Below are 55,469 nucleotides of genomic sequence, written 5' to 3'. Positions count from 1 at the left end.
CTTAGTACTTCTTCGGCGCGTTGTGGTGTGTAGCTGCCGGCAACGATGATGGTGTTAGAGAACAAGGCTCTTAGTTCGACACGGAAGCTTTCAGGGATAACTGGAGCATCATCCCAGTCGGCTTCTGATAGGTGCAGGTAAGCGATGTCTCGATCTTGAAGTGCCTTCGATGCCTCTAAAATCGTTGGTACGATATCTGGGCAGTTCATGTCTTTGAAGGTGATGAACGGCGCCAAGCGCACACCTACTTTATCGGCACCTATCTCTTCAATCACAGCATCAACCACTTCGATTAGGAAGCGAAGTCGGTTCTCGCGGCTACCGCCGTAGTTGTCGGTGCGTTTGTTTGAGTTGGTTCTTAGGAACTGATCAATCAGGTAGCCATTGCCACCGTGTATTTCCACTCCGTTGAACTCTGCCTCGACTGCTTTTTTCGCTGAGTTAGCAAAATCTTGAACAACACGATCGATGTCTGCTTGGGTCATCTCTCTTGGTTGGATGCAATCCACCATGTTGCCGTTACCATTCTCATCAGAGATCCAAACCTGCGTTTCTATTGGAGCTAATGCAGAAGGTGCAATCGGTAACTCGCCTTTTTGAAAGGTAGGGTGTGATACTCGGCCTACATGCCATAGCTGGCAGAATATCGCGGCACCTTGTGCTTTTGCTGCTGTTGTTACTGACTTCCAACCTTCGATTTGTGCATCGGTATAAACGCCGGGTGTGAATGAGTAACCTTGAGAGTCATCAGAGATCTGCGTTGCTTCCGTGATGATCAGCCCTGCACTTGCGCGTTGTTGGTAATAGGTTGCCATCATGTCGTTTGGCACGTTTCCAGGTTGGCTAGTACGAGCGCGTGTCATGGGTGCCATAACCACGCGGTTTTGTAGTGCTAGGCCTTTCAGTTCTGATGCTTCGAATAATTTGTTCATGGTTTCTACCTTGTTTTAATGCTGTGATCTTTCGTTTTTTATTGGGGCTTATTTGCTTTCTGCTGGGCTGAAAATAGAGTTGCTTTGTGGCCTCCCCGCTCGGTTGGCTTTCGCAATAAGCAGCAAACCAATAACAGGGACAACAACGGCTGCGAATGGAATCATGCCTGCGCCTAGTTGGCTGTCGAGTACCATGCCGCCAAGGAATCCACCAAAGGCATTGGCTAAATTAAACGCTGAGATATTCGCGGTTGCTGCTAGCTCTTGGCCTTCGCCACCGTTGTTCATCACTCGAAGTTGCATTGCTGGAACGTTCGCAAATGATGCAATACCAAAGACAAATACCGCTGCAACGAATAGGATTTTGTTGTCTACCACAAGGCCAACTACAACCAATGACACGATCATTGCAACGGCCCAAAACATTGAAGCTTTGCCTAGGTTTTTATCTGAAGAGCGTCCGCCCAAGGTGTTACCGATGATTAAGCCGACACCCACAATCACTAAGATCCAAGTAACAGACTCTTGACCGTAGCCGGTGATGTGCATAGCGATTGGCGCAAGGTATCCGTATAGCGTCATGAAGCCAGACCAAGCAAAAGCAGTGATTGCCAAGCTGATCAGCAGCATTGGGTTTTTGAACGCTAACAGCTGAGTTTTGATGTCTTTTGCTTCACTGTGACCAGTCGATTTGATTGACGTTAGAATAGAAATCATCGCAATCGTGCCAAGTGCAACCACGGTAAAGAAAGTGGTGTGCCAGCCGAATTGCAAGCTAACCCAAGTACCCGCTGGAACGCCAAGAACGTTAGCGAGTGTTAGGCCTGCGAACATCTGACCAACGGCACGACCTGCCATTTTTTCCGACACTAAGTTGGTTGCGACAACCGCACCGATGCCATAGAAAGGGCCTTGCACTAAGCCTGCGATCACACGGCTTGCCAGTAGTAATGGGTAGCTTGGCGCTAAGGCCGACAACACGTTACCGATGATGAACAGTGCCATTAAGCCAATCAGCACTATCTTCTTATTAAAGCGCGCAAGGTAGATGGTTAAGATCGGGCCGCCGATAACGATAGCCAACGCGTAAGCACTGATAAGGTAGCCAGCTTGGCCTTCTGTGATTGAAAGTGATGTAGCGATTTGTGGAAGAATGCCTGCGATAACAAACTCAGCCGTGCCAATTGCAAATGCTGCGAGTGTCAGTATCCAAACTTGGAATGGCATCTTTTCTTGTGTCATGGCTTTTGATTTCATAATGAGTTACCTATGTAAATTCTTATTTGTTAGGACGTTGAGATAAACATCCTCACGATTGTTCTTTATGTCTTTGCGGGGTGTTAGCCGAGTAGAGCGCCGCCGTCGATGTCGATGATTGACCCTGTTACGTATGGGTTGTTAATCGCGAATAGGTAACCCATAGCCACCTCTGAAGGCTCGCCAACCTTGCCTGCGGGTAGGTTATTTTTGGCGTTGTCGTACATGCTTGCACGAGCAGAGTCGTCCATGTTTTTGTAGGCTTCCGTCATGGTCAGGCCGGGGCTAACGGCATTGACTCGAATGGGTGATAGCTCTTTCGCCAGTATTTTAGTCACGCTTTCTAGCGCGGCGTTGATGGCGGTTTTTACGTAAGTGCCAGCCACTACTTTGCGAGACAACATGCCTGTCGTGAGCGTGATAGAGCCGTTTGGCGTCATGTAGCGTGAGGCATGTTTTGCTACGTTTAAGCTGCCCCAAAACTTAGTGTCAAAAGCTGTCTTAGCGTCTGCGGTTGCTACGTCTGTTACTTTTCCTGCGGGAGCGGATGAGCCAGCTGTTACGACTAAGTGGTCAAACACGCCAATCGATTCGAAGTATTCACAAATTGACTTTTCATTGCTGATATTAAGGCCTGTATGTCGGCTAGCGACGTGCACTGTGTTGTTTTCGTTTCTCAATTTCATCGCGAGTGCTTTACCGATGCCTGATGTGCCACCAATGATGACGAAAGTGCGCTGCTCTTGATTAGTCGATTCGTTAGTCATGCTCTGAATTCCTGCGTTGTTCTGTTGATGTTTGTCATTATATGTATTCGACTAAATTTGATAATTGTCTAAAATATAAATTCATTATTCGGTTAATCTGAATAGTGTCGCTGAGTATTCAGATCGAGCATTAAGATCGAGAAGTAAGACGAAGAGACGGAAGCGAGAATCGTATGGATAAGTTTTCAGATATGGCGATGTTCGTCAGTATTGTTAAGCATCACGGGTTAGCGGCGGCTGGGCGCGAACTGGGTTTATCACCTGCGACCATGACAGCAAGGCTTCAAGCGCTGGAAGAGCGATATGGTGTGAAGTTGTTGAATCGAAGTACGCGCCATGTGTCTTTAACCGACTCTGGCGAGCTGTATCACAAGGCGTGTCTGGAGATATTGGATAATGTCAGTGAGGCCGAAAACCTGATCCAAAATGGCGTCAAAGAGGTCAAAGGTCTACTCAAAATCGCCGCGCCGAAAGACATCGGAAAGCAGTACATTCTTCCGATTCTCTCTGAGTTCTGTCAGCAATATCCCGACGTGATCCCTTACCTCTACTTGAACGATAACCTCTCGAACATTGCTGAATCTGGCATGGATATCGTGGTCCGTTATGGTGAATTGGTCGACAGCAGTTTGATATCCAGACGCTTGTCACCAAGCCGACGTGTGCTGTGTGCTTCTCCTGAATATCTTGCCAAGCATGGAACACCGTTAACACCACAAGATTTGGTTGATCACGATTGTTTAGCCATGCTGCGCAGCAATGAAGAGCTCAAGACATGGCACTTCCAAGATCATGATATGAAGAAGTCGATTACTGTTGTTCCAAAGCGATTTTCAGACGATGGCGAAGTGATTCGCTACTGGGCATTAAAAGGCGAGGGCATTGCTCTTAAATCGGTACTGGATGTGCAAGGCGACATCAATAACCAGCGCCTTGTGACGCTGCTTAATGGCTACATGAAGAACTTCAACACCGCGATGTCGGTGTCGAGTGCCGATTTGAATGTGGTGTACATCAGCAAGAAATATCAGCCCAAGCGTATCCGGTTGTTTCTTGATTTCTTGTTTGAGCGGTTTGGCGATTTGGTTGAAAAGTCTAGTTAGATTAGCCGAGAAGCAGCGCATGACAGATCTCTCGAACTCAACACCCGGGTACGGACAGAGAACATTGAACTGGTTATGATACGACCAACATAAGGATGTGATTGGAGAGAAAAATGAAAGTCGTCGGAGATACGGTTATCCAACCTTTTCACAAGGCAACCTGCCATTGCGGTGCGGTTGAACTAGAGCTCAGTTTACCTAACGGGATAGAAAAACCACGCCGCTGTGATTGCTCGATCTGTCGTCGCAGGGGAGCGATTGTGGGCTCTGTTGCGCTGGATGGCATCAAGATCCTTAAAGGTGCAGAGCATCTCAAGCTTTACCAATTCAATACCAATACCGCGAAGCATTACTTCTGCTCAAACTGCGGTATCTATACCCATCATCAGCGCCGTTCTAGCCCAAACGAATACGGTTTTAACATCGGCTGTTTGGAAGGGGTGAATCCTTTTGATATTGGTGATGTGGTGACCAACGATGGTGTCAATCATCCAGCTGATCGTTAATTTATTGAGCTTTAAAAAGGGAAGAAATTATGTCTGAATATGGAGCGGTCATTCGCTGGAAAAAAGCAGAAGATGAAGTCTTTAGCGACAATCAATACAGTCGAGGTCATACGTGGGAGTTCGATGGTGGTGTCACTGTGCCTGCTTCGTCCTCTCCACATGTTGTGCCACTGCCGTTTTCGGTGGAAGCGAATGTTGATCCAGAAGAAGCGTTTATCGCGGCACTTTCTAGCTGCCATATGCTGACGTTTTTGGGCATTGCCGCAAAGCAGAAGTACGTGATCGACTCCTATGTCGATGATGCGATTGGTGTGCTGGAAGAAGATGAATCTGGCCGCTCATCGATCACTAAGGTGACTCTGCGCCCTAAAATTGTGTTTTTAGGTACCAAAAAGCCCACCGCCAAGCAGCTCGACAAACTGCACCACTTGGCGCACAAAAACTGCTTTATCGCGAACTCGGTAAAAACGGACATTGTGGTAGAAACTAAAGCGTAAACCACACACGTTAACATCCAAAAACCGCGAGGTTGCTTAGTGCATCACTGGCGGTTTTTTTGTGTCTGTGTAATCCTACGTACGGTTTTAATTGAGTGACAGTTAGAAAGTTTTGAGAGATAGGTAGAGAGCTCTTGAATGGTAGGAATAGATTGATTAGCAGAGAGTTATGTTTAGCGTCCCATTGAATAGTTTTGTACATCGTGTGAGTGATAAAAGCCAAGTGATGGTGAATGCTGCGGAATGTGGATGTCAGTTGAAACGAGTTCGTCGTTCGCGTAATTGGCTGTTGGTCGCTCAAGAGTATCAACTCGTTGAATTTAAAACGATGTTAACCCATGAAAAAGACGGTTGGATAGCAATTGCAATCGACAAAGTGCTGCCTAAACCCGTGGTGTGTTTGGCATCTCTGTTGGCCGCTACACCTTCAATGACTGTGGCTCAGCTGGTGATGGAATCTGGATGTTCAATGGCCGAAGCAAGACGTGCTATTGATGAACATGAAGGTCTGTAGGCGTATTCAAATCGTGTGAAAAGAGAATTGCGAGCAGCAAAAAGCCCGTAACGATATTGCGCTGGAAAACGTCATATCGTTACGGGCTTTATCATCTGTGCTGCTGTTAAGCTAAGCCATGCGGCTTATGAAGCATTGAATCGATTAAGAGTTCGCTACTTTTACACGAATCGTGTTTTTGCCAAGCTTTGACAAGTTCAGCTTGTTTAGTGCCGCTTTAGCTTCTTCTTGCTCTGGCATTTCAACAAAAGCAAAGCCTTTTGAGTCGCCAGTTTCTTGGTCTAAAACTAGGCTGCACTCTTTTACTGAGCCAAACTCAGAAAATAGCACACGGATGTCTTGCTCAGAGGTAGAGCGCGATAGGTTACGAACTAGAAGTTTCATAATAAACCTTGAATATGAATTTACGCCGAGCATTGTCGCACACTTTCATGCTCACCCTCACAAATAATTGTCTCGCGGCTCTATTTCCTTGTAGCTCTATCTAAGCACTAGCCGCGGTTTATCGTGATGTCTGATACGAAGCCATGCTCTGTGCTGGTCAACGCCTGTTGTAGCATCTGAGCGGCTTCTTGCGCGGTCATAAAGCTCGAGGTATCCATGTCTTTACCGCTTGTATTCCAAAACTCGGTCGCCATTCCTCCAGGGTAAACCGCCACGATTTTCATCGGGTGACCTTTTAGCTCCAACCTCACCGATTCGATAAAGCCTTTCACGGCCCATTTTGCCGCGCAGTAGGTGGACTCTTCCGCTTTAGCACCTTGGGCCGCCGTCGACATCACCACTGCAATGGTGACCGATTGATCTTTGTAGCGCTGCACAAGCTCGCGAATCAAAAAGATCGAAGACTCGATATTGTTCTTCAGCATGTCGCTGATGGTGGTTGGATCTTGCTGTTCTATTTTACCGAAGTAGCCACTGCCAGCACTGTGGATCACCAGTTTAGGCATTTCAGGTAACGCATCCAATAACTCACTCACTGAGTGCGGGTCACAGAGATCACACGCTTGGCTAATGGTATTCGCAGGTAGGCCTTGCGCTACTTCTGCTAAACGTTGTGCGTTGCGACCTGTAATGGCTACACGCTGAGAGTCTGTTGCAGTGTTAGCGTATTGTATCGCGAGCGCTGCGCCTAAACCGCTGCTTGATCCGGTAATTAAAATCATACTGTCTTAAGTTTGTAGAGTTGATTCGAGATAGTAAGGGGCTAGGCTAAGATTTTCTGAGATCTATGGCTAAAGTTGATCGATAGCCTGGTTGATAGCTTGGGTGATCGGTTGAGCCGTAGGGGAATAAGAGTGTGGGGAAAGTCGTTAAGAATCGACTGGTTTGGTCAGAAATAACACAGCCAAAAAGTAGCAGAACTAACAAGTAAAAGCGCCGGCATAGAGCCAGCGCTTTTGAGTAATCATAAGTGATTATTCGTCGTCGAACTGTTTGATCGTGAACGCGTCTTCGATTCGGTTAAGCTCTTCTTGTTCTTTCACTCGCTTCTCTTCTTGCAGAGTCGCTCTCGTTTCGTTGAAACGTTTTTTCTCTGACTTAGTCAGGAATTTTACAGCTTTTTTGTTGGTCAGTGCGTAAGCAACTACGTCTTCACCTTTTTCTCTGCGGTCGTTTACGCGTTGTGAGAAACGTTCATTGTCGCGAGCTTTACGCTCCGCTGAGGTCAACTTGCTCATGCTTTAAAGCCTTTTCAATTATTCATGGTAGGGAATCTACGCTTAGCGAAACAAATGGGGACTGCTTAGTGTCAGTCTAGTCCATTTGTATGCTGGTGGCGCATCTTAGCACAATGGCTTGAGCATGCAGGTATGCTATTCGAGGGATCAAACAAAACAGCCCACAATTTTCGTTGTGGGCTGTTTTGTTACGTACTGTAGATGTAGTCATCGTTTTAAAACTAAGAATCAGAAACGGCAGTTACATCAAATCTTCTCGATGTATAAGATGACCTCTCCGACTTTAAAGCCAAACTTAGACATCTCAGTCTTGTTGAACAAGCGTTTATCGTCCATTAAGAACATCCAATCATCGAGCACCACTTCATAGGTGCTGCCGTCTACTTCAATCTCTAAGTCATATTTCCAATACAGCGCAGAACCTTGGGTTTCACCATAAGCGGTTCCAACGACATCGTTGGCAGTCCCAGAATAGGTGTTTTCGCCCGTTTTGATTAGATTCCAAACGCGAGTTGAGCGCTCGCCATCAGCAAAAGAGAACCACTCTTTTATTTCTCCGTTGTCACCGTCCCAAGTCGCGATCAGTTTGGCATCAAAGCGGCGCAGTAAGTTACCAGAGCGGTCTAGCACCATGCCGTAGGCCATTAGCTCGCCATTAAAAAAGGTTTCAAGCTTGAGCTCTGGCGTAGTGTCGACATGGTCTTCTAAACTTGCAGAGCCACAGCCCACTAGCCAAGTGAGTGAAAAAAATGCCAGAGCAAATTTTATTATTGTTGTTTTTGGATTCATTTGTTCAAACCTAAAAGTTGTTTACGAAGACCGGGTTCAGAGGTGTTTTCAGACAACCAAATCGCTAGAAAGGCTTCACCAAATTGCTTGTCTTGGATGGTGCCGATCGGTTGTTCATCGAAATAAAAACGACTTACGTTATCTTCAGCGACACGAATCGTGAGTGTGCTTCCTTCTTCCACGTTCGGCCACATCGCGTACAAGGGTTTCAACCAACGTTGAATGTTGCTGTCAGAGTAGCCAAGCTTGTTCCACTGATCTTCGGTAGCGTCTACGAGGTCTTTGCTATCGATAGAGCGGTAATACTCAAGCTTCAAAGCTCGTTCGGAGTTGGTTGGAGTCGCGTAGAATTCTGCCGAGTAGAGAGTCCAAAACAGGTAACTCATTTCACCCTCACCACGTTTGTTCAGATCATCGACAGCAGAGGCTCTAGCGTGTCCGGCAAATAACAGCGCAGCAAAGATTAACGGGAGAGTAATAAAGCTTAGAAGTGTGTTTTTTGCTTGCTGATGAGCGCGAACAATACCTCGCTCAGGTTTGAACGTTTGTGTCGGGTTGCGTGGATAAGCCATAAGTCACCTCGTTATTGCCATTTTAGGTTGTATTAAGTTGGAGTAGGCGGCCACCAGTAAGGGCAACAAAATCCCCCAACTTATTGCAAGGGCAGCAACTACCGATGCATCTGGCCAAGTAGTAAGAAGAGCACCTGCTTTGATGCCTCCCCAATAACTACTAGTACCTGCTACGAACCCTATGACAAACAAGATCACTTTCGAGCATTTTAAAAGCCAATTTAGGCTGTGGTTAAAACTGATTAAGAACATGATCCACAGGCAGACAAGCCACACCGGGAACCACGATTGATTCGCAATTTCAGAGTCGACGGCAAACACGCCGAAGTGGAGTAAGAGGCTATCAAGCAATAGCCCCAATGGTAATAAAATGAGTATCTTCAAATCGCTACTGCGAGTCGGTGATAGAAGGAAGTGAACCACTACAATCAGTGGTGTGACGAACGGGGCTTGCGCGGTAAAGAAAGCACTGCAAACCCAGGTCGCTTGAAACAGTACGAGATTAATAATCCAAAACCGCTTCATCTTTTTCTCCAAAGTAACGAGGTTTTCTTGCGACTACATGGTGAGTGCTGATCACGCGCTCTTTGAATGCGCCTTCACAGTAGCAGAAGTAGAAGATCCACAAGCGTTTAAACTCTTCTGAATAGCCGAGAGACTCTAGCTCTTCCCAACTATTTTCAAAGGCGATGTTCCAATCATTCAGCGTTCGAGCGTAGTGCAGGCCAATGTCATCAATTTCTTGAACCACAAGGTCGGTGCTGGTCGCAAGGTGTTGGGTCATCACTGAAACAGAAGGTAGGCAACCGCCGGGGAAGATGTACTTCTGAATAAAGTCGACACCTTTGCGGTATTTGTCGTAACGGCTGTCAGCAATAGTAATTGCTTGAATCAGCATCTTGCCTGAGGGCTTAAGTAGCGAGGAACATTTTTCAAAGAAGGTTTGTAGATACTCATGTCCGACCGCCTCTATCATCTCGATCGAAACCAACTTGTCATACTCACCAGTGAGATTGCGATAATCCTCTTTGAGCAGGGTGATTTTGTCGGTTAAACCAAGCGCTTTTACTCTCTGTTCAGCAAGTGCATGTTGGGCATCTGAGATCGTGGTAGTGGTGACGTGGCAACCGTAGTGTTGCGCCATGAAGATGGCTAAGCCGCCCCACCCTGTGCCTATCTCGACCACGCTATCTTTCTCAGACAGTTCTAGTCGCTCACAGATGGTTTTCATTTTGTTTTGTTGAGCCTTCGACAAGGTTTCTGCGTCTTCGCTGTAGATTGCGGAAGAGTACTGCATCGAGCTATCTAAGAAGCGCTCATACAGCTCGTTGCCAATATCGTAGTGGGCGAGAATATTTCGCTTAGAGCCTTGCTCGGTGTTGGCATTCTTACGACGCAGCAATAGGTTTTTGATGCGAGAAATCCATTGTGTCTTGTCATCAAGTTCATCCAATTGGGCTTGGTTACGAGCCATGATTTGAATCACACGCGTTAGATTTGGGCTGGTCCATTTACCATCGATGTATGCTTCAGATGCGCCGATACTGCCGTTGATGACCACATCTCTAAAAAAGGTCGCATCATGAATCACGATTCGACCTTTCAAGTCTGCTTCTCGATCACCGAACACCGAATGCTGGTCGCGCTCAATGATCTCGAGCGTCGCGAATTGCAGGCTTTCTAACACCTTGAAGATTAAAGCTCGATATTTACAGTTGCTTGAAACAGCAACGGCTTTAGCTTGTTGTTCAATATTGTTGTTTTGTTTGGCAAGCTGTTCCATGTAAACCTCGCTGATAACTCATTCTAATATTTTGTGCCAACTAAGCTGAGTTCTGCTCCTTGATTGGAGCGAACCCAAGCTTCAATTGAGTTCTTTCATGTGCGCTTAAGACGTTGAGTCTGGATGCGCCACAAACGGTACTTTTTTCAGGAATAATTTGAGAGCCTGATAATAAATTCCCATCACGACTTTTATCGTCATCGCCGGAATCTTGAATACCGTTCGTCTAATGTTTGTCTTGGTTACTGACTGCTTCGTCAGAGCCAGTGTCGCATCGAAAAGCTTGTCGTCTCGGCGGCTTTCGATGTGAACTAACGTGCGTTTCGCTGGTGGCTTAATCTTCCAAAAATAAGTCATGTTCAAATCCATGAACGGCGAAACGTGAAACTCTTTTTTTACCTTCAATTCTTGGTGCATGTCGATGAGATAGTAGTGTCTTTCTCGCCAAGGCGTGTTACTCACCTCAGCCAACATGTACTTACAATCTCCAGTCTCGTCATAACAGAAGAAACAGTTGATTGGGCTGAAGTAGATGCCTAAACAGCGGCACTGAGCCAGCATCGTCACACGGTTTGAATCAGACCAAACCCCACCAAGTTGTTGCACTTTGGAAGCTATACGTTGCTTAAGTGATTTTGGTTCATCCGTGGTGACATTTTCTTTTTTTTCAGCGAGATAATCCGATTCGACAAAGCGAATCGGGTTGTACCAACGAGTTCCGAACAGCGCACTGCGCGCTGTGGTTTGGGGCAGCTCATCAAGATCTAACCCCATCATATACAGCTGATAGCTGAACTCATGAGTGATGTCGCCAAAGCGGCGATGTCTGACGTTACCCCAATAGATACCGCTGAGCTCTTCACTCTTTTCGGATGCGATCCCCATCTCGGGTGTCAGGGTTTGACTGTTCATAGCGCGGAACTCGTACTCAAATCTAAACCGAAGCGTTTGGTCACATCGAGTGCACTGTGGACACCGTCTTCATGGAAGCCGTTATACCAATAAGCGCCAGCAAAGTGCGTCTGGTTTTTGCCACAGATTTGCTCACGCTTGTGCTGAGCTTCGACCGTGTTCGAATTAAGTACCGGGTGATGATAAACAAAGCTGCGAATAATTTTTTCTGGGTCGATGGCTTCGCTTTGATTCAAGGTGACACAGAAGGTGTCTTGGCTTTCGATGCCTTGCAGAATGTTCATGTTGTACGTGACACAAGCAGGTCGTTTACTGTCGCCATCCAACATGTAGTTCCAACTTGCCCAAGCCAGTTTTCTATCTGGGAGTAAGCGAGTATCGGTGTGCAGAACCACTTCATTGCGGCTGTATGGGATCTCGCTCAGTACCTGTTGCTCTTGTTCTGTTGCATCACCAAGCAAGCGTAAGGCTTGGTCTGAGTGGCAAGCAAAGATTACTTCGTCGAAACCTTGTGCGCTGCCATCTTCAAATTCAATCGTGACGCCTGTTTCTTGGCGAGTCACTTGTTTAATCGATGTATTCAGTGCAACAGTCTTACTTAGGCGTGAAAGGATGATTTCAACATAAGAACGCGATCCCTTTGGTATCACATACCACTGAGGACGGTTCGCGATATCGAGCAATCCATGGTTGTAGAAAAACTGAATGAAGAACTTGAGCTCAAACTCTTCCATTTCTTCCAAGCTTGTCGACCAAATCGCCGCGCCCATCGGTAAGATGTAGTGCTGGCTGAAAAAGTCGGAAAATTGATTATCTCGTAGGAAACTGCCAAGGGTAACGTCTGGTGTGAATTCATTGCTTTCAAACTGAGCCTTACACAGCTTGTTGAACTTGAGAATGTCAGACACTAAAGACCAGAACTGAGGTTTGAAGATGTTGCTCCTCTGCGCGAATAACGAATTAATGCTGTGGCCGTTGTATTCAAACTTGGTCGTCGTGTTGTGGACGCTGAAGCTCATCTCAGTCGGTTGCCTTTCGACATCGAGTTGTTCTAGAAGCTGATTGAAATTCGGGTAGGTTCGATCGTTGAATACGATGAAACCTGTATCTATCGAAAACGCCGAGCCTTGATGTTCAATATCAACGGTCGCGGTGTGCCCCCCAACGTAATCATTCTTTTCGAATACTGTTACGTCGTGGTGCTTATCTAATATATGCGCGCAAGTGAGTCCAGAGATACCTGAACCAATAATGGCGATTTTCTTCATTGTTATACCATCCTTGAAGCGAGTTTTTGCCAAACTGGAGTTGGAAGCATTCTTAGTAGCTTCATCAACATGATGAATCGTCTTGGGAAATCAATTTCACTCTTTCCTTGAGCGATACCATTTACGATTCGCTGAGTTGCGGCCTCACTACTAATAATCATAGGCATAGAGAACGTATTTCGCTCGGTTAATGGCGTTTCAACAAAGCCAGGGTGCACAATTGAGACATGAATGTTGTGCGTTGCCAGATCAACCGAAAGTGTTCTGCCTAAGTAGGTGAGAGCTGCCTTTGAAGCGCCATAAGCCTCGGCTCTTGGCAAAGGTAAAAAGCTGGCGCTGGAGCTGACTAAAACCAAACGGCCGCCGGGCTTGATGTTTTTTAACCAAGCTTTAAGGGCGTAGCCAATTGAAATTAGGTTTATGTTGATGACGCGCTCGAATAGCTCGGCATCAAAGTTCACTGGGTCGTCGATGTACTCACAATCACCTGCATTTAAAATCAGCAGGTCGAGCGGCTTGTCTTGGTCGAGTTCTGGAAAGTTGTGGTAATCAGTCAGATCGAAACAGAGCGGTGTAATTGATGAATGCGCGATGTCTGTATCGTGAGAATCAACTAAGGCTTGCAGTTTGTCTGGATTGCGGCCACAAGCAATCACCTGATGCCCTTGCTGAGCGTAATCTTTAGCTAGGGATTGGCCGATACCAGAGGTCGCGCCTGTAATCATAATACGCATTATCGGCTCGCCCTCTTTTTGATGGATTTGATCGCGCAGCCCAGTACTGGAATGTGTTCGTACAACATAGAGCCGACGTCGAGGTAGTCTCTGTGGTAGACCACTTGACCGTCGAGCATCTTAAGGTGGCTGTGCCCTTGTACTTCGATTGGCTTTTGCCCATTTAATTGCTTGTGAGCAAACTGCATCGTCCAGTAAACGGAAGCTTCGTCGTTCGCTTCGAAAGTGTGTTCGATATGAAAGTAACAGCTGGTTACTTGGGTGTAGAGGTTCTCGAAGTAGTGCGTAAGCGCCGAAATACCGCTGACATGATGCAGCGGATCTTGGAATTCAATATCAGGGTGATAAACCGTCTTAAGCACGTCGAAATTGTCGGTTCCGAGTTCTCGATACATGTTGAGAAAGTTATCAAGCCATAGAGAGTTATCCATAATATTCACTCTAATTATTTGAAGAAGGCTAAGGCTCTCAATCGTGCTTCTTTATGCTCAACGATGGGTTGCCAGTATTCGCTGTCTATTCCGTTTTTAGCGATAAAGTCATGTGGGAAATGTACATGCTTATCTGGGATATTTTGCAGCTCTGGTATGTACTTACGAATAAAAATTCCTTTTGGATCAAACTTTTCACTCTGAGTGATTGGATTGAAAATTCGGAAGTAAGGTTGAGCATCACAGCCAGTACTTGAAGCCCACTGCCAGCCACCATTGTTGGCACTAAAGTCTCCGTCGATAAGGTGCGACATAAAGAAACGCTCGCCCCAACGCCAGTCAATAAGCAGGTGCTTGGTTAGGAAGCTTGCCACCACCATTCTTAGTCTGTTGTGCATCCAGCCCGTTTCAACCAGTTGACGCATTGCGGCATCAACCAATGGATATCCTGTTTTTCCTTCGCACCAAGCTTTGAAGCTAGGATGATCGTGATACCAATCTAAACCATTGTATTTTTGCTGAAAGTTAGCACCTTTGACCAGTTTAGGGTGGTGGAACATCAAATGCTTATAAAAATCTCGCCAAATCAATTCATTGAGCCAACAAAAGGCCGGTAATTGCGTATCAAATAACAGATCGGGTTGCTGCTGAATCAATTGAATCGCTAACCAACGTGGGCTCACGGCGCCAATCGCTAAATAAGGTGATAGCCCCGATGTTCCTTTAACTGAGGGAATATCTCTCAGACGTGCGTAGTCGTTGACTTTATTGCCTAAGAAATTGGGGATCACATTGCCCAATACATCTTGGCTTAATGGCCAGCGACTCGAATCAACACGCGGAAAATCGAAATCATAGTCAGCAGAGATGGTTAAGGCTTGTAAGTCGTCAGGAAGCTGTGTTTGTGAACGTTCAGCTGACTCGACAGGAGCTGGACTGCAGATGATGCCTTTCACCTGAACTTCTTTTAACCAAGCGTTCTTAAAGGGCGTAAAGACTTTGAACATCTCGCCTTGTTTGTTGAGAACGCTACCGAGTGGCAGCATAACGTCACAATCGCTGATCTTCAGGTTTAGGCCGCTTGAAATCAGCTTTTTATCGCGAGCTTGTTCATCGACCTCTGGTTCAGAGTTAGCGTAGACGCACTTGGCATCAAGCTGCTGGCACAAATCGATGAGCTGTTTGGATTGGTCGTCAAAGTCGCTAGCTTTCAGGTGAAGCAACGTTATCCCGAATTCAGCGAGCTGGGAATCGAGTTGTTTTAGATGACGATAGATGAAATCAGCTTTGATCGGCGCAAGGTGGTGTTGCCGCCACGTTTGAGGCGTTGAAATGAAAACGGCGGTCGTTACGCCGTTTTCAACTGCCGCGACGAGCGCTGGGTTATCGTGAATCCGCAGGTCTCGTCGTATCCATAGTATGTCGCTCAATATCCGTATCTCAGTTTAAGTTCTTGAGGGTGCGGGTTTAGGTAAACCTGTGATTCTAGGTATTCGTTCGGGTATTCCATCAGGTAGTGATTGATCAGTGTCAGTGGCACTAGCAGTGGAACAACGCCCTCTCTGAATGATGCGATCTGGTTGGTCAGCTCTTGCTTGTGAGCGCTACTCAGTTGTTTTTTAAAGTAACCCTGCAAATGATGCAGCGTATTGGCGTGACTGCCTCGATTCGCGTGATGAGACAACGCCGTCATCAAGCCTTCGATGTATTGAGCCGCTAGTTCGTCGATATCTAAATCATTACCCGCTAGCAGTTTGCCTAAGCTTTTGTAACCCTCAACGTGGTGACACATGACTAGATATTTGTGGGCGCTGTGGAACTGAATCAGTTTGTGCTTGGTCACACCTTCATCCACAAGATCGAGCCATTTTTGGTAAGTGAACACTCGAGTCATGAAGTTTTCACGCAAAATGGGATCGTTAAGGCGGCCGTTTTCTTCAACGGGAAGTAACGGGTTGCCGTCCATAATTTGTTGGGTGAACATGCCTATGCCTGTCGATTCAGAGCCGCGACCATGGTGGTGGTACACCTTCACGCGCTCCATGCCGCAGGTTGGGCTTTTTTGACACACAATAAAGCCAGCAATGTGTTGGTTTTTCTTTGAGTAGTTTTGACCGAACTCGATCAGTTCGTTGGTCACATCACCTGAGCCATCAGGGCGAGAAACATGGATGATGTCATCTAGCATTCTTGTTTGACGAATGGTTGGACGAGGGGTTGGAAGACCAACAGCCATCTCTGGGCAAACAGGTTCCAATTCCACGTAGTCTGCTAGGTCGTCTGTACAAAAACGAGAGCGTTTATGACCTGTGTCGAAACGTACTTTATGTCCAGCAACACATGCACTGATACCGATTTTGATTTTCTTTTCCATTGGCCAACTCCTTTGCTCTTGCTCTGAGCTTTTTCTTATAGTTCAACATTGCTAATCGTATTTACAGAGCTGGGTGTGTTTTTACTTTGACACCGTAGTTGTTTTTATTCAGATGTATTGACGATATACAGGATAGCTTTATGCCATCCTGTATATTTATAGCCTGCAACTGGGTTAATAGATATATTTTCCAAGTGGATTGAATAGTTGGCTCACACCTTTTGTGAAGTAAAGCGCATCACTTGAAACGGTTAAACAGACACAACCTTCTTTTGTTGCCGGTTGATGAGTGTGATTGCCATCCAACCAGATGAAGTCACCTTTGTTGTAAACGCCCATTTCGTCTTCGAAACTGCCCTCTAGAAGAAGCGTGATCTCGAAGCCTTTGTGGGTGTGGCAAGGCACTTGTCCATCTTTGTCGATGTGCAACAAGCTGGTGTGGTGTGCTTCGTCAGCAAAATCGAGTCTTGCTCGTGAAATTTTGCCTAGGTTCATCCAGTCCTTTCTCGCTACTGAGTTTAGAGCGCGAGGGATTGTGAATGTCGTGTCAGCAACAGTTACTTTCTGAACCTCTGGAGTCACTTCAACAGACTGAGAAGTATCAGCTGTGATTTGCTCTATCGCGTCAAAATCAAAGTCCATGTCGTCCATTGAGAAGCTGTCTAGATCTTCATTTGAGAATACTGGCTCTGCGTCAAAAGCATTATTCGCTGCTACAGCTGTAAGCTGCTTGACTTGTTGTTGGCAGTGTTCACACAGCTCTACATGGCTAGAAACAATCAAAGAAACTGAATCAGCCAACGTGCCATCGACGAAGTCTTTCAAGATTGCCGCGTTTGGGTGATGTTTAATCATGGTCTTGTTCCCCCATGTGAACTTTTAATTTGGCTAAAGCGAGTCTCAGACGTGATTTCACTGTTCCAAGTGGGACGCCAAGTTGCTGAGCGAGTTGCTCTTGAGAGAGCTCTTGAAAGTAAACGCCTTTGACGATGGTTTTCTGAGCGAGAGGCAACTTTTCTATTTGAGTCATTACGTGTCGGCTCATCAAATGGTCACCGAATGGCAAATCTTCGCTTTGAGACTCGGCTACCATCGCATCGATTGGCCAGATATCGTCGGCTATCGTTTGTTCGGCTTTCGCTTTCACTTTGCGCAACATGTCGAATGCTGCATTACGCATTACCGTGTAGACCCAAGTGGTCGCAGCGCCTTTATCTACATTGTAGAGATGTGCTTTCTTCCAAACATTAGTCATCGTGTCTTGAACTAGCTCGTTTGCAGCAGCTTCGCCACCCAACTTACTGATACCAAAACGCTTGATCTTAGGAGCGAAGAACTTGAACAAACAGGTGAACGCCTGCTTGTCTCTGTCTGTACCAACCAACACCAGCCAGCTCGAGAGCTCTGTCGGTACTTTGTTGTCTGTAGGTACTTTGTTATCGGGAATAATGACATGCTCCTTGCCGTTCCCTGAACTTCTGCTTTCCACTTGCATAGTAACTAACCATCATGCGAATTTGATGGGCACTACGTGAAAGGAGAAAGTCGGGATCACTTTAATTTAAATTAATTTCTACTATACAAAATTATAGTGAAGAAAAGTGCTTATTGCCCCGTAATGATTTGATTCAAAAAAGGAACTAGAGACGGAAAACTGGCTGGCTCAGTAAATTCTGTTTTCTTTTCCAGTGGGATAGGCATCATTTCGAGCAATCGCGCACAGATCCATTGTGGGCTCTCAAAATCAGGAGTGGGATAGAGTGTTCTTATCGAATCGTGGTCGCGAAACAACTGAACCAAAAAAGCGGTAAACACGTTAGGCACTTTATATTCATCGGTAGGCCAGTGAGGCAACAAGCTGAACTTACTTTTAATCAGGTCATCATCGTCTCGAAACGACCCATGCAATTGCACCAACTTTTCGCCTTCGACATCAATTTCTAATATCTGGTCGTCCGACATATTGAAGTCGACGATGGTCACCTTTGTTCCCCAAGAGCTGAGATGATCAGAGTTAGATTTGTCTTGAGTGGCGATAATGAAACCATCGCCCTGCGCTGCGTGAGCAACCATCGCGAGATACTTTAGCTCAAAAATGCGCAGTCTTTGTCTGCCTCCCGGTAAAAGGAAGATGGGGAGGGGAAACACAGCGAGCTCCAGAGAAGACTCTACGGGTGTTTCTGGTTCGGCGTCTGTCCGCGTGGTCTTCCTAGGTGAATTCGGCACATAGTACTCCTTAGTTCAGATGTGATTTGAGAAGATATACGCGGGGAGGGTGGTGTTCGATCAATTCGCTTCGGCTTATGTTCGTAAAGGGATAGGTATTTTGTTGCACCTGTTCATAAATTCACTGTTTTTACCTTTTTTCATACGCGTCATTATGTAATATATGTACAAATAGTAAGCGAATGGGTAGTTGCCAGACGATGCTTCTATCTGACGTTCTTCTATACCTAACATCGCATCAAAGGAATGGTCATGATTGTTATTTATGGTATCAAAGAGTGCTTAAATCCAATTAAGTTGCAGCTCTCTAATGTGTTGCAGCAGTGCTTGAACAGTGAAATGGGTTTACCCGATGACAAGCGAGCACATCGGTTTGTGCCATTGGAACGAGATGACTTCTTTTACCCGGAAGGAAGAACAGAAGCCTATACCGTCATTGAGATAAATATGATGGAAGGTCGAGCGGTAAACACCAAAAAGCGCTTAATTAAGAAGATATTTTCTGAGATAGAGAAGCAGTTAGCTATCTCTCCAATTGATATTGAAATTTCCATTAAGGAACAGCCATCGCATTGCTGGGGATTTCGAGGGATGACCGGCGATGAAGCTCAAGATCTGAAGTACAAAGTGAACGTCTAGGGTTTAAGCTCTTAACTCTTAACTCTTAACTCTTAACACGTAAGACTTAAGCCAATCTATCGAGTGACGGCTTTGGAATTTGATGCCAAAGCCGTTTTCCTAGTTCTCGACACTAACCTTTAAGCATTTAAGCATCTAAGCATCTAAGCATCGTCACTCTTTTTTAAATACTGATGCCAATTTTCATTGATCACGTCAAAGTGCTCAACGCAGAACTCTTTTCTGTCTTTCAAATAGTCGTTTTCCACTTCATCGAGCAAGTTCTTATAGGCATCGGGATCGCTGCCATACACCAAGCATAACGTGGAGAAGTAACGCTGCAGGTCGAAACTGTGCTCGTCGATGTATTCCCCCAAGTCGTAATACTCTGGGCGGTCTTCTGACTCGAAAGCGAACATGTCTGCAGCGCTGATAGCAGCGTCGGCCCCATGCTCTACGTAGTTAAGCAGTAGCACGGTTGCTAGGTTATCAACCGCATCTTCTTCTTTACCCAATATGGCAATGTTCTGATCTTCGATATACGCATGCCCAGTCTCGTGTAGCAGGGTGTGCAGCAAGGTATCAATAGCGCCGGTTTGCGCAGATTTCCCATACTCTTTTTCGTATTGGTTCTTCTCAAAGTAATTGAGTGACTCAGCGTAAAAACTGTAAGGGATCAGTACTTGATGGGTTTGTGGATCGTAGAGTGGTCCTTCTTCCCCGCCATATTGAATGGTTAATGGCTTCTCAAACATGAAGAGTTGGTTTGATAGGTCGACCACGGTGTCATTAACGCCACTGCTTTGAATCTCTCGTTTGAGCTGCTCTTCTTCGGTATTTTGCGGTGTAGAGTACTCGACGATTAGGTTACTTTGGGTGGCTTGTTCACTAGATGCATAAGTTGTGGCAAACATTGCACTCAGGGCTAGGCTGCAGGTCAATGTTCGTTTCAATAATGTCATCGGCTATCCTTGTGATTACGTTGCGATTCAGAGTCGTGCTGGGGGTAACAACTCCAAGCTGTGTACCCTGATTTAGTTATTGCGTTAGAGTATAAGTTTAGACGGAATTTTGATGCATCGAGGACTGCAATTTTTGAAGTAGGCGCTATCCTATCAATGAATAATCCGCTTAGAGATTCGCCACAAAGAATAAGTAAGCTGAATGAGCGGTGTCGATGTGATTCGTTTCTATTGGTAATTAACAGATAAATTTCGGTTCAACACAACCCTTGTGCTATACTCCGCGCCCCAATCCGAATTGGCTTGTTTAATCTTAGGAAATTATTATGAGTGTTAAAAACGAACTTCAACAAATTAACAACCGTCTAGACAAGTGTCGCCACAAGTTAGATGCTGCTAAAACTCGTAATGATCGTCCTGTTGTTCGTCAGTTCGAGGAAGAGATTAAGAAGCTAACTAAGAAAATTGCCCAGCTTAAACACAAAGAAAGCTATGATGTGAACCAAGAGCGTAAGTCTCTGGTTGATATGCCATTTAGCCGTGAGATCACTAAGGCTGAGCAAGCGGATATGGGTAAACTTAAAAAGTCTGTTAAAGGACTCGTAATTGTTCACCCAATGACGAAGATCGGTAAAGAACTTCGCATTGAGGTTATGACTGGTTACGCACCGAAAAAATTCTAATTACCAGCGATGGTGATGAAAGAGGAGCTAGAAATAGCTCCTTTTTGCTTTTTTAGGTATTAAGAAAGCAGAGTCAGCGGCATAGATACTCACGCCGTTTTCAACTTTTAGGAGGTGATTGTTGTCACAAATCCTTTTATCTCCTATAAAAGTTAACGTGCTACTAACATGGTACTAAGCGATCGCAGTAATGTGTTCGCTTTTCGAATCCACACTTTCTCTCCAGTTTGTATAAATATAGGTAGAGCAGCACAAATAATTACAGATAAAACTAGACTCATTAGGGAAGATGAGAACGTAAAAAAATAGAGGTTATATGAATCAATTAATTTCAATTGGACCACTAGAATCCTTCCTAATCGCGATTAGTGTTTTGTTTCTAGGTCATTTCGTCAATGCAAAGCTTCCGATTCTCAAAAAGTACAACATTCCAGAGCCCATTGTCGGCGGCTTGATTGTCGCTTTTGCTATTACAGCCCTGCACTTTAACGGCCTTGATCTTGAGTTTTCCTTGCCCCTGCAGAACACGTTTATGTTGATGTTCTTTGCAACGGTCGGTCTTGCGGCGAACTACACGCAGCTGATAAAAGGTGGTGCTAAGGTATTCCTATTCTTAGGGGTAGCGTCGGTTTACATCATTATCCAAAACGGTGTAGGCGTAACCTTAGCTACGGCACTAGGCCTTGAACCCTTGATGGGTTTGATTGCTGGCTCTATCACCCTTTCGGGCGGTCACGGCACAGGCGCGGCTTGGTCTCAAACTTTTGCAGACACGTTTGGCATTGCAAATACGCTAGAAATCGCGATGGCTTCAGCGACCTTTGGTTTGATCATCGGTGGTATTATCGGTAGCCCAGTGGCGCAAAAGCTGATTGATAAAAACCAGCTTGAATCTGAGTACGGCACTGGCACGCAAACACATGAACGCTTCCCTGAACTTGTTACTTACAACGAGTATGAAGAAGACAAAGTGACGGCGAAGAAGGTGATTGAAGTGTTGTTCATCCTTCTTATCTGTATCACGGGTGCGAAGTACCTAGAGCAGTGGGTGGCGACTTTTGAAATTTCTTGGTTGATGATTCCTGACTTCGTTTACGCGTTGTTTATCGGTGTGTTCATCACTAACGTGTTTGAAGTGACTAAGCTGCATAAGACTGACAGCGAAACGGTCGATATTCTTGGTACGGTGTCATTGTCACTGTTCCTAGCAATGGCGCTAATGAGCCTTAAGCTTTGGAACATATTTGACCTTGCGATTCCGTTCTTGGTTATCCTGGCGGTTCAGGCGGTTGTGTTAGGTATCTTCTCTTACTTTGTGACGTTCAAAGTAATGGGTTCTAACTACGACGCAGCGGTTATGGCAGGTGGTCACTGTGGTTTCGGCCTAGGTGCAACACCAACAGCGGTAATGAACATGGGCTCTTTGGTGAACCGTTTTGGTCCTTCACCACAGGCGTTCATGGTGGTGCCAATTGTTGGTGCCTTCTTTATCGATATCGTTAACCTGATTATCCTTCAGGGTTACATCTCGTTTATCGGTTAATGTTCGCCTTTACTTAAACGCAATGTGCTTATCGCACTAAGATGAATACAAGAAAGCCAGTCTGTTGACTGGCTTTTTTTGTTCTTGTTTATCGAGGTTTTCTTGCCTGATACCCCTGCGGTTAGGGCTCTGTCACATCAATAACTAGGGCGTGTTGATCTTTCGAGCTGATTTTTGCAGTGAGTTGCTGGGTATTTATACAAGGCAGAGGCATCGATGTGTAGCTAGCCTACATGAGAAGCCGATAACGCAGTAGAAATGACCAGCAAACGCTGCCCGAAGGGTTCGGGCTGGGCGCCACCGCAAAAAGCGTTTTACTCTTTGTTGAGGGAGGTTTGCTTAGAATGACTAGGCTACTTCTCCCTCGCCGCGATTAAAACGCTTTTGACTAGGCGTCCCCATCCGAACAAAATTTAACCACGAAAGGTCAACACGCCCTAAAGTGTTGTAACGACTTCATCAAGAGCTAGGCGCGCTTTTGGTTTGCCGTAGTTGTAGTCTTCGCCGTCTTTGTGGTAGCCGATAGCTAGCGCTACATCAACAACGTGACCTTCTAGTTCGTCAGCAAACTCTTCGCTGATCATAGCTGCATCTACACCTTCCATAGGTGTTGAAGCGATACCTAGACGAGCTAGTGTGTGCAGTGTGTTACCTAGTGCGATGTAAACTTGAGACTTAGTCCAGTTACCGTTGAAACCTGTTTCGTCTGTGTTCATTTCTGCGAATGCGTAAGCACCTAAGAATTGCTCGTACATTTCAGCTGGTAAGTGACCAGAGCTTACTTCTGTATCAGCACGCTTCGCGAATTTCTCTTTAGTGTACTTAGGATCGTGAGCAAACAGGATCGTGTGTGACGCTTCTTTCGCATGTGGTTGGTTAAACTGGAACATGTTTTCGAAAGTATTGTGGAAGCGTTGTTTTGCTGCGTCACTCTCAATGATGATGAATTTCCAAGGCTGAGAGTTGATAGAAGAAGCTGACAAGCGAAGTGCTTCTTTGATTACTTCCATGTCTTCCGCAGAGATGCGTTTTTCTGCATCGTATTTTTTAGCTGTGTAACGAGTGTTTAGATCAGTAATGATTGGATGAGTCATGTTGAATCCTAATATCTATCAATAATAAATGTTGTAGGGTTTTATGTTCAGTCACGTCAACAATAAACGGATAACGAATTTAAACGAATCTCTATAGATTGAACGTCTAAATAGTTATCGAACATGCCCCAATAAATCGAGTATCTGCGGTAGCTCAAGTCGATGGGTGTAAGATAATAGAAGAATGACTCGGGAAAAATAGCGAACATATCAAATCACTATGGTTATTAATGTCCATAATGATTCAATAAGTGTGATCTTAATGGAGGTGGAATCTCTAGATTCAGTAGCTTAGTACGCTTTGATACCATATTGGCGCAATAATGGCGGAAGTACGCTGTCTAGGTTGGGGATATCTTCTGGCGTGATTTCGATTAAACCAAAACCATGCTCTTCATAGATTTTTCTCGTCGCTTCACGTTTATTTTCGGCGATTGGCGCAGAATCAGTTCCCCAGAACTGGATGTATACTTTGCCACTTGGTAGATAAAAATCGCTGATCACTTCTTTTGATATCGGAAGCGGACGCTCGTACGCATGGACCACTCCTGCCATATAAAGCCAGTTATCAATGATCAGCTCTCCCTTTGATCGAACATAATGCCCGTCTAAGCTTCGGTGCTTCGCCTCAAATTTCTGACGAAAACTGGAGAATGACACATCGGTCGAGTGGCTTTCAGCATCATGCCCTAGGAATTCAACAACAGACTGCTTTAAACGTTTATTGCGAACCAATGAGTCGTGCCATACCACGAATAAGTTTTGAGTCGCTTTGTCTTCTCTTTGTTCACCTCCGGCTTTTAAGCCTGTAGAGGTGACATGCCAACCGTCTTCTTCTTTTGTTATCCAACCAAGCTCGTTGAGCAGTAAGTTGATTTTCTTTGCGCTGAGTTGAAAGGCACTGCCAAGCTGGGTGGCGGTGAGTGTTTTTCCTGAGAATGAGTCCAAATCGATAAGCAGTTTCTCTGGCCAGACAATAAAGACACCAAACTTCTTGTGTTCGACATATTCCCCACCAAAGCTTTCTCCCCGTTCTGTGAGAATCCAACGCTCTTGTGAGCGCACGATATACCCCGCTGTTTTTAGATCGCTAAATAAAGTTTTAGCTTCTATGCCTTTTTGTTTAGCGAGTGCGGATGTGGAAATTTTGTCTGACATAGTCTTTTCTCAAATAGCAGAGTGATCCGCTGATGGGTTTTGGTGAGATACATGATGTGATAGCACAGGCGAGTACCATATCACATCTATCAATGCTAACTGCAGTTCAGTGGTCTATGTTTTTAGTAGAGCGTTAGGTCTCGTTTTGTATGTTTAGCAAAATGTAGCTCAACCTGTAATTAAATTACAGGCATCTCGATTTTGCTCATCTGGGTGCATATTTTATATACGTGACACGATGTTCTTTTATACGGTTTATATAGATCTTAGATGCTATATTTTATTAAATGTGACTTTAATCACTATTTATTTTTAAGTATTACAAAATAAAATGTGATATAGATCGTGTGTTGATGATATCTATTCTCATTAATTTGGCTTTGTAATTTAAATTCATGGTGTTTTTGTGATCTAAGGTGTGCTTGTTAACCCGAAAGTGTTTTTCGTGTGTGATGACTATCACGAAAGTTGGGCTAAGGTGCATTTTGGAAATGTTGTGATACATTTTAATCGACTTTTGAGTACACACTTTCGGTCATTTGACCAACCAATACATTACGGGGTTCTACCTATGTTATCACCAGAAGCAAAGATTAAGGTTCAAAACTTTGGTCGTTTCTTATCCAATATGGTAATGCCAAACATCGGCGCATTTATTGCGTGGGGTTTCATTACTGCACTATTCATCCCAACCGGTTGGTGGCCTAACGAAACGTTAGCATCAATGGTTGGCCCTATGATTACATACCTATTGCCACTATTGATTGGTTACACCGGTGGTAAAATGGTTGGTGGTGACCGCGGTGCGGTAGTAGGTGCCATCACGACAATGGGTGTTATCGTTGGTACTGATATCCCAATGTTCATGGGTGCAATGATTGTGGGTCCACTAGGTGGTATCGCAATTAAAAAATTCGATGAAGCTGTTCACGGTAAAGTGAAGAGTGGTTTCGAAATGCTAGTGAATAACTTCTCTGCGGGTATCATCGGCATGATCTGTGCGATCATCGCGTTCATCGTGATTGGTCCTGCGGTTAAGATTCTATCTGGCGGACTTGCTGCTGGCGTAAACGCAATGGTAGAAGCAGGTGCATTACCTCTAGCATCTATTTTTGTTGAACCTGCGAAAATTCTATTCCTAAATAACGCAATCAACCACGGTATCTTCTCTCCACTAGGTATCCAGCAATCTGAAGAGATTGGTCGTTCAATCTTCTTCTTAATCGAAGCAAACCCAGGTCCTGGTTTTGGTCTTCTACTTGCTTACATGGTGTTTGGTAAAGGTAGCGCGAAGCAATCTGCTGCTGGTGCATCTATCATCCACTTCCTAGGTGGTATCCACGAAATTTACTTCCCTTACGTTCTAATGAACCCACGTCTAATTCTTGCGGTAATCGCAGGTGGTATGGCGGGTGTATTCACTAACGTAATGTTCGATTCTGGCCTTATCTCTCCAGCATCTCCAGGTTCTATCTTCGCAGTCTTACTGATGACGCCAAAAGGCTCTTACATCGGCGTGATTCTATCTGTTATCGCAGCAACGGCAGTATCGTTTGTTGTAGCGTCAATCCTTCTTAAAACATCAGCGCAAGATGATGAGGAAGATTCACTAGAGAAAGCTTCTGCACAAATGAAAGACATGAAAGCGTCTTCTAAAGGTGCAGCAGCAGAAGCAAACGTAAACCTAGCGGATGTAAAAGCAGTTTATGTAGCGTGTGATGCGGGTATGGGTTCAAGTGCAATGGGTGCGGGTCTACTACGTAAGAAAGTAGCAACAGCTGGCCTAGACATTGAAGTGACCAACTACGCAATCAACAATCTACCGGCTGATTCGCAAATCGTTATTACGCATAAAGACCTAACAGACCGTGCTCGTAGCACTGTGCCAGGTGCGATGCATATGTCTCTAAGCAACTTCCTAGACGGCGGTGTATACGACCAACTAGTTGCTGAACTTGTCGATGCTCAAAGTGGTGAAGCGAAAGTAGAAGCTCCGGCGCCTGCTGCAGCTCCAGCACAAGAAGGCAACAAGCTTGCACTGACAGACGACAGCATCTTCCTTGGCCTTAAAGCGACTCAAAAAGAAGACGCAATCAAGTTTGCTGGCGAACAATTAGTAAAACTTGGCAACGTATCACCAGAATATGTAGATGGCATGTTTGCTCGTGAAGAGCTTGTGTCTACTTACCTAGGTGAGTCTATCGCTGTGCCACACGGCACAATCGAAGCGAAACAATATGTACAAAAAACCGGCATTGTTTTCTGTCAGTACCCTGAAGGTATTCAGTGGGGCGAAGATGAAGATGATATCGCGAAGATGGTTATCGGTATTGCCGCACAAGGCGATGAGCACAACATGGTGCTGATGGCTATTACCAATTCACTCGATGATGAAGAAGCTGTGGAATGCCTACAGAACACAACAAACCCTGCTGATGTTCTACGTATTCTCAACGGAAACTAAAAAGCTCTAGTCAAGCTCCTGAGTGAAGGAGGCCGGTATCCCCCTACTGGCCTCATTTTCGGTCTTAATCTTTCTAACAAGATTCAGTCTGAATAGCTTACTGCTTAATGCCTAGGGCACATCGTCAAGGCATGTTGTTGAGCAGTTAGCTATCTAGATTCAAATATTTATAAGGTCAAAATTATGAAAGCGTTACATTTTGGTGCAGGTAATATCGGTCGTGGTTTCATTGGTAAGCTTCTTTCTGATGCTGGTATGAAGGTTACGTTTGCTGACGTAAATGAAACGGTTGTAAATGCGTTAATTGAACGCCAAGAATACCCAGTTAAGATTGTTGGCGAAGAGTGTGTTGTCGAAGTTGTTAAGAACGTGACAGCAGTAAACTCAGCGACAAGCGCAGTAGTAGATTGCATTGCTGAGTCTGATCTTGTGACGACTGCAGTGGGCCCTACGGTTCTTAAAATCATCTCTAAGTCTATCGCTCAAGGCATTGAAAAGCGTGCAGCAGCAAACAACACTGCACCAATGAACATCATCGCGGCAGAGAACATGGTTCGCGGTACTAGCCAATTAAAAGCAGCCGTGTTAGAGCACCTTTCTGATGAAATGAAAGCGTTCACTGAAGAGCACATTGGCTTTGTTGATTCTGCGGTTGACCGTATTGTTCCACCGGCAGAAGCGGGCGAAACAGATCCTCTAGCGGTAACGGTTGAAACGTTCAGCGAGTGGATCGTAGATCAAACACAATTCAAAGGTGAGATTCCAAACATCCCAGGAATGGAATGCACTGATAACCTAATGGCTTTCGTTGAGCGTAAACTGTTCACGCTAAACACAGGTCACTTGGTAACGGCATACCTTGGTGTGCTTGCAGGTCATGAGACTATTAAAGACTCTATCGAAGATGACGTAATCCGCGCTGAAGTAACAGCGACGATGGAAGAGAGTGGTGCGGTTCTGATTAAGCGTTACGGCTTTGATCCAGAAGCACACGCTGCCTACATCCAAAAAATTCTTGGTCGTTTTGCTAACCCGTTCCTGCGTGATGAAGTAGACCGTGTTGGTCGTCAGCCAATTCGTAAACTGAGCCCACAAGACCGCCTAGTTAAGCCTCTGAATGGCACATTAGAGTACGGCCTACCGAATGTTCACTTAGTAAAAGCAATCGCAGCTGCGTTCCATTACAAGAATGAAGACGACCCACAAGCGGTTGAACTTCAAGCAATGTTCGCAGAAAAAGGGTTTGCTGAGACATTAGCGCATTATTCTGAGCTGAATAGTGACTCAGAAGTTGTTAAACTAGCGGAAGAAGCTTATCTAGCATTGAAATGATAAACCATCAAAGTGCCACACCAGTGGCACTTTCTTATTGTCGAGCCGTTATGCCAATACAAACTAGCCACGAAACTGAATTACTCGAAGCCCTATCTGAAGCTGAGAGCGCTAGCGCCTGTCTAATGGCGGCTTACGATGCATTGGACGACACGGTAGATGCCGTATTAAAAAACATTTTCAAGAAAGACGACACGGCAATTAAATTTGTTGTTGAACCACTTCTCAACAGTGGCGGGCCGTTAGGCGAGATTATGATCCGCGCTAAGCTGCTATTAGGGCTTGGTGTGATCAGTAAAGAGCTCTACGATGATTTAGAGATTTTCGTTACCTTGAAAGAGTGGGCGAAAATACAAGGTGAAGACACTAGCTTCACAGAAGTCGACGTTATATTTGAGCTCAACAAGGTGCAAGCGATTCAACGCATAATGCCTATCGAATATGACTCGGAGATGGTGGAAACCATGTCGGGCCCAATGCTTCAAATGTTCTTGGGTCGACACAATCAGAAAGTGAAGTCGACGATCGTTTTGGCTATCACTGACATTATCACGACCTTATGCCGAGATAACGCACTGAGTTCTTAGTTCTAGTTTGCAGTCCTGCTTATCTTGTTTCACATCCTACATATCTTGTAGCTGTTCGTTCGTTTCAATCCAAAGCTTAAAATGATGGCGGTTTCTCTCGTTGGAGAAATCGCTTTGTTGTTTTTGTGTCTATCAAAAACTCTCGACACTTTCCCCCGCTTATCAAATACAAAAGTAGAAGATACAAAAAAAGCCACATTCAGTGGCTTTTTCTATTCAAGACGCTCTTTCTATCAAAAAAGCCCTTCTATGCAAGACTATAAGGATTATAGGTCTTGGATGTTCTCAGCTTCTAGCTCTTGGAAGTAGCGTAGAGTCTTAACTTTTAGCTCTTGTTGAGCTGGCTCATCAGCAACGATGATAGCTTTACGGTGCATCTGTAGAGCTGTAACAGTCCACATGTGGTTTACAGAACCTTCGATAGCCATTTGAAGCGCTTGAGCTTTGTTGTGGCCTAGAGAAAGGATCATCACTTCTTCTGCATCTAGAAGAGTCGCAACACCGATAGTTAGTGCGTATTTAGGAACTTGGTTGATGTCGCCATCGAAGAAACGAGAGTTCGCGATACGAGTGTCTTCAGTCAACGTTTTGATACGAGTGCGTGAAGATAGAGAAGAACCTGGTTCGTTGAATGCGATGTGACCGTCGATGCCTACGCCGCCCATGAACAGGTTGATTTTGCCGTATGAACGGATTTTCTCTTCGTATGCTGCACAGTGAGCATCGATATCTTCAGCTTTGCCGTCTAGCAGGTTGATGTTTTCTGCTTGGATATCAACGTGGTTGAAGAAGTTCTCGTGCATGAATGTGCGGTAAGACTCTGGGTGGTTAGGGTCGATGCCAACGTACTCATCCATGTTGAATGTTACAACGTGCTTGAAGCTAACTTCGCCAGCTTTGTAAAGTTCAATTAGCTCAGCGTAAGTAGTTAGAGGTGTGCTACCAGTAGGAAGACCTAGTACAAATGGACGCTCAGCCGTTGGAGCGAACTTGTTGATTGAATCTGCGATATGACGAGCAGCCCATTTACCTACTTTAGCTTTGTTGCTTAATGGAATAAGTCTCATTGATTTTGCCCCTAGAAATAAAATTTTATAGTGTTCTGAAACATTAATTCGCATTATAAAATAAGTTATCCAGTTCCGCTATTGTTTTAGGTCAAGTTTTTGCTTTTTTCGTCGTAACTGTGACTGGAACTCTCAAAATTGCACAATTATTGTATGGATATTTGGTGGCGTTAAACAAGATTAATACGTTTGTCATATACAGCAATGTTGATCTAATTCAGCACCTGAAAGGGTTGGTGTGTTTCTATGCCTTGATACGATTATTGCAATAATGGCATCGCTCGAACCATTGACGAATTTTGGTGCATTAACGTGTTTCGAGTATAAACAAGCGTTGAGCGTATAGTTGAAACTAGAAAAATAATGATGGCAATGGAGCGCTATCGTGATAAAAGACAGGGGCAGGATGAAGAACGATGAATCTCAGTGGGATGAATACCCATAAGATTGAACGAGAGCTGTGTTTTAGTCACGCTATCGCTATGAATTGTATATAAATATTGGTAAAAATGGATAGGTTGGCTAAACTTACCAATTACAAAGAAGATGTGTGTTTGAAGGCAAAAAAAAGCCCAAAGTGATGAGGTATCACTTTGAGCGATTTTACTAATCTTCTAACACTAACTCACTTTCGTATTCTTCCCTAGATACGTCGCCGCGTTTGCAGCCGTTTAGGGTGTGAAAGCGACGGCGTCCACGAGCCAGTTGAATGTACTTCAACCAAACACGCTCTAACTTGGACTTTGCCTTATGAGGGTGAGACAACACTTTAATGAAGTGTTTTTCTTCTGCATTGATTGGTGCTAGTTCACCAGTTTCAAGTGCAAGCATAGTGTCACCAAACAAGGTTAGGATTTCCTCTTCTGAAAGAGTAAAATCACCCGACTTAGCGAACCCTCTCGGGAATTTAATGGTGTCATAAAAACGTTTTTTTCCGTGTCGGAATTCGGTCTCAGACATATCAGCCTCAGTAATGTGGTTAGATAGAAATTAGTGTTTATTGCTCACGCGAAAATATTGTTAAAAGGCTAAAATAGGAAACAAAATGTTTTTGCCTTTACGATAAACAATCCTAGATCGGCTAGTTAGCAGATTTATTACAGAGATGTATTTGATGGATGTGAAAGTATTTAGAACCTTTCTTGAGGTTGCAAGGGTGCGCCATTTTGGGCGTGCAGCTGAAAACTTGTATTTAACACAAGCGGCGGTGAGTGCGCGGATCAAACAGCTTGAAGGCTATTTTGATACTCAGCTCTTCATTCGTGACCGCAATAACATCAAACTCACATCTTCCGGTGAACGTTTGATTGGTTATGCCGAAGTGATGGTGTCCACCCTACAACAAGCCAAATTTGAGCTGTCGTTAGAGAGTGGTAAAGCCTTGCAGTTAACGCTGGGCGGCACGCCGAATATTTGGGATGCGTATCTGCAAAACTGTTTAAGTGTGGTAACCGACTCTTTTGGTGGTTACGGCTTTATGGCAGAGGTGATGGGGCGCGAGCAACTGAACCGTAATTTGTTAGAACGAACCTTAGATATGGCTTTCGCGTTCGATCAGATCAAAGCAGAAGAGCTGAACTGTAAAAAAGTCGCTGACTTGGTTTTGGTGTTGGTATCAACGCAGCAAGATGATCTGGAATCTGTATTTCAACATAAGTATGTTTATGTGGATTGGGGAACGCGCTTTGGTTCTGAACACGCAGTACGTCACCCTAAAGTGCCAGCACCGTACCTACGTACCTCTACAGCCCGTATCGCCCTCGATTTCATTTTAGAGAAAGGCGGCAGTGCGTATCTTCCGGTGTCTCTAGTCGAACCTTTTATCGATTCGGGTCAGCTGCACAAGGTGAAAGGGGTTGAAGACTGGTATCTCCCAATTTATCTGAGCTACCGTAAAAGCAGTACCTCGGTTGATGCGATCATGCAGGTTGAGAAGTTGGTTAATGAGATTGACCCATCGACGGCTTACACATTGCAGCAAGCCGCTGAACAAGCACCTGAGTAACGGCATTCGCGGTAAGCAGTGGCTTTGCTGATTAGATTCAATAAAAAATGGCTCCCAACTAATTGTATAGTTGGGAGCCATTTTTGTTTTAAACCAGAAATGTACTTCTTTTCGGAACTAGAGATCGTTTCTAATTCCATAAATATCGTTTAGGCCTGGTATGTGTAGCCTTTATTAAAAGCCCTATAGGTTCATTAGATTCTCAATAGACTCTTCAAGAGAGTGTGACATGTACGAATGGATTTGATTGCCATCCGTTGCGTCAATCTCGATCATAGAAATCCCGTTGTCCGCTTTGTCTTCAAGAAAGCTTAGAGACTGCTCGACTGATTGACTGGTGAGAACCTGTTGATTTGATAAAACAATACGACATGTGTGTAGAACCATAGCCTTTTCCTTTTTATATTCGATAGGTCTCTGCATCTTGGCGTGCTAAGTACCGATCGTTGACGTTGTGAGAAGAATGTCCTCTCTAGGTTAAATTTAGTCGAATTGAATAAAATTAAAACCCTTTTTTGTGATTTATCTGACCTTCGCTTCCGAAAGTGGCTAGCGACAATGGTGGTTCACGGTAAACTTTTAGGTATCGGATCAAACGCTATGGTAAGTGGGAAGAGTACGGCATGTCGAAAAAGATCAATCACAACAGCAGCTTAACCAGTGAGCAGTGCCATTTGGCTCGATATGCACGAGATGCTCGCTTTGATGGGATGTTTTTTACAGCGGTGAAAACGACAGGAATTTTTTGTCGCCCGATTTGCCCAGCCACACCACCCAAAGAAGAAAACGTCGAATATTTTTCCCATCAAGCTCAAGCATTGAAAGCGGGATATCGTCCTTGTTTACGTTGTCGACCAGACAGCGCACCTTTTTCGCCGGCTTGGAAGGGCGTCGAAACCACTTTCTTACGTGCGATGCAGTTGATTGATAATGGCGCTCTGAATTCAGGATCTATCGTCGACCTTGCAACGCGGTTAGGTATTTCAGATCGTTATTTACGAACCTTATTCGACAATTACATCGGCGTGTCACCCAAGCAATATAGTCTGTACAGTCAATTGATGTTTGCCAAGCAGTTGCTGCACACCAGTAGCATGAGCATTACTGATGTCGGCTTTGCTAGTGGCTTCAATAGTACGCGCCGTTTTAATGATGCCTTTCAAAAAGAGCTGCAGCTTTCGCCAAGCCAAATTAGGCGAGCGAAGCCAAGTGACACTCAGAGTAATCATATTCAGCTTGGTTTTCATGGACCCTTAGATTGGAACCACTTGTTGAGGTTTTATCGACGAAGAATGATTGAGGGCTTAGAAGGCGTTGGCGAAGATTATTATAAGCGCACGGTAAATGTGAACGGGTCAAAGGGTTGGTTCAAGGCGACTTTAGCCAAAGATAACCGCTTGGATATTGAATTCGAGTTGGATGATATAAGCCAATTAAGAAGCTTGATTGCGAATATCCGCCGTATGTTTGATCTTGATGTCGATATTGCCAAGGTTGAGACGTTCTTTACGACTATCGATCCTAACTTGGTGGCTAAGAGTGGTATCCGTATTCCTGGCGTGTGGAGTGCTTGGGAGGCAGGCGTGAGAGCGATTCTAGGGCAGCAAGTTTCGGTAACCGCGGCGATTGGTCAGCTTAACTTATTGGTCAAAGAGCTTTCTGATGAACATGAGAAAGCCAGCTTCCCAACACCAAAACAGATAGCGGACGCTGATGTTAGCTTCTTGAGAATGCCGGGAAGCCGCAAAGAGACCCTAAAGCGTTTTGCCGAATACATGGTCGACAATGAAGCTGAGCATCCTTCCAAATGGATTGAGCTAAAAGGGATTGGGCCTTGGACTATTCAATATGCACTGCTTCGCGGGTTAAGCGAACCTAATCATCTGTTGGTTGGTGACTTGGTGGTGAAGAAGTTTATTGAGCATCGCCCCGCCATCAACACGGAGAGTGTTTCGCCTTGGGGTAGTTACGCCACGTTCCACTGTTGGAATCAGTCTTAATCGGAATACTAAGCTAGGAGATATCATGGACAACCGTTTTACTTACTATGAGAGCCCATTGGGAACCGTGACGTTACAGGCGAACGATGAAGGCTTGCTCGGCCTTTGGTTCGAGACACATACCACCAAGCCGGAACCGTTGGGTGTTCAAGATGATAGCTTTCCGATCTTTGCATTGGCTATCGAGCAGCTTAATCGCTATTTCTCGGGCGAAGCTATTCAGTTTTCTGTGCCGATTGCAGCCAAGGGCACGCCATTTCAGCAGTCGGTTTGGCAGGCGCTGACGACCATTCCTTATGGAGAGACTTGGAGCTATGCACAACTGGCCGATGCGATAGGCAATCCGAAAGCCGTTCGTGCTGTGGGTTTGGCGAATGGCAAAAATCCGGTTTCAGTGATTGTGCCGTGTCACCGTGTGATTGGTAAAAACGGCAAACTGACGGGTTATGCAGGTGGCGTAGAACGTAAACAGCACTTATTGGTGATAGAGGGAAGAGAGCAAGACTAGCAAGCGATTTAGCCATGAGCCTGTCGAGATGCTGGCTGAATATCTCGTACTACTTAATGGTGAAGGCGAGTGGTTCTTAAAATATGACTTTGCATTAAAATCAACGCTTTCTGGGAAATATCGATTTGGTTGCATATTCTTTGACTATGTTCTCTAGGCAAGGATGCCCAAATGAATAGATTCCCCTTACTAATATCTGGCTGCAGCTCTGCATTATTGCTGACAGGTTGTTTAACTGATACCAGCCGACCTTTCGAGGTTCCACAGCTTGCTCTGTTCAAAGGTATGTATGAGAACGCAGATAATGACAGTTATCTACTTTTTGAATCCGGGCAAGTGACTTATCAAACAACGGATAATTCCGTGACTCGAACCTATCGTGTTGATGATGACTTGATCACCATTGAATTCAATTCTGGAAGCAGCCGAACTGACTCTAGACTAGTGATGCGCATTCAACAGAAGGGCGAGATGCTAACTTGCAACCAATGTCCAGCGATACAATTGAGTAACGTCTGGACACTTGTAGATAAGCCTGTGAAAGACAGTTCGAACTAGAAAAGATCTCCGAATTAGAAAAGATCGCCATTAAGCCATAGGTGTGCAGCGATACTGACGGCATAGCCAATCATGATCACTGGCATCCATTTCAAGTGGCCAAAGAAGGTGTATTTGCCATGCGCCGCGCCCATTAACGCCACACCTGCCGCACTACCAATAGATAACAAGCTGCCGCCAACGCCTGCGGTTAAGGTGATCAGTAGCCAGTTACCCATCGACATTTGAGGTTCCATCGATAACACGGCAAACATCACCGGAATGTTATCGACAATCGCAGATAAGATCCCCACCATGATGTTGGCCCAAATTGGATCCCATTGGCTATACATCACGCCAGAGGCAAGCTCCAAGTATCCCAGTAGACTCAAGCCACCTACACACATTACCACGCCGTAGAAGAACAGCAGAGTGTCCCATTCGGCATGGGACACTCTTCGAAATACATCAAAGGGCACGACTGAACCGAGTCGCTTCAATGCCCCCCCATCATTGTTGGCAATCGCCACCGCTTTTTTCTTCGCCAGTGAATTTGGTAAGGTCTTACGCAAGAAATAACCAAAGAACTGTAGATACGCCAGCCCCATCATCATGCCCATTACTGGAGGGAAGTGGAGTACGGCATGGAAAGCAACCGCAGTGCCGATGGTCATGATGAACAACAACACGATGCGTCTTGCACCGCGTTTTAATTCAACGTGCTGATGCACCGTGTCGGGTTGGGTTGTGGGAACAAAGTAAGACATGATCATTGCAGGGACGAGGTAATTCATCACTGAAGGAATAAATAAGGGAATGAATTCACTGAAGCTCACATAACCAGCCTGCCACACCATCAACGTTGTGATGTCACCGAATGGGCTGAACGCGCCGCCAGCGTTAGCGGCTATCACGATATTCACACAGGCTAGGTTAACGAATTTAGGGTTAGATCCTGCGACTTTCAGAACCACGGCGCACATCAATAGAGCTGTGGTGAGGTTGTCGGCGATCGGTGAGATAAAGAAGGCCAGAATACCGGTTAGCCAGAACAGAGAGCGGAAATTAAAGCCTTTGCCCACCATCCACGCTTGCAGCGCATCAAACAGTCTTCTCTCTTCCATGGCGCTGATGTAGGTCATGGCGACGAGTAGGAAAAGTAACAGCTCAGCGTATTCCAGTAAGTTGTGTTCGAGTGCTTGCTTAGCGACTTCAACAAGGTTGTGTTCTTGGTAGATAAAACCAATGATTATCCAGATCAGTCCTGCTGCAAGTAACACTGGCTTAGATTTTCGGAGCTTTAGGTACTCTTCCATCATCACCACGATGTAGGCGACAACGAAAATGGTCAGGGATAGGTAGCCAGCGAATGAGTTGGTGAGCTTGAGTGGTTCTCCCAACTGAGAAGTGGCAGCACCTGCTACCGAAGAAAAGAGTAACAAAGAGAGAACAGCAGAAAGCTGGATACCTAACATGGATTACGCTCCGAAGTTAATAAGTTATTAACACGGGTAAAAGAGTAGACCTAAATAAGCATGTGCAGTGTGATAGATATCTTAATAATTCAATAGATTATAATGAAAGGAATAGACTGTGATGTGAACGAAATACGGTCTTACATACTCAAAATTACTGTCTTCCACACTTAAGTTAAAGACTAAAGACTAAAGACCAAAGACTAAAGACCAAAGAAAAAGCCCTACCGGACTCAGTGCCGATAGAGCTTATTCGAAATTGCTAACATTATGCAGCATTGAGATCAAACGTCAGTGTTTGTTCTGCTGCACATACTTCAACAGGCCAGCCATAGGATTGGTATTCAAGCGCAAGTTTGTCCGCTACTACGCGAGATACTGTTGCAGTGATCCACATGCCTTTGCCCATTACTTGATATTTAAGCGTTCTCATTTCCATAGTCATCACCGTTCTCCTTCTATATTGGCTGCGTGAAGTCTATAGCACCTCTGAGGGCTGAAATTTCGAATTAAGCTCAAATTCTTTATAAAATGGCTCACTGTTTGCGCTTGGCTCAAAACTCAATCAACTAAGGGAAAACGGTTGCGTTCTGGAAGCAAAATCACTTTTTAAGTCTCTGTATTATAATCGAATTAAAATTGACCAGAAAAACAATGTAAGAGATCTCTTACAGCATTATCAGAGATCGCACTAGGTAAAAACTTCTCACTAGAAGCCAGACTTGTGTGGTGATTGTGTGCGTTTTTGGTTGCGCTGTTGAAGCAATATTTGTTTAGTTTTGTATGTTAAATATTCTAATTTACTTAGTGTATGGTTCTGCTTATAAATCTAAATCACAGTTTTATATGTTGCTGTGCTTCTTTTATTTAAACCGATACGCTATTTGATTTTGGTCATTAACCTTTCGAACATTAGTTTGCACTATCTATACGTGTTCTGTTCCATATAAGCGAGATGTATAGAGGTCCTTATGACTAATCCAACCAAAACCGATCGTAAAGTCACGATCGGCAGCTATATCGCACTCGCGTTCGCGATTGTGTTCTTTTCAGGCTTAATGCAGTCCAATGAATGGTATGGAGTGTTCGATTTTACAACGCTCAACGGTTCATTCGGTAAGGTCGCTTACGATGTGAGTGAAACGGCCGATGGTATTCAAGCGGCAACGACGTCACTGCGTGGTAAAGGCGGTAGTGGTGCTCGCGACGGTTTCATTTTTGCTTTGACACTTATTCCGACCGTGATGTTTGCACTGGGTATGATCAACGTACTTGAGCACTACGGTGCACTGGATGCGGCTCGTAAACTACTGACACCTCTGCTTCGCCCTCTGATGGGTATTCCGGGTAACTCAGGCTTGGCACTGATCGCTTCTTTGCAAAGTACCGATGCTGGCGCAGCGATGACACGTCAGCTGAAAGACGAAGGACATCTGACTAAGCGTGAAACCGATGTGTTCACCATGTTCCAGTTTACGGCGGGTGCGGCGATCGTTAACTTTTTCTCTTCAGGTGCGGTGCTGTTCACTCTAACCGCGATGGACGGCTCTTTAGCGGTGACATCGTCAATTGGTTTGGCTGTCGCTGTGATGTTTATCTTTAAGTTTGTCGGCGCGAATCTGTTCCGTATTTACCTCAACATTACTGAAGGCAAAGAAGACAAACCAAAATCAGACAAAGAACAAAAACTGGAAGAGGAAGTAGCATAATGAGCGAAGTTAAAGCAAAGAAACCAATGGTTACTGATATTTTCGTTGAAGGTGCTAAGAAAGGCTGGGTTATTGCGACTACCTCTACGGTACCGAATGTTCTGATGGCGTTTGTGATCATCAAGGCATTGCAGATAACGGGTGCGCTGGATTTGATGGGCAGTGTATTTGCTCCAATTATGGCGGTATTTGGTTTACCTGGCGAAGCGGCAGCGGTATTGATCGGTGCGTGGATGTCGATGGGTGGCGCGGTGGCGCGGTGGGCGTGGTTATCACGCTGTTTGACCAAGGTATTCTGAACGGCAACCATATAGCTATCTTGGCGCCAGCTATCTACTTGATGGGCTCTCAGGTGCAATACATGGGCCGTATTATGGGACCAATTGGTACTGAAGGTCGCTACATCCCGGTGATGATCGCGATTTCGGTATTGAATGCGTTAGGTGCAATGTTCTTGATGAACATTATTTTGTAACGTGACTTTGAACGGTTAGCTGCGAACAGCTTTCAGACGTTACAAAAAAGGAAACCCCGTTTGGCTTTCACCAAACGGGGTCTATTCTTTTCGTAGCCATCCTGCTACTGCGCGTTACTTATCTTTCAATAGGTAACTGGTGCTCCCTGCATCGTTCCTTGACGTGGCTAAATCCTTTAACCTATCCAATTCATCGCCGTCCTAGCGGTGTCCTTGCAAACTCATCATCCTGATAAGCGACTCTATCCTAGAGCATAACTTCCTTGCTGATAACTCATCCTAAGCCATCAAATCTTCATCCTGAAGATACCTAATCCGTTAGGCTTTTTCCTGTTCCTGCCAACTCCCTGTCGACATGTGTATTAAACACTGCAGAGGCTTTGCTCACAATCCACCCTAAGAAATAAATGTACCCACTGATCGAAAGAAATATGCGTGGATTCATACAAAACAAGGGCTTGGGTTTGTATTTTAGGAATTTTCTGCGAAGCTTGATTGTGATCTCTTACGTTCGGTGTGAGAGATCTCTTACAAGTACTCGGGTGCGATTTTCATTTTATCTCGGCGGGTGTTGTCGAACAGATAACAAAGAACACTGAGTAAACACAAAATAATAGGGAAATATGATGGTTACAGCACTTTACGCAGCCTTGCTGACGATCGTAATGATTTGGTTAGCAATAGAGGTGATCAAGCAAAGGCGAATCAATCTTGTTGCTCATGCTGATGGCGGTGTCGAGTCGTTACAGATAGCACGTTCGGCACAAAGTAATGCTATGGATTACATCCCAATCACCGTTATTTTGATGGGATTGTTAGAGATGAATGGCGCCGGTGTGTGGCTTATTCATGTCATTGGTGTGGCGTTTATTCTGGGGCGTGTGATTCATGCGAAAGGGATCTTAGCGAAGAACTTCAAAGGTCGAAAAGTGGGTATGGTGTTAACGCTTATCTGCATGATCTCTTTGATTGTCCTAAACTTAGCTTACCTACCTTTTGATAAAATGTTCTAGGGAGCATTATGGCGTTGCGTCTTCCTCCTGCTTGGGCGATTGTCCTCGCAGGCTTGATACTCAACATCATGGCGATTGTCATGTCGAGCTTGGTGCTCGATAAAATTGAAGCTGAGAAAGCGGAGTACAACGATCGCAAATACGGCAATGTGTACTCAATACAGCTTGCTTGGAATACGATCGAAACCCTAGAGCGCAAGCGTGAAGCGATTCTGATTCACCTTGATAAACCAGAAACACTGCAGCCGACCACGGTTCTCGACGAAGCACTGCGTGGGCAACTTAGGCGTTGGGTGAGTAGCGAAGTGCCAAGCATCTCATTGGCTCACTTACCGAAACTGATGACGCTGATAAACAGTGCACAAGAAGCGCAACGAACCCGAATCGATGATTACTATTTGGATAACCTGACCTTGGTTGAGTTAATCCAAAGGCTTGATGAGAAAATGGCTTTCTATAAGAACATCGCCCTGTTTCTCCAAGTATTTGGTTTGGCGCTTATCTTAGCTCGCGATCTCGCTAGAAGACCTTAATCTTTAACCTTAATTCCTCCATTTACTTATCGACTTGTATCGTTAGCGAGACTCATTTGGCAGGTTAGGGTGCTGTTGGCCTTGGTACTTTGGTAACTGTTCTTTTAGCCCCTTAAACGTGCTCAGTGCACTGCCTATCGATAACTTGTTCATCAACCAATTTGGCAAGATGCCCCCTGCGTTCGCATACGCGGTGTAGGTGATGTAGGTATTGCCATTAGTCAGCGGTTGCAGTGTCCAAAGTGCGTCCACATCGTAGATTCGAATGTACCCCGACTCTTTCGCCAAATAGTTCGACGCATCCTTTATCGACAAAACAAACTGCCCACCCTCGATGCTGTATTTTGAGTAGGTCACCATGTCTCGATCTCTGGCAGGCCACGGTGCTTTGAATTGGGTATAGACGATGTTTTCATCTTCAGATATCTGCATCAACACACGGCTTTGCGATACATTATCTATCCAGTTTGGCACGTTCTCACTGTCTTCCAATAACAGTAAAAAACCGGAGTAAGTGGTGGGCGTTTGCATCTGTGCTCGTATTTCGACCAAGCCTTCGCTGTGTGGCCTTTTATCAATCATGATGCCATCTTCACTTTTGACGAACTGCCATGGGTTGGCATAAGTCAGTGTCGATAGGGCGCAAAGGCCGAGTACCAAAATCTTAGGTAATGTCATTATTCTTCCATAAAAAGAAAAGCTTATCTGCTAGGAGTATAGAATAGAAATGGACTTAGTAGGTGTTGCCAATCGCTTTGGGTTGGCCTCTTTGGGGAAAATCCCAATGAAAACGGAAGCGTTCGGTCGCTTCCGTTTTATTCTTGGGCAATGGATAAGCGCTGTAGGCTAGAGCTTATAGGCTTCTACGGTTTTGATGGTTGTCCAGTTGCTGTTGGCGTCTTGGATGAACTCTTGTGTATTCTCCAGCCAGCGTTTCTGAACCGATTTGTCTAAGTTCAGATACAACTTTCCATCTTCCACCTTCCAAGCGAGAGGGTCGGTTTCAAACTTCTTACCCATGGCTACTCCAAACGCGCAGTAACCGCCATATTGAGGGGCATAGGCTTCTGGATTGGCTCGAAATTCATCTCTGTTTTCACTGCTCGCAAAGTTATAGATCGCATTCTTATAGGTCGCTGTGAACTCAGATGTGCCTTTTACTGGACCTTCATTGGCAAAGTAAGCGACAGGATCATAGCCTTTAATTGCGAGGTTATTGCTGTCGACACTCATATCAAGGTCTGCTGCCATTAACGAAAAGCTGGTGCCTAGTAACGCGGCCATTAGAGTGATTTTTTGACTGGTCGATTTCATGTGTGACATATCAAGTTCCTTGTCAGTGTTGGTTATCTTGTTTGAAATAATTTAGCCCACTCGTCCGGTCTATAGAGGGACAAAAGAACTAAAAACTAAGCGAATCGTTCGGAGGATGCATGGATCTGCTTTCACAACTAATGGAACACTTCTCGATACGCACTGGCGTTTTCTATTCTGGAAACCTGTGTGGAGTATCGTCATTTAACGCGCAACAAGGTAAAGAGGGCCACCTTCATGTATTGAGCGCGGGGGAGTTGAGCTTGTCTAGCGCTCACACGGAACACAGGCATTTGTCGCAGCCTTGCATTGTTTATTTGCCGAAATGGCGTCACTGGCCGCGATGTCTCGTACTCAGTTTATTGAAGCGTTCAAACGGGAAGTGGGTGAAACGCCGGGAGATTATGTGCAAAAGTGGCGAGTCTCTGTTGCTCAATCTCTGTTATTGCAAAATAAGCCGATCAATTGGGTCGCTGATGAAGTGGGTTACAATAGCTATTCAGGATTCTCACGTGCTTTCCAACATGTTGCCGGAGTGTCGCCGCGCCTTTGGCTAAAGCAAAATGCGTCGTGAAACGGCAGGCAATCCCCACCCGATTTATGGCTATTCGTATCTGGCTGGTCTATGTTTTAGCGGAAATTGTATGTAGTTTGTTCTTTTATCGGAAGAGGGTGTAAAAAGGTGGACTTTATAAGCTCGTTGTAACATCCTGCCCGTCCTATTTTATCTAGACACCAATGAGACGAAGTGCCTGCTGAACATTATTCAGCCTCCCGTATCTCATTAAAGTATTAAGGAGTTCAACTTGAACCTATTTGTAAGAGACCTTACCGTTATCGATTCTTCATACATCTGTGAACACAGAGGGGTCGTAGGAGATAGTTGGATTTTAGATGTCACCATGTCTGGTGAACTTAATGAAATGAGCATGGTGCTGGATTTTAGCAAGGTCAAAAAGCAGATCAAACAGCTTGTCGATGAGCATGTTGATCACCGTTTGCTGCTGCCAATGCAGAGCGCTGCAATTGTTCTTCAAGCGAGCAAAGCGGGCTACTCTAAGGTTGATGTGTTGCGTGGTGACAAGAGTCTTCATCTACATTGCCCTGATGAAGCATATTGCCTCATTGATGCAGAAGCGATCACCATCGAGAGTGTGACCGCACACGTTTACAATATTCTTCGCGATAACCTACCAAGTAACGTCACAGGGTTAGAGATCACCCTACGTCATGAGAACATTAATGGCGCGTTCTACCACTACACCCATGGTTTAAAAAAGCATGATGGCAACTGCCAACGCATCGCGCATGGTCACCGTTCTCCAGTAGAAATCGTGGTCGATGGTCAGCGTGACGGGCAACGTGAACAAGCATTTGCTCAGCGTTGGGAAGACATTTATTTAGGTTCTAAAGAAGACCAAGTTTCAGTTTCATCACTTAACCTGAGTGAAAACGCGAACAGTGTGAATGATGAAAGTCACTATGGCTTCCGCTACACCGCGCCACAAGGCGAATTTGAGCTAGCGATTGCTAAGAGTGAGACGGAAATTTTACCGACAGATACCACGGTGGAATTACTTGCTGGCTATATCGCGGATCAAGTTGAACCGAGCCTAGCAGAGAACCAATCACTACAAATCGTCGCTTATGAAGGTGTTGGCAAGGGCGCAATGGCGTTCCGATAACACTCCAGCGAGTGACACAGTCTCATTACTGACATGATGAAATAAAGGCAAGATAATCCGTTATCTTGCCTTTATTTTTTGTGACTCTTTAAAACTGATTTAGCTGATGATGTTAGGCACAAACACTAACGAAGCAGCACACGTCGCAGTGGTGTTTTTTCGATTCCAACAACCAACCCGAAGCTCAACAATACGGTGCCAAAAAATACCGTAACGTCTTTTGCCAATTCCGTAATGCCTAAAACTCCACAGACATTGAACAACACGATAATGATCAGCAAATGGCTGACGTAGATACCTAGCATGCGATTTGAAATGGCGCGAACCCAAGCGTAGTTACCCATGTTTGGATTTGCTAAAAGCCACATGAACACGCCCATCCCCCATAGCGCCGTGCCAAACAAGAAATCATTCATGTTGAATCCGACGTCGAACGTGGTGAGCCATGATGCCTCAGCAAAATGAATCAACATGCCTAACGCTAATAACCCCAACGCTTTAGTTGATGACACCTTCCATTGATTCTGACGAATAAGGAAACCTAAGGTCACCATTAACGTGCTAAAGAACGGGCCATTACGCGTGAAGAAAGGTGCTTCTAACCCGGTTAGCGTTGCGTAGCTGCCCGCTAAAACACCATAAACGTAAAGTACAATGGCCGCTGGTAATAGCAGTTTGTCGAGTTTCATTTCGACTATCAAAGCAATGATCAAAACTGCACATACGAGAGCGGGAATAAACCATAAATGAACCAATCCACCCTCTAAGAAAGAGTTAAGTGGCGTGTTCATTAAGAAACCCCAATAGCCTTGGCGCTCACCTAGGTAACCAAACTCTTCTACCTTCGCGAGGTTGAATGGCATCACTAAGCAAATGATGCTCCATGCTAACCAAACCTTAAGCAGTGGTTTAGAGTAATTAATGACGGTTTGCCACGGGGAGGCAGTCAGCTTGGGCTGAATAAGATAACCGGAAATTAGGAAAAACAGAGGTACCGCAAAACGAGCGGTTTGGTTGAGTACATAACCGATCCAAGGCACTTCATCTATTTGCCAATAAGTGAGTGCCATTTGACCGTGTAAACCAATGATCGCCAAGATAGCAATCACTCGGCCTAACTCGATACTGGCGATGTGTTGTGAAGGCGTATGTTGAACGGAAGACATATCAGATCTCTTAGTAAAATTTTTACGAAATCTAGCAGTCTTTATGCCCAACCAGTTAGTCCTAAATCAAGGCTTATGACCTTTGTTTCAAGGCTAGTGTCGGTTTTTTGAAGCCTGTCGCAGCTATATTAAATCCATTGCAGTAAGTACAAAAATACCGAGAGTACAAGTGATAAGAGAAACAACAGTAGTAAGCGCGATGATGTTAGCCGCCAGTGTTGAGTTTCCTCCCATCGCACGAGCCATAACGTAGCTTGCCGCTGCCGTTGGTGCCGCGCTCATCAAGAAGATAAGCCCGAGATCGAGCCCTTCAAATCCTAAGTACCCAGCCGCCAATGTAATCAGTAACGGTGAGGCAATTAACTTGTAGCTAGAGGCAAACCACGTCGATAACTTTTCTTGTTTGAGCGAGCTGATATCGAGCGACCCACCGGTACACAGCAGTGCTAAAGGCAACGTCATGTTGGCAAAATATTGACCAGCATCAGTGACCATTTTTGGGATAGGAATCGAAAGTGCATAGAAGACGACCGCTAAGAAAATAGCGATGATCAATGGGTTTTTGGTAATCGACTTAGCGATCACTTTAATCGCTTTCGCGCCTGTGTCTTCGCCTTTGGGTGTCAGTGCAATTACGGCTTGAATGTTATACAGCACGGTTAGGGATGCGACATAGATAGCCGCCAATGCCACGCCTTGGTTGCCATAGATATTAGCCACATAGGCGAGGCCGATGATCGCGGTATTGGCGCGGAATCCACCTTGGACAATCACACCTTGATCTTTCGAACCTTTAAATACTAATTTGGTTGAGAAAATCGTGAACAAGAAAAAGACAAAGTTAGCGATGACGCCAAACGCAACTAACGCGCTACTGGCTGAAAAGTTGTGATTCGATTGAACAATACTCAGAAATAGCATCGCGGGCAGGGTGACTTGAAATACCACCTTAGATGCGACATCAATGAAATTGTCATTGATTAAGCCGATTCGTTTGAGCATCACACCAAGAAACAGCATTAAACAGATAGGGCCTGTTACTGACGCCGAAAACGCAAACTGTTCCCAAAGTGTGTTCATTGTTTTTCCTTTGTTAGTCGATTTCAATTTCCTTTGAATACTGTCGCATTTTTCCACAATTCTTTGAGAAGAGAAATTGAATCCCAATAGATAAGTAAAAATCTTTGAAAAAAAGAACGAACGTGCTAAAAATAACGTATCAGATTTATCCTTGGTGAATAATGAGTAAAGGAAAGATAACCAAAGAGTATATTTTGAGTCATGCATTCGCACTTGCGAGTGAAAACGGGCTTGAGAGTTTGACGATTGGCGAATTAGCCAAACAGTGTGGCATGTCTAAGAGTGGCTTGTTTGCACACTTCAACTCTAAAGAAAACCTGCAACTCTCTGTACTCGAGTATTCCAACGCCATATTCACCGAAAGAGTCATCATTCCCGCAAGAGAGCTGGGAGATGGTGATATTGAAGCGAAATTGAAACAGCTGCTCGACAATTGGTTGGGCTGGAACCATTCATTCCAAGGCAGTTGCATGTTTATTGATGCATGGAAAGATGCGGGCAGTGAAACGTCTGTGATTCAGAAAGCGCTACAGAAAACCATTTCAGTGTGGATTGATTACTTGACGATTCAGGTAGTAAAAGCGGTTGAGAGCAAACAGTTCAGAGCCGATTTAGATCCTAAACAGGCAACCTTTGAGTTATACGGCCTCTACTTGAGTGCCAACTTGTTCTACTCGTTACGAGGCCAACAAGCGAGCCACACCCACTTTTGGAGTGGTGTACAGCGCTTAATCGCTAGCTGGAAAGAGGTTTAGCTCGCAAAGCATCTGAGTTTTGTTTAACTAAGGCTTATAAGAAATTTTAAGAGAAGTGGCGGCAAGCAGCCATAAAAAGCGCTATCGCCATTTTTTACACTAACAAATAGCACGGTCGTTCGATTTTTAGGGCCGAGCTCGATCCGCCAATGATGATGGCGATACAAGGAACGGTCATGAGTGACAAAATCTACTTTAATACATCGAACAAATTCAGCTTCAAGCGCAGCTTAATTGGCGCAACAACCAACCTGCATTACATTCTAGCGCCGAGTCATGCGAAGAAAACCGCACGTAAGCTGCTGCTCACGCCAATGCGTACCGAGCAAAAAAATGCCGATCCCCAAGGGCTTATCAAGAGTGAAATCAAAGGTCGTGATGGCGTTATAAAAACCTATTCTTTAGGTACCGGACCTGTTTGGGTGCTGACTCATGGTTGGTCTGGCACTGCGAGTCAGTTTTTCCCTCTGATGGAACATATTGCTGCTAAAGGTTTTACGGCTCTGGCTTACGATCATCCTGCTCATGGTGGCAGCGATGGTGTACATGGTCATATTCCTGCGTTTGTGAACGGTCTTGAAGCGATTCTAGATTCGGTAGGTGAGGTAGCTGGTTTGGTCGGCCACAGCATGGGTACGGCTTCTGCGTTGGAATGTAAGCACGTTAAATTGGAAAACAAGCCACTATTGCTGATTGCACCTGTACTGGATTATCTAGAAAACCTATTTGGCAGCGTCACACGTTCTGGTTACTCAATGAAACTGTTTGAAGCGGTAGTCGGAGAAGTAGAAGAGCAGTTTAACTATCCAATTCAGTCTGTTGATCCCTATGGAAAGCTAGCGCTTCGTGAGTCTCAAACGATCATCGTTCATGATGAGCAAGACAAGTTTACTAAGTTTGATGTGTCTCAGCGTGCTGCTAATGAAATGGGTCGCGTTACTTTAATTGCGACTCAAGGACAGGGCCACGGGCGAGTAATGAAGTGCCCACAAGTGTTCGAGAGCTTTGATAACTTAATTGGCTAAGCACAACGAGCGCAAGTCAGTAGGACGCCAGTAAAAAGATCGTAAGCTCAAAGCTAAGAAAACAAACATTAAAAAGGCCAACCAGACATTATCTGGTTGGCCTTGCTTTTAGGTGCTTAGTTGGTATTTAGCTCAATCCTATTTTTAGTTAGCACAGCTTGCTGGGCCGATCTCTTTCCACACGCCCCATTGGCCTGTCGTTGTTGGATCTTCACCGGTTGTCCACCATTTCGCTTCCCAAACCTTACCGCCTTGAGTCACTTGGTCGCCACCAGTGTAAACCGCGCCTGAATCCCAAGCGTTAGTACACGTACCGCCGCCTGTGGTTTTCTTTAGAACTTTCACTGAAGTAGCCGCAACCGATGTATCAGTGCCATCGCTGACCGTTACAGAGAAGTTCAGCGTTGTATCTTGCGTGTATTCCGCCGCGACAAAGCTCACTGAAGCACCTTGAACCGTTGCATCGATACCAGCAGGTACATCCCACGTGAAGGTCAATGTGTGTTGGTCAGCATCGCTCGAAGCCGAAGCATCAACCACGACTACATCACCTGCATTCACTTCAGCCGGAGCCGTAACCACAGCAACTGGTGCTGTATTGACTGGGCCTGTGTCTTTAGGAGTTACCGTTACAACAACGGTGTCAGTTGCAGTAGCGCCTTCGTTATCAGTTACCGTTAGGCTGAACGTGAGTGCTTCTTGTTGCGCGACTTCAACCACATCGAAGCTTACAACAGCCGCATTCGCGTTCGCCAGCGTTACTGCCGTGCCGCTTACTTGTGACCAAGCATAGCTCGCGATTGTACCGTCGCTGTCTTTTGAAGCGCTGCCATCTAGAGAAACAGAGGCTGGGCCTTCAACTGATTGGTCTGCGCCTGCAGCTGCCGTTGGTTTACGGTTTACAGGATCTGTTGTACCGCCAGCAAGGCCTTCATGCATTGCGTTGAGGATGTCGCCGTTGTCTGCATCAATTTCCCAAGAGAATAGACCCGCAAGGCCAAGGCTACGAACGTACGCGCCTTTTGCTTTTACTGAGCGGTCATCATCAAATGTGATGAGCTGGCCTGAAGTACGGTTCCAAACGTAAGGCGCTTCTGCCATTTCGTCGTAGCCATATTCGAAGCCGTTGATGCCTTGGTTATTCGCGCCAAGCATGTTTTCTTTAATGCCTTTGTAATCAATAACGCCATCTTCCCATACGCCTTGCGCAGAGCTACCTTTCAGTTTGCCGTTACCCACCCCTGTCATAGGGTCGCTAGGATCGGTGAGTGATGATGGTAATACGCCTTCCCAGCCACGACCGTACATCGCTGTACCAACCACAAGTTTGTTCGCTGGAACGCCTTGTTCAAGTAGCAATTGGATGCCGTTGTCTGTGGTGTAAGCTGGGCCTGTGTACTGTTCGCCATTTTCATCAAGGCCTGTGCCATCACATTGACCAGGACGCATGAAGTTACCGCAGTTTAGTGCTGTTTGGTGACCTAACACGTTGTTCCAACCGCCGTAGAAGTCGTAAGTCATTGCGAAGATGTAATCCATGTATTGGATAGCATCGCCGTAGTTCACGTCTTCAATCTTATCGTGACCAACACCGATCGCAGAAGTGAGCTCGTAAGTACGACCGTTTTCCGCTTCTAGCTCATCTAGCATCACGCGAAGTTCTGCCATCAGTGCAATGTAAGCTGGGCCGTCATTTACAGGATCACCAAGGTCTGGAGCAGCACCGCCACCACCAGGGAATTCCCAATCGATATCCACACCGTCGTAGAATTTCCATGTGTTAAGGAATTTCTTAACAGACGCTACAAAGGTGTCACGGTTGGCTTTAGTTGTGAAATCAAAGAACGGGTCAGACAGCGTCCAGCCACCAATCGATGGGATGATCTTCAAATCAGGATTACGCTGTTTGAGCGCCATCATCATTGCGTAGTTACCCTTGATCGGTGAGCTGTATTCGTGTCCCGCTTGAGGGAAGCTTTTCTGGAAAGCCGCCCAAGGGTCATGAATCACCACTTCGTAATCGTTAACACCCTGACAAGCTGTCATGAGTGCGTTGTAGCTGTTACCGCCTACTGATTTAACTGATTCGTTCGGACCACAAATTGGGATGAAGCCATAAAGGATATGGGTTAAGTTGTCAGCGGGTAGGTTATCAACGGTGTAATCACGGCCGTAAATACCCCACTCTACAAAGTAAGTACCGACTACCGTATTTGGATCTGTGTTGTATGACTTGTTGTTCGGATCCACATTCATCGCAAGTGGCGCTAAGTGTGAGCCATCTGTATCAGCGATCGTGATTTGAGCAGGTGCGCTCTTGCTACAACCTGTTTCATCACACGCTTCGATTTCCATCTCAAATAAGCCGCCTTGGCCGTATTCGAAAGAAGCTGTGGTTTGGCTGCCAGTGATTGGGCCGGTGGCCACTTTAACGCCATCAAAGTAGATGTTGTACGTGTTTCCTGACGTTCCGCTCCATTGGTTGAACTTAACGTCGACCTTCGCTTGGTCGTGATATTTCACCATCTGGTTGTAGCCAGAGGTGGTTTCCATCGCGAGTTCAATTTTAGAAAATTGCAGGTTGTTGGAACCGTACATGTCGATGCTAGGTGCTGTTGGAGCAGCTAATGCTGTACCAGATAGCGCTAGAGCAATGCTTGCAGCACAGGTATTTATACGAATCATACTATTTCTCTCATTCCTTGAAGATTACGAGAACCCAATGGCCCCATAAACGGCTCCAATCAGTTTTGAAGGAGCTTCCCAGTCAGTATTCGAGAGAGTTTTAATTTCATAACTGAAAATAAATCCGTTTTCGATGGACAACTAAAAAATTGTATCTTGTTACAATTCTGTTGCTTAATGAATGAGAGGCTGAGTCCATGTTTTATAAAATAAAACATCCTTCAGTAGGAAAATCTCACAAGTGAAAATTCACGACATGAAGTTATGAAAAGGTGCGACAAACTATAAGAAAATACTGTGGATTGAAGCTGAATCACAAAGTGAAGTATGTTGAGCGAGCGGGGTCGATCGACGGGTAAACTTGAAGACGAATGCTTATGGCAGTATGGATAAGAGGGTTATCTTTTGAATTGCTCAGCTAAGGAAGCGCGTCGTTGTTGCATGACACTATGGGTATCACCAGTCGCAGTATCTTCGTAGCCTTCTTTAATAAATTGCTGAGATGGTACGCTTGGCTCTAATCGCTTTAAGCGAGGCGAATCGTAAGTACCACTGATGGTGTAAACGGTGGTTCCAGAGCCAGTGTTGATCGTGACGATCTTCCCGTCAAAATCGAATGAGGTAGTGATAAGACGATGATTCATCATCACACCGTTTTCTGAAAGTGTCAGGATGTCGGTGTTGTAAGGTGGCGCCGCAATCTCTATCCATGTGCCATAGACGTTGCTTGGGCTGACAGATTGCTGGTGGGCTTGGTAAGCAAAATAGCCGGCGGTGAGGGCAACCATAAAGCCAGCTAATAGGAAGCCGTAGAGTAACGAGTTGGCAAATAGATCTCTGCTTTTAGTCGGCTTTTTTGCCATTATCTCTTCATTTTTCGACTGATATTGTTTTAGATTCTATTAATTAAAACCTTAGTTTGCAAAAATTGTTCTAAGAGTTAGAAGCAGGATCGAATGTTCTAATAAATGTGGTTGCGTTAGTGGTTTTTAGCCTTGCTCCTCAGTATTTACGCTATCAATGAAAGCGAACTCCAGAAATGCTTAAGCTATGCGTATTTATTTCTTGTAGGAAAGTCTCGAATTGGTTAAAACAATTATCACCTAAATTTACGCATAGGCTTACTCGGTGAGCTCAATAATTGCAATTTGAAGATAACAAGGAAGTACAATGATTAAAGAAAACACATACTTTGAAGGTGGCGTTAAGTCGTTAGCGTTTAACCAGTCTGGTGCTGATGTGAGTGTTGGTGTAATGGCGGCTGGTGAGTACACTTTTGGTACTGCGGCTCCAGAAAAGATGACCGTTGTTAAAGGTGCTTTGATTGTAAAGCGTGTTGGCGATGATGATTGGACGACATACCAATCTGGTGAGTCTTTTGACGTTGCGGGTGACTCTTCATTCGACCTACAGGTAAAAGAAGCGACAGCTTACCTATGTGAGTATTTGTAATCAGATCTAAATTTGTTCAATCAGGGCATCGTTTGTCTCTGATTGAATAGAAAAAAACCACGCTCTAGGAGCGTGGTTAAATAAGTGATAGTAACCGGCAGTGGATAGTGTCACTTGTTTTTGTAGTCATCAAATGGATGACCAAATCGTTGTTCGTTGCAAAATCTCTTCAACCTTCAAAGCTCAAAGCCAAGACATCAGTAAGTCTCAAACACACCGTTGTTGTAGTCTTGAATTGTCTGTTCAATCTCTTCCATCGAGTTCATGACAAACGGACCATAGTGCACGACAGGTTCATTAATCGGCTGACCAGAAAAAATCAGTACACCTGAATCTTCTAGGCTTTCTAAAGACAACAATTCAGCTTTGGTGAGCAGGGAAAGTTGACTTTGGTTGATGACTTTGTCGCCGATCTTAATACTGCCTCGGTACACATAAGTCATGGCATTGTGATTAACATTAGTCCCTAACGTGACTTTTTGCCCAGAATGAGAGCGCCAATCCGCAACGCTTAATGGCACACCTGTTTTCTGTAATGGACCCTGCGCTCGTAAAGCCTCTGAATCCTTGTCAGTTTGGTTGTGCAGTTCAAACCCTCCGGCAATCACTCTTAACAAACCACTTTGTTCACTTTGATGCTCCGCGATGCTTTCACTTTGGAAATCGTGATACTGAGCTGGCTGCATTTTGTGTGTCGCAGGTTGGTTTATCCAAATCTGAAAACCATGCAGCGCACCTTCTTCCATCATTGGCATTTCGCTGTGAATGACACCACGGCCTGCGGCCATCCATTGAGCGCCACCGCTGCGTAGCTCTCCAACATTCCCCATATGGTCTTTGTGTTGGAAGTGACCTTGGAGCATGTAAGTGAGCGTTTCTATCCCACGGTGAGGATGTGGAGGAAAGCCGCCAACATAGTCTTTGCTTTCATCCGACTTCAGTTCATCAATCATTAAAAATGGAGAGAAACGTGCGTTATTAAAACCTGCGAGTCGTTGGATTTTGACGCCATCACCATCTGAGGTGGCATGTGCTGTAATCACATGATCTACTGCTCTTACATTCGTCATTTTGAAACCCTCATAAACTTGAATAGCTGTAGTTTATGTAATTTGATTTAAAAAGAAGATGGCACAGCGTTGAGTGACTTATTCGAAAATCTTGAACAGGTAACAATATGAAATTATGTCTATACTCAATAGAGAGTATATCGCCAAGGAGGCCGCTATGGCAGTTCAGCAAAAACATGGCGAAAGGCATGGTCGGATAGGTTTTGATAACGACTTTACAACGGAGCAAAGCCAGCGCTTTACAGAGGTTGCAAACAGCGCAGTTAAACGCCGCGTGAAAAAACGTGAGATAGAAGCGCCGTTTATTCAGTCAGCTAAGCAAGCCGCTTTTAAAACCGTGGTGAGGCGACCTAAAGGGAATAACCCAAACCGAACACGTCAAGTCATATGGATTATTATGATCGGGTTAGTGAGTCTTTGGCTTATGTACCTTGCAGGTTAGCAGCGCCGCTCCGTTATAGGAATGGCTAGCGTTGGCGCGTTTTTAATAGCGTAACATTGTTCCCTTCGATCTTCGCTTCAAAGCAATCTTCAAGTTCAGATGAATCCGGTGCTGAGCTAACAAGGCTCGTTGGTAGTTCTTCTATCAGGGTCGATACTGGGTTGTCGTGATAATAAGCATATCGGTTTTTTCCTGAATGCTTGGCAACATACATCGCTTTATCAGCACATCTCGTCAGCTCATGTAATTCTTGGGCATCTTGCGGATACAAAGCAACCCCAACACTTAACGTCAATTCCTTGATTCTCTCGTTTGTTTGGCAGCCGCTTTCGAACAGCCCGCAGATCCTATCTAGAATGCCGTCTAGATCTTTACGAGTTGGCACATCGTAGAGCATCAGAACAAACTCGTCTCCAGCAAAGCGCGCGATGGAATAATCGTATTCATGGCTTTTTCTGTCTCTGGTTCGAATGTTGTTGCTCAAGCGATTGGCAAAATGCTGTAAGACACTGTCTCCCACATCGTGCCCGTAGCTGTCGTTAATGCCTTTAAAGTCATCTATATCCAAAAAGACCAATGCCGTAAGTGATCGCTCACTATCCACGGTGGCTAGTTTTTCTGTCGCCCAGCGTTCAAAGCTCCAACGGTTTGCCAAGCCGGTTAACTGATCTCTGTAAGCGAGATCTTCAATGCCTTCTTTATACAGGCGTTGAATATAACTGACGGCTTTTGTGTAGTAATAGGCGGATGTGTGGCACACCAAGCTCATGGTAAATAAGCTAAGGAAAAATCTGTGTGTGCTGTTAAATGGTAAAGAAAAATTGTTGGGCATTGCTGTAATCAAGGTGCTGATGAACAGGCAAAACGAGGTGCTGAAGATTATGCCAATTCTGAAATCATTAATGAAAATGACCGCGGCCAGAATTGGGTAGAGCCAGAGGATGCGATCTGGGATGGCGTGACTGTACAAGAATAGGATGACGCCCTGAACTAGAAGAACACCACTCAGAATCAATTCGGAATACTCAGGATTGATGACTTTTCTTACATATAAAGCGTTAGAAATGGCAATGATGGCGAAGCACAATTCGAATATTGACAGCGTGTAATGCTCGCCTTCGAAGTAAGCCCAAGTATAGAAAATGAATAACGCAGCGGCAGTCAGTGAAAAGGAGTGGACAATTTTTTGCTTGCGGGTGGATCGTATGTCCGCCATTTCTTCTAGGTGCCTGCCGACGAGCCTTTTCATGTGATCTGTGCCAAAGTTTTTGATAATGGTGTTAATAGTAGATTAAATAACAAGCTATGCAGAGGCTTAGATGTCTATTTAGTGTGACTACTATCAAGGTTTCATATGAAAGGCTGTTCAATCAATTCCAAATAGTGATGTATATCACCGATGGTGCTGGTCATCTCTAGAAGATTAGATTTAAGCATCAAACTTGTAACCGTTGTTTGATGTTTATCTACTTGCTTTCCAGAGAGTTACTCCACATAGTTTGTAAACGACCAAAATTAAGAAAGGCTCATTATGTTAATTACCTTTAGTTGTAAAGCTCATGCTAGTGTCACGATGTTTGGTGAAGTCGGCCTCCAGTTCATCAAGATGCTTGGGCATAGCGGCTCCATCCCAGGTGCTATGGATGCTTCAGAGGTTCCTCAAGCTCTGGATAATCTACGTGCTGCTATTGCAGCAGAGCAGAGCAAGTCCGTAGAGCATGAAAATACTGATGACGACAATGAAGAAGAGGTGGTTGAAGCGCCTGTTAATATCGGTAGTCGAGCGTTCCCACTGGTTGAATTATTAAAAGCTGCCATCAAAGATGAATGTGAAGTAATGTGGGAAGACGGTAGCGGCAAGCGACTGTAGTACGATTCACGCGAAACGTAACAAGCCTATTGAATCTATTTTAATCAGAATGAATGCTGAACCAGTATCGGACACACCATGACCATGGCGTTTTATGGTGATGAACCGATACTGGTGTTTTTTTAGTGAAGTAATCCACTCGTTTCTGTTTATTTACAAGGTTCGTCAGCCCTGAAATGAGTGACTTTTGTTATCGTAATATCAATCCATAACAGACCGTAAACAAAGTGATGCTGTTCACGCTTTCTTGACTCCCAATTCTGAACTAAGAATTTTTCCTAGTTATTCTAAGACCCTCTCTCATGCGGTCGATTTTTAGACTCCTTATTATTTCACGGTCAACTAACAAACAATGTATGGCCGCAATTATGCCGTGCAGACCTCACAAAAAATAAGAGAGTTCACAATGTTAAAGTTCCTAGATCAGGTTCGAAAACCGACGCTGGATCTTCCGGTCGAAACTAGAAGAAAAATGTGGTTTAAACCATTCCTACAATCTTACCTCGTCGTGTTCATTGGTTATCTAACCATGTATTTGATCCGTAAGAACTTCAATGTCGCGCAAAACGACATGATTTCTACTTTTGGATTATCGATGACGGATCTAGGTCTTATCGGTCTGGGTTTCTCTATCACTTACGGTATCGGTAAAACCGTCGTTTCCTATTATGCCGATGGTAAAAACACCAAGCAGTTCCTGCCATTCATGCTTGTCCTTTCTGGTATCGCTATGTTGGGCTTCAGCTTCAGTATGGGCGGTGGCAGTGCTAGCTTATTCTTGATGGTTGCCTTCTATGCGTTGAGTGGTTTCTTCC

At 45.0% G+C, this 55,469-nt stretch carries 60 protein-coding genes and 2 pseudogenes (2 of these 62 cut by a window edge); 27 read left to right on the top strand and 35 right to left on the bottom strand.

Features of this window, described 5'->3' with window-relative positions; genetic code table 11:
- The 3 genes from AB4154_RS06865 to AB4154_RS06855 form a co-directional block, all read right to left on the bottom strand.
- On the bottom strand, positions 1–932 hold the 5' portion of the coding sequence (locus AB4154_RS06865) for an alkene reductase (protein ID WP_372122564.1). 157 nt of this gene lie to the left of the window's left edge; only the first 932 of its 1,089 coding nucleotides appear in the window; it begins with the start codon at positions 930–932; its stop codon lies off the left edge, out of view.
- 48 nt (positions 933–980) lie between these two features.
- Positions 981–2,189: an MFS transporter gene (locus AB4154_RS06860; protein WP_372122562.1), complete on the bottom strand. Its 1,209-nt coding sequence runs from the start codon at positions 2,187–2,189 to the stop codon at positions 981–983.
- A gap of 83 nt (positions 2,190–2,272) precedes the next feature.
- Complete coding sequence (locus AB4154_RS06855; protein ID WP_372122560.1) at positions 2,273–2,956, bottom strand: SDR family oxidoreductase; 684 nt, start codon at positions 2,954–2,956, stop codon at positions 2,273–2,275.
- Positions 2,957–3,129: 173 nt separating this feature from the next.
- Here AB4154_RS06855 and AB4154_RS06850 point away from each other — a divergent pair, with 173 nt between their 5' ends.
- The 4 genes from AB4154_RS06850 (at position 3,130) to AB4154_RS06835 (ending at position 5,576) form a co-directional block, all read left to right on the top strand.
- Positions 3,130–4,059 carry a LysR family transcriptional regulator gene (locus AB4154_RS06850; RefSeq protein WP_372122558.1) on the top strand — a complete coding sequence of 310 codons (930 nt, stop codon included), beginning with the start codon at positions 3,130–3,132 and terminating at the stop codon, positions 4,057–4,059.
- Between the two features lie 113 nt (positions 4,060–4,172).
- On the top strand, positions 4,173–4,565 hold the full coding sequence (locus AB4154_RS06845; protein ID WP_017057647.1) for a GFA family protein: 393 nt from the start codon (positions 4,173–4,175) through the stop codon (positions 4,563–4,565).
- Positions 4,566–4,594: 29 nt separating this feature from the next.
- Positions 4,595–5,062 (top strand): OsmC family protein, encoded by a 468-nt coding sequence (locus AB4154_RS06840; RefSeq protein WP_372122556.1) that lies wholly within the window; start codon positions 4,595–4,597, stop codon positions 5,060–5,062.
- Between the two features lie 169 nt (positions 5,063–5,231).
- Positions 5,232–5,576 carry a ribosome recycling factor family protein gene (locus tag AB4154_RS06835; protein ID WP_017061272.1) on the top strand — a complete coding sequence of 115 codons (345 nt, stop codon included), beginning with the start codon at positions 5,232–5,234 and terminating at the stop codon, positions 5,574–5,576.
- A gap of 144 nt (positions 5,577–5,720) precedes the next feature.
- On the opposite strand, the gene AB4154_RS06830 is transcribed toward AB4154_RS06835, so the two are convergent.
- The 16 genes from AB4154_RS06830 to AB4154_RS06755 all read right to left on the bottom strand — a co-directional run bounded on the left by AB4154_RS06830 (position 5,721) and on the right by AB4154_RS06755 (position 18,347).
- Complete coding sequence (locus AB4154_RS06830; RefSeq protein WP_017061273.1) at positions 5,721–5,960, bottom strand: RNA-binding protein; 240 nt, start codon at positions 5,958–5,960, stop codon at positions 5,721–5,723.
- Between the two features lie 107 nt (positions 5,961–6,067).
- Positions 6,068–6,742 (bottom strand): SDR family NAD(P)-dependent oxidoreductase, encoded by a 675-nt coding sequence (locus tag AB4154_RS06825; RefSeq protein ID WP_372122554.1) that lies wholly within the window; start codon positions 6,740–6,742, stop codon positions 6,068–6,070.
- Positions 6,743–6,994: 252 nt separating this feature from the next.
- Positions 6,995–7,258 carry a hypothetical protein gene (locus AB4154_RS06820; RefSeq protein ID WP_017061275.1) on the bottom strand — a complete coding sequence of 88 codons (264 nt, stop codon included), beginning with the start codon at positions 7,256–7,258 and terminating at the stop codon, positions 6,995–6,997.
- A gap of 246 nt (positions 7,259–7,504) precedes the next feature.
- Entirely contained in the window at positions 7,505–8,047 is a 543-nt protein-coding gene (locus AB4154_RS06815) for a DUF3833 domain-containing protein (protein ID WP_017061276.1), read from the bottom strand.
- Entirely contained in the window at positions 8,044–8,619 is a 576-nt protein-coding gene (locus AB4154_RS06810) for a chalcone isomerase family protein (protein WP_017061277.1), read from the bottom strand. The genes AB4154_RS06815 and AB4154_RS06810 overlap by 4 nt, the downstream gene beginning before the upstream one ends.
- A 3-nt stretch (positions 8,620–8,622) precedes the next feature.
- A complete protein-coding gene (locus tag AB4154_RS06805; protein WP_017061278.1) occupies positions 8,623–9,144 on the bottom strand; it encodes a DUF2878 domain-containing protein in 522 nt (173 codons plus the stop codon).
- The gene (locus AB4154_RS06800; RefSeq protein WP_372122552.1) at positions 9,122–10,402 is read right to left on the bottom strand and encodes a class I SAM-dependent methyltransferase; all 1,281 of its coding nucleotides are present in this window, start codon (positions 10,400–10,402) and stop codon (positions 9,122–9,124) included. The genes AB4154_RS06805 and AB4154_RS06800 overlap by 23 nt, the downstream gene beginning before the upstream one ends.
- A 105-nt stretch (positions 10,403–10,507) precedes the next feature.
- Positions 10,508–11,314 carry a DUF1365 domain-containing protein gene (locus tag AB4154_RS06795; RefSeq protein ID WP_017061280.1) on the bottom strand — a complete coding sequence of 269 codons (807 nt, stop codon included), beginning with the start codon at positions 11,312–11,314 and terminating at the stop codon, positions 10,508–10,510.
- Complete coding sequence (locus tag AB4154_RS06790) at positions 11,311–12,582, bottom strand: NAD(P)/FAD-dependent oxidoreductase (protein ID WP_136977929.1); 1,272 nt, start codon at positions 12,580–12,582, stop codon at positions 11,311–11,313. The genes AB4154_RS06795 and AB4154_RS06790 overlap by 4 nt, the downstream gene beginning before the upstream one ends.
- A gap of 2 nt (positions 12,583–12,584) precedes the next feature.
- Positions 12,585–13,316 carry an SDR family NAD(P)-dependent oxidoreductase gene (locus tag AB4154_RS06785; protein ID WP_019819978.1) on the bottom strand — a complete coding sequence of 244 codons (732 nt, stop codon included), beginning with the start codon at positions 13,314–13,316 and terminating at the stop codon, positions 12,585–12,587.
- The gene (locus AB4154_RS06780; RefSeq protein WP_017061283.1) at positions 13,316–13,747 is read right to left on the bottom strand and encodes a nuclear transport factor 2 family protein; all 432 of its coding nucleotides are present in this window, start codon (positions 13,745–13,747) and stop codon (positions 13,316–13,318) included. The genes AB4154_RS06785 and AB4154_RS06780 overlap by 1 nt, the downstream gene beginning before the upstream one ends.
- 14 nt (positions 13,748–13,761) lie before the next feature.
- Positions 13,762–15,177 (bottom strand): deoxyribodipyrimidine photo-lyase, encoded by a 1,416-nt coding sequence (phrB, locus tag AB4154_RS06775; RefSeq protein ID WP_065583940.1) that lies wholly within the window; start codon positions 15,175–15,177, stop codon positions 13,762–13,764.
- Positions 15,174–16,121 (bottom strand): DUF523 and DUF1722 domain-containing protein, encoded by a 948-nt coding sequence (locus AB4154_RS06770; RefSeq protein ID WP_017060965.1) that lies wholly within the window; start codon positions 16,119–16,121, stop codon positions 15,174–15,176. Before AB4154_RS06770 ends, phrB begins: the two co-directional genes overlap by 4 nt.
- 174 nt (positions 16,122–16,295) lie before the next feature.
- Complete coding sequence (locus tag AB4154_RS06765; protein WP_017060966.1) at positions 16,296–16,976, bottom strand: ChrR family anti-sigma-E factor; 681 nt, start codon at positions 16,974–16,976, stop codon at positions 16,296–16,298.
- Positions 16,969–17,616 (bottom strand): sigma-70 family RNA polymerase sigma factor, encoded by a 648-nt coding sequence (locus AB4154_RS06760; RefSeq protein ID WP_017060967.1) that lies wholly within the window; start codon positions 17,614–17,616, stop codon positions 16,969–16,971. The genes AB4154_RS06765 and AB4154_RS06760 overlap by 8 nt, the downstream gene beginning before the upstream one ends.
- Before the next feature lie 110 nt (positions 17,617–17,726).
- Complete coding sequence (locus AB4154_RS06755; RefSeq protein WP_017060968.1) at positions 17,727–18,347, bottom strand: LON peptidase substrate-binding domain-containing protein; 621 nt, start codon at positions 18,345–18,347, stop codon at positions 17,727–17,729.
- A gap of 252 nt (positions 18,348–18,599) precedes the next feature.
- Here AB4154_RS06755 and AB4154_RS06750 point away from each other — a divergent pair, with 252 nt between their 5' ends.
- Complete coding sequence (locus AB4154_RS06750) at positions 18,600–18,986, top strand: tautomerase family protein (RefSeq protein ID WP_017072356.1); 387 nt, start codon at positions 18,600–18,602, stop codon at positions 18,984–18,986.
- A 143-nt stretch (positions 18,987–19,129) separates the two neighbouring features.
- Here the strand turns inward: AB4154_RS06750 and AB4154_RS06745 are convergent, their stop codons facing one another.
- The gene (locus tag AB4154_RS06745) at positions 19,130–19,927 is read right to left on the bottom strand and encodes a DUF4344 domain-containing metallopeptidase (protein ID WP_017060970.1); all 798 of its coding nucleotides are present in this window, start codon (positions 19,925–19,927) and stop codon (positions 19,130–19,132) included.
- 326 nt (positions 19,928–20,253) lie between these two features.
- On the opposite strand from AB4154_RS06745, the gene AB4154_RS06740 reads away from it, so the two are divergent.
- Both AB4154_RS06740 and gltS read left to right on the top strand, forming a co-directional pair.
- Complete coding sequence (locus AB4154_RS06740; protein WP_017060971.1) at positions 20,254–20,610, top strand: YibL family ribosome-associated protein; 357 nt, start codon at positions 20,254–20,256, stop codon at positions 20,608–20,610.
- Between the two features lie 316 nt (positions 20,611–20,926).
- The gene (gltS, locus tag AB4154_RS06735) at positions 20,927–22,153 is read left to right on the top strand and encodes a sodium/glutamate symporter (protein WP_017060972.1); all 1,227 of its coding nucleotides are present in this window, start codon (positions 20,927–20,929) and stop codon (positions 22,151–22,153) included.
- 437 nt (positions 22,154–22,590) lie between these two features.
- Here gltS and AB4154_RS06730 read toward each other — a convergent pair whose 3' ends face one another.
- Both AB4154_RS06730 and AB4154_RS06725 read right to left on the bottom strand, forming a co-directional pair.
- Positions 22,591–23,247: an NAD(P)H-dependent oxidoreductase gene (locus AB4154_RS06730; RefSeq protein WP_017061511.1), complete on the bottom strand. Its 657-nt coding sequence runs from the start codon at positions 23,245–23,247 to the stop codon at positions 22,591–22,593.
- A gap of 291 nt (positions 23,248–23,538) precedes the next feature.
- On the bottom strand, positions 23,539–24,405 hold the full coding sequence (locus AB4154_RS06725) for a hypothetical protein (protein ID WP_017061512.1): 867 nt from the start codon (positions 24,403–24,405) through the stop codon (positions 23,539–23,541).
- A gap of 571 nt (positions 24,406–24,976) precedes the next feature.
- On the opposite strand from AB4154_RS06725, the gene AB4154_RS06720 reads away from it, so the two are divergent.
- From AB4154_RS06720 to AB4154_RS06710, 3 genes are all read left to right on the top strand, one after another.
- Positions 24,977–26,869, top strand: coding sequence for a PTS mannitol transporter subunit IICBA (locus tag AB4154_RS06720; RefSeq protein WP_136974018.1), 1,893 nt, complete (start codon positions 24,977–24,979; stop codon positions 26,867–26,869).
- 183 nt (positions 26,870–27,052) lie between these two features.
- Complete coding sequence (locus tag AB4154_RS06715; RefSeq protein WP_017077054.1) at positions 27,053–28,201, top strand: mannitol-1-phosphate 5-dehydrogenase; 1,149 nt, start codon at positions 27,053–27,055, stop codon at positions 28,199–28,201.
- 50 nt (positions 28,202–28,251) lie between these two features.
- Positions 28,252–28,788, top strand: a complete 537-nt coding sequence (locus AB4154_RS06710; RefSeq protein ID WP_193835446.1) for an MltR family transcriptional regulator — start codon at positions 28,252–28,254, stop codon at positions 28,786–28,788.
- 266 nt (positions 28,789–29,054) lie between these two features.
- Here the strand turns inward: AB4154_RS06710 and nagB are convergent, their stop codons facing one another.
- Entirely contained in the window at positions 29,055–29,855 is an 801-nt protein-coding gene (gene nagB, locus AB4154_RS06705) for a glucosamine-6-phosphate deaminase (protein WP_017057618.1), read from the bottom strand.
- 606 nt (positions 29,856–30,461) lie between these two features.
- Positions 30,462–30,815 carry a DUF413 domain-containing protein gene (locus AB4154_RS06700; protein ID WP_017061517.1) on the bottom strand — a complete coding sequence of 118 codons (354 nt, stop codon included), beginning with the start codon at positions 30,813–30,815 and terminating at the stop codon, positions 30,462–30,464.
- A 154-nt stretch (positions 30,816–30,969) separates the two neighbouring features.
- Here AB4154_RS06700 and AB4154_RS06695 point away from each other — a divergent pair, with 154 nt between their 5' ends.
- Positions 30,970–31,860 carry a LysR family transcriptional regulator gene (locus tag AB4154_RS06695; protein WP_136974019.1) on the top strand — a complete coding sequence of 297 codons (891 nt, stop codon included), beginning with the start codon at positions 30,970–30,972 and terminating at the stop codon, positions 31,858–31,860.
- Positions 31,861–32,043: 183 nt separating this feature from the next.
- Here the strand turns inward: AB4154_RS06695 and AB4154_RS06690 are convergent, their stop codons facing one another.
- Complete coding sequence (locus AB4154_RS06690; RefSeq protein ID WP_017061519.1) at positions 32,044–32,247, bottom strand: hypothetical protein; 204 nt, start codon at positions 32,245–32,247, stop codon at positions 32,044–32,046.
- 236 nt (positions 32,248–32,483) lie between these two features.
- Here AB4154_RS06690 and AB4154_RS06685 point away from each other — a divergent pair, with 236 nt between their 5' ends.
- The 3 genes from AB4154_RS06685 (at position 32,484) to AB4154_RS06675 (ending at position 34,926) form a co-directional block, all read left to right on the top strand.
- The gene (locus AB4154_RS06685) at positions 32,484–33,860 is read left to right on the top strand and encodes an AlkA N-terminal domain-containing protein (protein WP_017061520.1); all 1,377 of its coding nucleotides are present in this window, start codon (positions 32,484–32,486) and stop codon (positions 33,858–33,860) included.
- A 25-nt stretch (positions 33,861–33,885) separates the two neighbouring features.
- Positions 33,886–34,368 (top strand): methylated-DNA--[protein]-cysteine S-methyltransferase, encoded by a 483-nt coding sequence (locus AB4154_RS06680; RefSeq protein WP_017061521.1) that lies wholly within the window; start codon positions 33,886–33,888, stop codon positions 34,366–34,368.
- 171 nt (positions 34,369–34,539) lie between these two features.
- A complete protein-coding gene (locus tag AB4154_RS06675; RefSeq protein ID WP_017061522.1) occupies positions 34,540–34,926 on the top strand; it encodes a hypothetical protein in 387 nt (128 codons plus the stop codon).
- A gap of 14 nt (positions 34,927–34,940) precedes the next feature.
- Here the strand turns inward: AB4154_RS06675 and nhaD are convergent, their stop codons facing one another.
- Both nhaD and AB4154_RS06665 read right to left on the bottom strand, forming a co-directional pair.
- On the bottom strand, positions 34,941–36,380 hold the full coding sequence (gene nhaD, locus AB4154_RS06670) for a sodium:proton antiporter NhaD (protein ID WP_017061523.1): 1,440 nt from the start codon (positions 36,378–36,380) through the stop codon (positions 34,941–34,943).
- A gap of 268 nt (positions 36,381–36,648) precedes the next feature.
- Positions 36,649–36,825 carry a hypothetical protein gene (locus tag AB4154_RS06665; RefSeq protein ID WP_017061524.1) on the bottom strand — a complete coding sequence of 59 codons (177 nt, stop codon included), beginning with the start codon at positions 36,823–36,825 and terminating at the stop codon, positions 36,649–36,651.
- A 526-nt stretch (positions 36,826–37,351) separates the two neighbouring features.
- Between AB4154_RS06665 and AB4154_RS06660 the strand changes: the two genes are divergently transcribed.
- The 4 genes and pseudogenes from AB4154_RS06660 (at position 37,352) to AB4154_RS06645 (ending at position 40,110) form a co-directional block, all read left to right on the top strand.
- Positions 37,352–38,089 (top strand): nucleoside recognition domain-containing protein, encoded by a 738-nt coding sequence (locus AB4154_RS06660; protein WP_048610036.1) that lies wholly within the window; start codon positions 37,352–37,354, stop codon positions 38,087–38,089.
- A pseudogene (locus AB4154_RS06655) lies at positions 38,089–38,564 on the top strand (YjiG family protein). Before AB4154_RS06660 ends, AB4154_RS06655 begins: the two are co-directional and overlap by 1 nt.
- A 626-nt stretch (positions 38,565–39,190) precedes the next feature.
- Positions 39,191–39,577 (top strand): MAPEG family protein, encoded by a 387-nt coding sequence (locus AB4154_RS06650; RefSeq protein ID WP_017061526.1) that lies wholly within the window; start codon positions 39,191–39,193, stop codon positions 39,575–39,577.
- 8 nt (positions 39,578–39,585) lie between these two features.
- Positions 39,586–40,110: a DNA mismatch repair protein gene (locus AB4154_RS06645; RefSeq protein ID WP_372122550.1), complete on the top strand. Its 525-nt coding sequence runs from the start codon at positions 39,586–39,588 to the stop codon at positions 40,108–40,110.
- A gap of 42 nt (positions 40,111–40,152) precedes the next feature.
- Here the strand turns inward: AB4154_RS06645 and AB4154_RS06640 are convergent, their stop codons facing one another.
- Positions 40,153–40,788, bottom strand: coding sequence for an START domain-containing protein (locus tag AB4154_RS06640; RefSeq protein WP_017061528.1), 636 nt, complete (start codon positions 40,786–40,788; stop codon positions 40,153–40,155).
- 49 nt (positions 40,789–40,837) lie between these two features.
- Between AB4154_RS06640 and AB4154_RS06635 the strand changes: the two genes are divergently transcribed.
- Positions 40,838–40,960, top strand: coding sequence for a hypothetical protein (locus AB4154_RS06635; RefSeq protein ID WP_017061529.1), 123 nt, complete (start codon positions 40,838–40,840; stop codon positions 40,958–40,960).
- Here the strand turns inward: AB4154_RS06635 and AB4154_RS06630 are convergent.
- Positions 40,957–41,433 carry a YHS domain-containing (seleno)protein gene (locus AB4154_RS06630; protein ID WP_017067245.1) on the bottom strand — a complete coding sequence of 159 codons (477 nt, stop codon included), beginning with the start codon at positions 41,431–41,433 and terminating at the stop codon, positions 40,957–40,959. The two genes, AB4154_RS06635 and AB4154_RS06630, sit on opposite strands and share 4 nt — an antisense overlap.
- Positions 41,434–41,543: 110 nt before the next feature.
- Here AB4154_RS06630 and AB4154_RS06625 point away from each other — a divergent pair.
- Positions 41,544–41,998, top strand: a pseudogene (locus AB4154_RS06625) (helix-turn-helix domain-containing protein).
- 232 nt (positions 41,999–42,230) lie between these two features.
- Complete coding sequence (locus AB4154_RS06620; RefSeq protein WP_104216219.1) at positions 42,231–43,109, top strand: 6-carboxytetrahydropterin synthase; 879 nt, start codon at positions 42,231–42,233, stop codon at positions 43,107–43,109.
- Positions 43,110–43,234: 125 nt separating this feature from the next.
- Here the strand turns inward: AB4154_RS06620 and AB4154_RS06615 are convergent, their stop codons facing one another.
- Both AB4154_RS06615 and AB4154_RS06610 read right to left on the bottom strand, forming a co-directional pair.
- Complete coding sequence (locus AB4154_RS06615) at positions 43,235–44,275, bottom strand: acyltransferase (protein ID WP_372057722.1); 1,041 nt, start codon at positions 44,273–44,275, stop codon at positions 43,235–43,237.
- 123 nt (positions 44,276–44,398) lie between these two features.
- Complete coding sequence (locus AB4154_RS06610) at positions 44,399–45,355, bottom strand: AEC family transporter (protein ID WP_048610304.1); 957 nt, start codon at positions 45,353–45,355, stop codon at positions 44,399–44,401.
- Between the two features lie 161 nt (positions 45,356–45,516).
- On the opposite strand from AB4154_RS06610, the gene AB4154_RS06605 reads away from it, so the two are divergent.
- Both AB4154_RS06605 and AB4154_RS06600 read left to right on the top strand, forming a co-directional pair.
- Positions 45,517–46,110 (top strand): TetR/AcrR family transcriptional regulator, encoded by a 594-nt coding sequence (locus AB4154_RS06605; protein ID WP_136974024.1) that lies wholly within the window; start codon positions 45,517–45,519, stop codon positions 46,108–46,110.
- A gap of 176 nt (positions 46,111–46,286) precedes the next feature.
- Positions 46,287–47,135, top strand: a complete 849-nt coding sequence (locus AB4154_RS06600) for an alpha/beta hydrolase (protein WP_136974025.1) — start codon at positions 46,287–46,289, stop codon at positions 47,133–47,135.
- Between the two features lie 144 nt (positions 47,136–47,279).
- Here the strand turns inward: AB4154_RS06600 and AB4154_RS06595 are convergent, their stop codons facing one another.
- Both AB4154_RS06595 and AB4154_RS06590 read right to left on the bottom strand, forming a co-directional pair.
- Positions 47,280–49,820 (bottom strand): glycosyl hydrolase family 18 protein, encoded by a 2,541-nt coding sequence (locus AB4154_RS06595; RefSeq protein WP_136982296.1) that lies wholly within the window; start codon positions 49,818–49,820, stop codon positions 47,280–47,282.
- Between the two features lie 398 nt (positions 49,821–50,218).
- The gene (locus AB4154_RS06590; RefSeq protein ID WP_017065063.1) at positions 50,219–50,683 is read right to left on the bottom strand and encodes a DUF2850 domain-containing protein; all 465 of its coding nucleotides are present in this window, start codon (positions 50,681–50,683) and stop codon (positions 50,219–50,221) included.
- Between the two features lie 307 nt (positions 50,684–50,990).
- Here AB4154_RS06590 and AB4154_RS06585 point away from each other — a divergent pair, with 307 nt between their 5' ends.
- On the top strand, positions 50,991–51,272 hold the full coding sequence (locus AB4154_RS06585; protein WP_017057600.1) for a pyrimidine/purine nucleoside phosphorylase: 282 nt from the start codon (positions 50,991–50,993) through the stop codon (positions 51,270–51,272).
- Between the two features lie 197 nt (positions 51,273–51,469).
- Here the strand turns inward: AB4154_RS06585 and AB4154_RS06580 are convergent, their stop codons facing one another.
- Complete coding sequence (locus AB4154_RS06580) at positions 51,470–52,342, bottom strand: pirin family protein (protein WP_372122549.1); 873 nt, start codon at positions 52,340–52,342, stop codon at positions 51,470–51,472.
- 157 nt (positions 52,343–52,499) lie between these two features.
- Here AB4154_RS06580 and AB4154_RS06575 point away from each other — a divergent pair, with 157 nt between their 5' ends.
- On the top strand, positions 52,500–52,784 hold the full coding sequence (locus AB4154_RS06575) for a hypothetical protein (protein ID WP_017061541.1): 285 nt from the start codon (positions 52,500–52,502) through the stop codon (positions 52,782–52,784).
- 25 nt (positions 52,785–52,809) lie between these two features.
- On the opposite strand, the gene AB4154_RS06570 is transcribed toward AB4154_RS06575, so the two are convergent.
- On the bottom strand, positions 52,810–54,000 hold the full coding sequence (locus AB4154_RS06570) for a GGDEF domain-containing protein (protein ID WP_102321386.1): 1,191 nt from the start codon (positions 53,998–54,000) through the stop codon (positions 52,810–52,812).
- Between the two features lie 315 nt (positions 54,001–54,315).
- On the opposite strand from AB4154_RS06570, the gene AB4154_RS06565 reads away from it, so the two are divergent.
- Together AB4154_RS06565 and uhpT are read left to right on the top strand one after the other, a co-directional pair.
- Positions 54,316–54,654, top strand: a complete 339-nt coding sequence (locus AB4154_RS06565) for a DUF1840 domain-containing protein (protein WP_017061543.1) — start codon at positions 54,316–54,318, stop codon at positions 54,652–54,654.
- Between the two features lie 406 nt (positions 54,655–55,060).
- Positions 55,061–55,469 carry the start of a hexose-6-phosphate:phosphate antiporter gene (gene uhpT / locus AB4154_RS06560; protein ID WP_372122547.1) on the top strand. The gene runs 986 nt beyond the window's last position, so 409 of the gene's 1,395 nt are visible here — the first part of the coding sequence; its start codon is at positions 55,061–55,063; its stop codon lies off the right edge, out of view.

This window comes from Vibrio sp. 10N.286.51.B11 (assembly GCF_041469245.1).
In the GTDB taxonomy this organism is placed as follows: domain Bacteria; phylum Pseudomonadota; class Gammaproteobacteria; order Enterobacterales; family Vibrionaceae; genus Vibrio; species Vibrio crassostreae_C.
Note: the sequence above shows the minus strand (reverse complement) of the source record. Positions and strands in the feature narration are given on the sequence as shown.

Excerpts from the sequence above, each read along its gene's own strand:
- AB4154_RS06860 (WP_372122562.1), bottom strand. The coding sequence starts at position 2,189 with ATGAAATCAAAAGCCATGACACAAGAAAAGATGCCATTCCAAGTTTGG.
- AB4154_RS06855 (WP_372122560.1), bottom strand. The coding sequence starts at position 2,956 with ATGACTAACGAATCGACTAATCAAGAGCAGCGCACTTTCGTCATCATT.
- AB4154_RS06850 (WP_372122558.1), top strand. The coding sequence starts at position 3,130 with ATGGATAAGTTTTCAGATATGGCGATGTTCGTCAGTATTGTTAAGCAT.
- AB4154_RS06845 (WP_017057647.1), top strand. The coding sequence starts at position 4,173 with ATGAAAGTCGTCGGAGATACGGTTATCCAACCTTTTCACAAGGCAACC.
- AB4154_RS06840 (WP_372122556.1), top strand. The coding sequence starts at position 4,595 with ATGTCTGAATATGGAGCGGTCATTCGCTGGAAAAAAGCAGAAGATGAA.
- AB4154_RS06835 (WP_017061272.1), top strand. The coding sequence starts at position 5,232 with ATGTTTAGCGTCCCATTGAATAGTTTTGTACATCGTGTGAGTGATAAA.
- AB4154_RS06830 (WP_017061273.1), bottom strand. The coding sequence starts at position 5,960 with ATGAAACTTCTAGTTCGTAACCTATCGCGCTCTACCTCTGAGCAAGAC.
- AB4154_RS06825 (WP_372122554.1), bottom strand. The coding sequence starts at position 6,742 with ATGATTTTAATTACCGGATCAAGCAGCGGTTTAGGCGCAGCGCTCGCG.
- AB4154_RS06820 (WP_017061275.1), bottom strand. The coding sequence starts at position 7,258 with ATGAGCAAGTTGACCTCAGCGGAGCGTAAAGCTCGCGACAATGAACGT.
- AB4154_RS06815 (WP_017061276.1), bottom strand. The coding sequence starts at position 8,047 with ATGAATCCAAAAACAACAATAATAAAATTTGCTCTGGCATTTTTTTCA.
- AB4154_RS06810 (WP_017061277.1), bottom strand. The coding sequence starts at position 8,619 with ATGGCTTATCCACGCAACCCGACACAAACGTTCAAACCTGAGCGAGGT.
- AB4154_RS06805 (WP_017061278.1), bottom strand. The coding sequence starts at position 9,144 with ATGAAGCGGTTTTGGATTATTAATCTCGTACTGTTTCAAGCGACCTGG.
- AB4154_RS06800 (WP_372122552.1), bottom strand. The coding sequence starts at position 10,402 with ATGGAACAGCTTGCCAAACAAAACAACAATATTGAACAACAAGCTAAA.
- AB4154_RS06795 (WP_017061280.1), bottom strand. The coding sequence starts at position 11,314 with ATGAACAGTCAAACCCTGACACCCGAGATGGGGATCGCATCCGAAAAG.
- AB4154_RS06790 (WP_136977929.1), bottom strand. The coding sequence starts at position 12,582 with ATGAAGAAAATCGCCATTATTGGTTCAGGTATCTCTGGACTCACTTGC.
- AB4154_RS06785 (WP_019819978.1), bottom strand. The coding sequence starts at position 13,316 with ATGCGTATTATGATTACAGGCGCGACCTCTGGTATCGGCCAATCCCTA.
- AB4154_RS06780 (WP_017061283.1), bottom strand. The coding sequence starts at position 13,747 with ATGGATAACTCTCTATGGCTTGATAACTTTCTCAACATGTATCGAGAA.
- AB4154_RS06770 (WP_017060965.1), bottom strand. The coding sequence starts at position 16,121 with ATGGAAAAGAAAATCAAAATCGGTATCAGTGCATGTGTTGCTGGACAT.
- AB4154_RS06765 (WP_017060966.1), bottom strand. The coding sequence starts at position 16,976 with ATGATTAAACATCACCCAAACGCGGCAATCTTGAAAGACTTCGTCGAT.
- AB4154_RS06760 (WP_017060967.1), bottom strand. The coding sequence starts at position 17,616 with ATGCAAGTGGAAAGCAGAAGTTCAGGGAACGGCAAGGAGCATGTCATT.
- AB4154_RS06750 (WP_017072356.1), top strand. The coding sequence starts at position 18,600 with ATGATTGTTATTTATGGTATCAAAGAGTGCTTAAATCCAATTAAGTTG.
- AB4154_RS06745 (WP_017060970.1), bottom strand. The coding sequence starts at position 19,927 with ATGACATTATTGAAACGAACATTGACCTGCAGCCTAGCCCTGAGTGCA.
- AB4154_RS06740 (WP_017060971.1), top strand. The coding sequence starts at position 20,254 with ATGAGTGTTAAAAACGAACTTCAACAAATTAACAACCGTCTAGACAAG.
- gltS (WP_017060972.1), top strand. The coding sequence starts at position 20,927 with ATGAATCAATTAATTTCAATTGGACCACTAGAATCCTTCCTAATCGCG.
- AB4154_RS06730 (WP_017061511.1), bottom strand. The coding sequence starts at position 23,247 with ATGACTCATCCAATCATTACTGATCTAAACACTCGTTACACAGCTAAA.
- AB4154_RS06725 (WP_017061512.1), bottom strand. The coding sequence starts at position 24,405 with ATGTCAGACAAAATTTCCACATCCGCACTCGCTAAACAAAAAGGCATA.
- AB4154_RS06720 (WP_136974018.1), top strand. The coding sequence starts at position 24,977 with ATGTTATCACCAGAAGCAAAGATTAAGGTTCAAAACTTTGGTCGTTTC.
- AB4154_RS06715 (WP_017077054.1), top strand. The coding sequence starts at position 27,053 with ATGAAAGCGTTACATTTTGGTGCAGGTAATATCGGTCGTGGTTTCATT.
- AB4154_RS06710 (WP_193835446.1), top strand. The coding sequence starts at position 28,252 with ATGCCAATACAAACTAGCCACGAAACTGAATTACTCGAAGCCCTATCT.
- nagB (WP_017057618.1), bottom strand. The coding sequence starts at position 29,855 with ATGAGACTTATTCCATTAAGCAACAAAGCTAAAGTAGGTAAATGGGCT.
- AB4154_RS06700 (WP_017061517.1), bottom strand. The coding sequence starts at position 30,815 with ATGTCTGAGACCGAATTCCGACACGGAAAAAAACGTTTTTATGACACC.
- AB4154_RS06695 (WP_136974019.1), top strand. The coding sequence starts at position 30,970 with ATGGATGTGAAAGTATTTAGAACCTTTCTTGAGGTTGCAAGGGTGCGC.
- AB4154_RS06690 (WP_017061519.1), bottom strand. The coding sequence starts at position 32,247 with ATGGTTCTACACACATGTCGTATTGTTTTATCAAATCAACAGGTTCTC.
- AB4154_RS06685 (WP_017061520.1), top strand. The coding sequence starts at position 32,484 with ATGTCGAAAAAGATCAATCACAACAGCAGCTTAACCAGTGAGCAGTGC.
- AB4154_RS06680 (WP_017061521.1), top strand. The coding sequence starts at position 33,886 with ATGGACAACCGTTTTACTTACTATGAGAGCCCATTGGGAACCGTGACG.
- AB4154_RS06675 (WP_017061522.1), top strand. The coding sequence starts at position 34,540 with ATGAATAGATTCCCCTTACTAATATCTGGCTGCAGCTCTGCATTATTG.
- nhaD (WP_017061523.1), bottom strand. The coding sequence starts at position 36,380 with ATGTTAGGTATCCAGCTTTCTGCTGTTCTCTCTTTGTTACTCTTTTCT.
- AB4154_RS06665 (WP_017061524.1), bottom strand. The coding sequence starts at position 36,825 with ATGACTATGGAAATGAGAACGCTTAAATATCAAGTAATGGGCAAAGGC.
- AB4154_RS06660 (WP_048610036.1), top strand. The coding sequence starts at position 37,352 with ATGACTAATCCAACCAAAACCGATCGTAAAGTCACGATCGGCAGCTAT.
- AB4154_RS06650 (WP_017061526.1), top strand. The coding sequence starts at position 39,191 with ATGGTTACAGCACTTTACGCAGCCTTGCTGACGATCGTAATGATTTGG.
- AB4154_RS06645 (WP_372122550.1), top strand. The coding sequence starts at position 39,586 with ATGGCGTTGCGTCTTCCTCCTGCTTGGGCGATTGTCCTCGCAGGCTTG.
- AB4154_RS06640 (WP_017061528.1), bottom strand. The coding sequence starts at position 40,788 with ATGACATTACCTAAGATTTTGGTACTCGGCCTTTGCGCCCTATCGACA.
- AB4154_RS06635 (WP_017061529.1), top strand. The coding sequence starts at position 40,838 with ATGGACTTAGTAGGTGTTGCCAATCGCTTTGGGTTGGCCTCTTTGGGG.
- AB4154_RS06630 (WP_017067245.1), bottom strand. The coding sequence starts at position 41,433 with ATGTCACACATGAAATCGACCAGTCAAAAAATCACTCTAATGGCCGCG.
- AB4154_RS06615 (WP_372057722.1), bottom strand. The coding sequence starts at position 44,275 with ATGTCTTCCGTTCAACATACGCCTTCACAACACATCGCCAGTATCGAG.
- AB4154_RS06610 (WP_048610304.1), bottom strand. The coding sequence starts at position 45,355 with ATGAACACACTTTGGGAACAGTTTGCGTTTTCGGCGTCAGTAACAGGC.
- AB4154_RS06605 (WP_136974024.1), top strand. The coding sequence starts at position 45,517 with ATGAGTAAAGGAAAGATAACCAAAGAGTATATTTTGAGTCATGCATTC.
- AB4154_RS06600 (WP_136974025.1), top strand. The coding sequence starts at position 46,287 with ATGAGTGACAAAATCTACTTTAATACATCGAACAAATTCAGCTTCAAG.
- AB4154_RS06595 (WP_136982296.1), bottom strand. The coding sequence starts at position 49,820 with ATGATTCGTATAAATACCTGTGCTGCAAGCATTGCTCTAGCGCTATCT.
- AB4154_RS06590 (WP_017065063.1), bottom strand. The coding sequence starts at position 50,683 with ATGGCAAAAAAGCCGACTAAAAGCAGAGATCTATTTGCCAACTCGTTA.
- AB4154_RS06585 (WP_017057600.1), top strand. The coding sequence starts at position 50,991 with ATGATTAAAGAAAACACATACTTTGAAGGTGGCGTTAAGTCGTTAGCG.
- AB4154_RS06580 (WP_372122549.1), bottom strand. The coding sequence starts at position 52,342 with ATGACGAATGTAAGAGCAGTAGATCATGTGATTACAGCACATGCCACC.
- AB4154_RS06575 (WP_017061541.1), top strand. The coding sequence starts at position 52,500 with ATGGCAGTTCAGCAAAAACATGGCGAAAGGCATGGTCGGATAGGTTTT.
- AB4154_RS06570 (WP_102321386.1), bottom strand. The coding sequence starts at position 54,000 with ATGGCGGACATACGATCCACCCGCAAGCAAAAAATTGTCCACTCCTTT.
- AB4154_RS06565 (WP_017061543.1), top strand. The coding sequence starts at position 54,316 with ATGTTAATTACCTTTAGTTGTAAAGCTCATGCTAGTGTCACGATGTTT.